Origin of the sequence: Pseudarthrobacter sp. NPDC058329 (assembly GCF_042879835.1) — a bacterium.
GTDB lineage: Bacteria > Actinomycetota > Actinomycetes > Actinomycetales > Micrococcaceae > Arthrobacter.
The window spans coordinates 223,680-280,994 of record NZ_JBHVZR010000003.1 but is presented as its reverse complement, the minus strand read 5'-3'; the positions used below and the strand labels follow the sequence as shown (position 1 = coordinate 280,994).

General features: G+C 65.2%; 49 protein-coding genes and 2 pseudogenes (1 of these 51 cut by a window edge). 24 read left to right on the top strand and 27 right to left on the bottom strand.

The genetic code is table 11. The features are described from left to right. Positions 1–15: 15 nt before the first annotated feature. The gene (locus tag ACFVYC_RS07390) at positions 16–975 is read right to left on the bottom strand and encodes a polysaccharide deacetylase (RefSeq protein WP_387548537.1); all 960 of its coding nucleotides are present in this window, start codon (positions 973–975) and stop codon (positions 16–18) included. A gap of 40 nt (positions 976–1,015) precedes the next feature. Then, complete coding sequence (locus ACFVYC_RS07385; protein WP_387548535.1) at positions 1,016–2,527, bottom strand: purine-cytosine permease family protein; 1,512 nt, start codon at positions 2,525–2,527, stop codon at positions 1,016–1,018. Between the two features lie 110 nt (positions 2,528–2,637). Here ACFVYC_RS07385 and ACFVYC_RS07380 point away from each other — a divergent pair, with 110 nt between their 5' ends. Next, positions 2,638–4,188, top strand: coding sequence for a PucR family transcriptional regulator (locus ACFVYC_RS07380; RefSeq protein ID WP_387548533.1), 1,551 nt, complete (start codon positions 2,638–2,640; stop codon positions 4,186–4,188). A gap of 70 nt (positions 4,189–4,258) precedes the next feature. Here ACFVYC_RS07380 and ACFVYC_RS07375 read toward each other — a convergent pair whose 3' ends face one another. From ACFVYC_RS07375 to ACFVYC_RS07345, 7 genes and pseudogenes are all read right to left on the bottom strand, one after another. Beyond that, on the bottom strand, positions 4,259–5,590 hold the full coding sequence (locus ACFVYC_RS07375; RefSeq protein WP_387548531.1) for a flavin monoamine oxidase family protein: 1,332 nt from the start codon (positions 5,588–5,590) through the stop codon (positions 4,259–4,261). A 22-nt stretch (positions 5,591–5,612) separates the two neighbouring features. Next, positions 5,613–6,042: pseudogene (locus tag ACFVYC_RS07370) on the bottom strand (universal stress protein). Between the two features lie 112 nt (positions 6,043–6,154). Continuing rightward, positions 6,155–7,021: a substrate-binding periplasmic protein gene (locus tag ACFVYC_RS07365; protein WP_387548529.1), complete on the bottom strand. Its 867-nt coding sequence runs from the start codon at positions 7,019–7,021 to the stop codon at positions 6,155–6,157. 57 nt (positions 7,022–7,078) lie between these two features. Continuing rightward, the gene (locus ACFVYC_RS07360; protein ID WP_387548527.1) at positions 7,079–7,741 is read right to left on the bottom strand and encodes an amino acid ABC transporter permease; all 663 of its coding nucleotides are present in this window, start codon (positions 7,739–7,741) and stop codon (positions 7,079–7,081) included. Further along, positions 7,741–8,388, bottom strand: coding sequence for an amino acid ABC transporter permease (locus ACFVYC_RS07355; protein ID WP_387548525.1), 648 nt, complete (start codon positions 8,386–8,388; stop codon positions 7,741–7,743). The genes ACFVYC_RS07360 and ACFVYC_RS07355 overlap by 1 nt, the downstream gene beginning before the upstream one ends. A 7-nt stretch (positions 8,389–8,395) precedes the next feature. Then, positions 8,396–9,187 carry an amino acid ABC transporter ATP-binding protein gene (locus ACFVYC_RS07350; protein WP_387548523.1) on the bottom strand — a complete coding sequence of 264 codons (792 nt, stop codon included), beginning with the start codon at positions 9,185–9,187 and terminating at the stop codon, positions 8,396–8,398. Positions 9,188–9,530: 343 nt separating this feature from the next. Next, positions 9,531–10,211: a GntR family transcriptional regulator gene (locus ACFVYC_RS07345; protein WP_387548521.1), complete on the bottom strand. Its 681-nt coding sequence runs from the start codon at positions 10,209–10,211 to the stop codon at positions 9,531–9,533. A gap of 307 nt (positions 10,212–10,518) precedes the next feature. Between ACFVYC_RS07345 and ACFVYC_RS07340 the strand changes: the two genes are divergently transcribed. From ACFVYC_RS07340 to ACFVYC_RS07310, 7 genes are all read left to right on the top strand, one after another. Further along, positions 10,519–11,904 (top strand): protoporphyrinogen/coproporphyrinogen oxidase, encoded by a 1,386-nt coding sequence (locus ACFVYC_RS07340; RefSeq protein WP_387548519.1) that lies wholly within the window; start codon positions 10,519–10,521, stop codon positions 11,902–11,904. 45 nt (positions 11,905–11,949) lie between these two features. Then, a complete protein-coding gene (gene dapA / locus ACFVYC_RS07335; protein WP_387548517.1) occupies positions 11,950–12,843 on the top strand; it encodes a 4-hydroxy-tetrahydrodipicolinate synthase in 894 nt (297 codons plus the stop codon). Positions 12,844–12,846: 3 nt separating this feature from the next. Then, entirely contained in the window at positions 12,847–14,376 is a 1,530-nt protein-coding gene (locus tag ACFVYC_RS07330) for an alanine/glycine:cation symporter family protein (protein WP_387548515.1), read from the top strand. Next, positions 14,373–15,866 (top strand): aldehyde dehydrogenase family protein, encoded by a 1,494-nt coding sequence (locus tag ACFVYC_RS07325; RefSeq protein WP_387548513.1) that lies wholly within the window; start codon positions 14,373–14,375, stop codon positions 15,864–15,866. Before ACFVYC_RS07330 ends, ACFVYC_RS07325 begins: the two co-directional genes overlap by 4 nt. Before the next feature lie 113 nt (positions 15,867–15,979). Next, positions 15,980–16,276, top strand: a complete 297-nt coding sequence (locus ACFVYC_RS07320; protein ID WP_387548511.1) for a hypothetical protein — start codon at positions 15,980–15,982, stop codon at positions 16,274–16,276. Next, positions 16,273–16,641: a hypothetical protein gene (locus tag ACFVYC_RS07315; RefSeq protein ID WP_387548509.1), complete on the top strand. Its 369-nt coding sequence runs from the start codon at positions 16,273–16,275 to the stop codon at positions 16,639–16,641. Before ACFVYC_RS07320 ends, ACFVYC_RS07315 begins: the two co-directional genes overlap by 4 nt. A 163-nt stretch (positions 16,642–16,804) precedes the next feature. Beyond that, positions 16,805–17,764, top strand: coding sequence for a DUF559 domain-containing protein (locus tag ACFVYC_RS07310; protein ID WP_387548507.1), 960 nt, complete (start codon positions 16,805–16,807; stop codon positions 17,762–17,764). 170 nt (positions 17,765–17,934) lie between these two features. Here ACFVYC_RS07310 and purU (ACFVYC_RS07305) read toward each other — a convergent pair whose 3' ends face one another. The 7 genes from purU (ACFVYC_RS07305) to glyA are packed head-to-tail and all read right to left on the bottom strand — an operon-like array spanning position 17,935 to position 26,817. Beyond that, positions 17,935–18,831, bottom strand: coding sequence for a formyltetrahydrofolate deformylase (gene purU, locus ACFVYC_RS07305; protein ID WP_387548505.1), 897 nt, complete (start codon positions 18,829–18,831; stop codon positions 17,935–17,937). 3 nt (positions 18,832–18,834) lie between these two features. After that, positions 18,835–20,208, bottom strand: a complete 1,374-nt coding sequence (locus tag ACFVYC_RS07300) for an L-serine ammonia-lyase (protein ID WP_387548503.1) — start codon at positions 20,206–20,208, stop codon at positions 18,835–18,837. Between the two features lies 1 nt (position 20,209). Further along, on the bottom strand, positions 20,210–20,848 hold the full coding sequence (locus ACFVYC_RS07295) for a sarcosine oxidase subunit gamma (protein WP_387548501.1): 639 nt from the start codon (positions 20,846–20,848) through the stop codon (positions 20,210–20,212). After that, complete coding sequence (locus tag ACFVYC_RS07290; protein WP_387548499.1) at positions 20,841–23,792, bottom strand: sarcosine oxidase subunit alpha family protein; 2,952 nt, start codon at positions 23,790–23,792, stop codon at positions 20,841–20,843. The genes ACFVYC_RS07295 and ACFVYC_RS07290 overlap by 8 nt, the downstream gene beginning before the upstream one ends. Further along, positions 23,789–24,214, bottom strand: coding sequence for a sarcosine oxidase subunit delta (locus tag ACFVYC_RS07285; protein ID WP_387548497.1), 426 nt, complete (start codon positions 24,212–24,214; stop codon positions 23,789–23,791). The genes ACFVYC_RS07290 and ACFVYC_RS07285 overlap by 4 nt, the downstream gene beginning before the upstream one ends. A gap of 30 nt (positions 24,215–24,244) precedes the next feature. After that, a complete protein-coding gene (locus ACFVYC_RS07280; RefSeq protein WP_387548495.1) occupies positions 24,245–25,465 on the bottom strand; it encodes a sarcosine oxidase subunit beta family protein in 1,221 nt (406 codons plus the stop codon). After that, complete coding sequence (glyA, locus tag ACFVYC_RS07275) at positions 25,462–26,817, bottom strand: serine hydroxymethyltransferase (protein WP_387548492.1); 1,356 nt, start codon at positions 26,815–26,817, stop codon at positions 25,462–25,464. Before glyA ends, ACFVYC_RS07280 begins: the two co-directional genes overlap by 4 nt. A gap of 155 nt (positions 26,818–26,972) precedes the next feature. Here glyA and ACFVYC_RS07270 point away from each other — a divergent pair, with 155 nt between their 5' ends. Further along, positions 26,973–27,647, top strand: coding sequence for a GntR family transcriptional regulator (locus ACFVYC_RS07270; protein ID WP_387548489.1), 675 nt, complete (start codon positions 26,973–26,975; stop codon positions 27,645–27,647). A gap of 24 nt (positions 27,648–27,671) precedes the next feature. On the opposite strand, the gene ACFVYC_RS07265 is transcribed toward ACFVYC_RS07270, so the two are convergent. The 4 genes and pseudogenes from ACFVYC_RS07265 to hxlB all read right to left on the bottom strand — a co-directional run bounded on the left by ACFVYC_RS07265 (position 27,672) and on the right by hxlB (position 31,024). After that, complete coding sequence (locus ACFVYC_RS07265; protein ID WP_387548486.1) at positions 27,672–28,760, bottom strand: LacI family DNA-binding transcriptional regulator; 1,089 nt, start codon at positions 28,758–28,760, stop codon at positions 27,672–27,674. A gap of 38 nt (positions 28,761–28,798) precedes the next feature. Further along, positions 28,799–29,492: pseudogene (locus ACFVYC_RS07260) on the bottom strand (carbohydrate ABC transporter permease); the annotation flags it as partial. Between the two features lie 252 nt (positions 29,493–29,744). Further along, positions 29,745–30,368 (bottom strand): 3-hexulose-6-phosphate synthase, encoded by a 624-nt coding sequence (gene hxlA / locus ACFVYC_RS07255; protein WP_387548483.1) that lies wholly within the window; start codon positions 30,366–30,368, stop codon positions 29,745–29,747. 53 nt (positions 30,369–30,421) lie between these two features. Then, positions 30,422–31,024 (bottom strand): 6-phospho-3-hexuloisomerase, encoded by a 603-nt coding sequence (gene hxlB, locus ACFVYC_RS07250; protein ID WP_387548480.1) that lies wholly within the window; start codon positions 31,022–31,024, stop codon positions 30,422–30,424. Positions 31,025–31,098: 74 nt separating this feature from the next. On the opposite strand from hxlB, the gene ACFVYC_RS07245 reads away from it, so the two are divergent. Then, a complete protein-coding gene (locus ACFVYC_RS07245; RefSeq protein WP_387548477.1) occupies positions 31,099–32,442 on the top strand; it encodes a LuxR C-terminal-related transcriptional regulator in 1,344 nt (447 codons plus the stop codon). 61 nt (positions 32,443–32,503) lie between these two features. Further along, a complete protein-coding gene (locus ACFVYC_RS07240; protein ID WP_387548475.1) occupies positions 32,504–33,313 on the top strand; it encodes an IclR family transcriptional regulator in 810 nt (269 codons plus the stop codon). Here ACFVYC_RS07240 and ACFVYC_RS07235 read toward each other — a convergent pair. Both ACFVYC_RS07235 and ACFVYC_RS07230 read right to left on the bottom strand, forming a co-directional pair. Continuing rightward, entirely contained in the window at positions 33,251–33,919 is a 669-nt protein-coding gene (locus tag ACFVYC_RS07235) for a hypothetical protein (protein ID WP_387548473.1), read from the bottom strand. The genes ACFVYC_RS07240 and ACFVYC_RS07235 overlap by 63 nt on opposite strands. Positions 33,920–33,986: 67 nt before the next feature. After that, the gene (locus ACFVYC_RS07230) at positions 33,987–34,919 is read right to left on the bottom strand and encodes a LysR family transcriptional regulator (RefSeq protein WP_387548470.1); all 933 of its coding nucleotides are present in this window, start codon (positions 34,917–34,919) and stop codon (positions 33,987–33,989) included. A 159-nt stretch (positions 34,920–35,078) separates the two neighbouring features. On the opposite strand from ACFVYC_RS07230, the gene ACFVYC_RS07225 reads away from it, so the two are divergent. From ACFVYC_RS07225 to ACFVYC_RS07200, 6 genes are all read left to right on the top strand, one after another. Beyond that, positions 35,079–36,383, top strand: a complete 1,305-nt coding sequence (locus ACFVYC_RS07225; RefSeq protein WP_387548467.1) for an SRPBCC family protein — start codon at positions 35,079–35,081, stop codon at positions 36,381–36,383. Then, positions 36,380–37,795 (top strand): ferredoxin reductase, encoded by a 1,416-nt coding sequence (locus ACFVYC_RS07220; protein ID WP_387548465.1) that lies wholly within the window; start codon positions 36,380–36,382, stop codon positions 37,793–37,795. The genes ACFVYC_RS07225 and ACFVYC_RS07220 overlap by 4 nt, the downstream gene beginning before the upstream one ends. A 72-nt stretch (positions 37,796–37,867) precedes the next feature. Next, a complete protein-coding gene (locus tag ACFVYC_RS07215; RefSeq protein ID WP_387548462.1) occupies positions 37,868–39,778 on the top strand; it encodes a BCCT family transporter in 1,911 nt (636 codons plus the stop codon). 3 nt (positions 39,779–39,781) lie between these two features. After that, positions 39,782–40,711, top strand: a complete 930-nt coding sequence (gene purU / locus ACFVYC_RS07210) for a formyltetrahydrofolate deformylase (protein WP_387548459.1) — start codon at positions 39,782–39,784, stop codon at positions 40,709–40,711. A gap of 37 nt (positions 40,712–40,748) precedes the next feature. Further along, the gene (locus ACFVYC_RS07205; RefSeq protein ID WP_387548456.1) at positions 40,749–43,256 is read left to right on the top strand and encodes an FAD-dependent oxidoreductase; all 2,508 of its coding nucleotides are present in this window, start codon (positions 40,749–40,751) and stop codon (positions 43,254–43,256) included. A gap of 194 nt (positions 43,257–43,450) precedes the next feature. Next, positions 43,451–44,905, top strand: coding sequence for a DUF222 domain-containing protein (locus ACFVYC_RS07200; protein ID WP_387548453.1), 1,455 nt, complete (start codon positions 43,451–43,453; stop codon positions 44,903–44,905). Between the two features lie 201 nt (positions 44,906–45,106). Here ACFVYC_RS07200 and ACFVYC_RS07195 read toward each other — a convergent pair whose 3' ends face one another. The 3 genes from ACFVYC_RS07195 to ACFVYC_RS07185 form a co-directional block, all read right to left on the bottom strand. Continuing rightward, positions 45,107–47,461, bottom strand: coding sequence for an FdhF/YdeP family oxidoreductase (locus ACFVYC_RS07195; RefSeq protein WP_387548450.1), 2,355 nt, complete (start codon positions 47,459–47,461; stop codon positions 45,107–45,109). Positions 47,462–47,608: 147 nt separating this feature from the next. Then, positions 47,609–48,229, bottom strand: coding sequence for an MBL fold metallo-hydrolase (locus tag ACFVYC_RS07190; RefSeq protein WP_387548447.1), 621 nt, complete (start codon positions 48,227–48,229; stop codon positions 47,609–47,611). Next, positions 48,229–49,314, bottom strand: coding sequence for an S-(hydroxymethyl)mycothiol dehydrogenase (locus ACFVYC_RS07185; protein ID WP_387548444.1), 1,086 nt, complete (start codon positions 49,312–49,314; stop codon positions 48,229–48,231). Before ACFVYC_RS07185 ends, ACFVYC_RS07190 begins: the two co-directional genes overlap by 1 nt. A gap of 481 nt (positions 49,315–49,795) precedes the next feature. On the opposite strand from ACFVYC_RS07185, the gene ACFVYC_RS07180 reads away from it, so the two are divergent. From ACFVYC_RS07180 to ACFVYC_RS07155, 6 genes are all read left to right on the top strand, one after another. Beyond that, on the top strand, positions 49,796–51,151 hold the full coding sequence (locus tag ACFVYC_RS07180; RefSeq protein WP_387548441.1) for an MFS transporter: 1,356 nt from the start codon (positions 49,796–49,798) through the stop codon (positions 51,149–51,151). A gap of 60 nt (positions 51,152–51,211) precedes the next feature. Further along, positions 51,212–52,468, top strand: coding sequence for an aminopeptidase P family protein (locus ACFVYC_RS07175; protein ID WP_387548438.1), 1,257 nt, complete (start codon positions 51,212–51,214; stop codon positions 52,466–52,468). 99 nt (positions 52,469–52,567) lie between these two features. Next, positions 52,568–53,377, top strand: a complete 810-nt coding sequence (locus ACFVYC_RS07170) for an IclR family transcriptional regulator (RefSeq protein WP_387548435.1) — start codon at positions 52,568–52,570, stop codon at positions 53,375–53,377. A 9-nt stretch (positions 53,378–53,386) separates the two neighbouring features. Then, a complete protein-coding gene (locus ACFVYC_RS07165) occupies positions 53,387–54,205 on the top strand; it encodes an HAD family hydrolase (RefSeq protein WP_387548432.1) in 819 nt (272 codons plus the stop codon). A gap of 97 nt (positions 54,206–54,302) precedes the next feature. Continuing rightward, complete coding sequence (locus ACFVYC_RS07160) at positions 54,303–54,551, top strand: hypothetical protein (RefSeq protein WP_387548430.1); 249 nt, start codon at positions 54,303–54,305, stop codon at positions 54,549–54,551. A gap of 54 nt (positions 54,552–54,605) precedes the next feature. Beyond that, positions 54,606–55,418, top strand: coding sequence for a glycerophosphodiester phosphodiesterase (locus ACFVYC_RS07155; protein ID WP_387548428.1), 813 nt, complete (start codon positions 54,606–54,608; stop codon positions 55,416–55,418). Here the strand turns inward: ACFVYC_RS07155 and ACFVYC_RS07150 are convergent. Further along, on the bottom strand, positions 55,415–55,858 hold the full coding sequence (locus ACFVYC_RS07150) for a hypothetical protein (RefSeq protein ID WP_387548425.1): 444 nt from the start codon (positions 55,856–55,858) through the stop codon (positions 55,415–55,417). The genes ACFVYC_RS07155 and ACFVYC_RS07150 overlap by 4 nt on opposite strands. 135 nt (positions 55,859–55,993) lie before the next feature. On the opposite strand from ACFVYC_RS07150, the gene ACFVYC_RS07145 reads away from it, so the two are divergent. Beyond that, on the top strand, positions 55,994–56,275 hold the full coding sequence (locus tag ACFVYC_RS07145) for a DUF6480 family protein (RefSeq protein ID WP_387548422.1): 282 nt from the start codon (positions 55,994–55,996) through the stop codon (positions 56,273–56,275). A 103-nt stretch (positions 56,276–56,378) separates the two neighbouring features. Here ACFVYC_RS07145 and ACFVYC_RS07140 read toward each other — a convergent pair whose 3' ends face one another. Next, a protein-coding gene (locus ACFVYC_RS07140) for an EAL domain-containing protein (protein ID WP_387548419.1) crosses the window boundary here: on the bottom strand, positions 56,379–57,315 show its 3' portion. The gene runs 128 nt beyond the window's last position; only the last 937 of its 1,065 coding nucleotides appear in the window; its start codon lies beyond the right edge, outside the window; it ends in the stop codon at positions 56,379–56,381.

Sequence of the window (57,315 nt, the reverse complement as noted above, 5' to 3'; positions counted from 1 at the left end):
AGACACAGAACGTGTTCAGCTGCCGGCAGCTGCGGGCCTGGACTCCCGTACCGCCGGGGGCGTGAACCGTGCCCCCGTATCCGGGAAGCCCGGTACCTCAATCCGCGCGTGGGTATGGACTTCCTGAACCGTCCGGCGGGTATGTTCCGCGATGTCCTCCATGGTGGTGACCCACATGCCGTCCATTCCCTTGACCCGTTCAATGAGCCGCTCCAGGGCCACCGCCTTGGACGGCCGGCCGGAAATGAAGGGGTGGTTGGTCAGGACAAAACAACTGCCCTGGGCGTGGTGTGCCTCCGCCTCGAGCGTCCACATCTCGAGGACCTTGGCCGGGCTCTCGATCACACCGCTGCCGGTCACGCCGGGGTAGAAGGCGTACTGCTCCCAGTCGTCCAACGCCCAGTCCACGGGGATTTCCACGATGTCCCGCGAGTCTCCCGGGGCGACGCTGAAGCGGTAGGGGGCATCGCCGTCGAGCAGGCTCGAATCGTAGAGGAAGCCGCGGTCCGCCAGGAGCCCGGCAGAGTGCCAGTTCAGCTCCCACCAGGGCGCCCGGTACCCCACCGGCTCAACCCCGGCGGCCCTGGCGAGCGCCTCCAGTCCGCGGTCGATGTAACGTGCTTCCGTTTCGGCGTCGATACCCTGCATGGGCTCGTGGAGGTAGCCATGGTGGGCCACCTCGTGCCCCGCGTCCACGATCCGCCGGACGGTGTCCGGGTAGCACTCGGCCGTGAAGCCAGGGACGAAGAACGTGGCGCGGATGTCCTGGCGCTGGAGGACCTGCAGCAGCCGGGGCACGGCCACCTTGGGCCCGTAGGACTGATGCGTCATCAGGGACATCCGGCTGGTGCTCTTGGGATCGTGGGCGATGGTGCAGGATTCGGCGTCGACGTCGAACGTGAAGGAAGCTGCGGCGCGCTTGCCCTCCGGCCAGGTGATCGGGTGCGCGGAGTCGGGGAATGCTTCGAGGGTCATGGTGGTCCTAGCGTTAGTGGGCGTTCAGGCGCAGTGCGGTTCAGAGGGCGGGCTGCGTGCCGGAGGCTCCGGTCAGTTCGGCGGCCGCCTGGCGGTGTACCGGGGCGGACTCGATGAACCGGCGGTGGACCTTCGGGCCCAGGATGGCGTAGCTGGTGGCGCTGGCAAGGCCGCCGGCGAGCCAGGACAGGTCCCAGCCGCCCAGGGCCACGGCGATGGGGCCCTGCATGGCGGGGACGAGCCCGTACATAAACAGCCAGGTGGCGAAGATGCCCACCAGGAGGGAGGTGACGCCCGCCCAGTTGATGCCGGGGAGCCGCCTGGTGCCGACGCCGTCGAACAGCCGTTCCGGATTGCCGGGCCAGCGCCTGTCGATCCAGAAGTAATGCACCAGCATGACGCCGCCCCAGGCGGCTACCCAGGCGACCAGCCCGATGAGCCAGGCGTCAAGGACTGCTGCGAAGTCCTCCTGGAAGATGAAGAATACGACGGCGGCGAGCGAGAACACCCCGACGAAGAGGTTGAGCTTGCGGCGGCTGATGGTGATGTCCAGTGCCTGGGTGGCCACGGAGAAGGTGTAGATGTTCAGGATGTTGGTGGCGATGGGTCCGTGGAGCACCATCAGCAGTACGGGCAGGGCAAGGACGCCAAAGTTCTGGACGATGAGCTTGCCGGGATCAATCTCACCGCTGTTGGTGGCCAGGCTTGCGCCGAGGACGCCGAGCCAGACCACCGGGATGAACTGGCCGAGGACGCTGGCGAGGTAGACCTTTTTCTTGGGAACCTGGGTGCTGACGAAGCGCGAGTAATCGGCGGCGTACGTGAACCAGGTGATGCCCCAGCCGATGCCGATGGCGGTCATCACTGCGCTCATGGCGGCGATCCGCTCGGATCCTTCCAGGATGTTGCCCGCCGGGCCGGCGTAGGACCAGTTGATCTTCATGCCGAACCAGGCCACTGCGGACATCACCGCAAGGATGATGATGGTGGGCGGGACGGTCCACTTTTCGAAGGCGGCGATCGCTTTGTAGCCGAACCAGGCGATGGCCACCTGGGCGGCCATAATGGCCGTGGCGACGCCGATCTTCCAGGCGTAGTTGGTGGCTGTTGGGTCCACCCAGCCGAGGGTTCCGAAGAGGGCCATCACCAGATCAAGGATGATCCAGGTGTTGACCGCACACCAGCCGATCACCAGGAGCGCCTGGATGGCGGCCGGGAGGTAGTTCCCCCGCCGGCCGAACGCCGCCCGGGCGAGCACCATGCCGGTGGCGCCGGTCTTTTGGCCAAGCAGGACGAAGCAGCCGAATAGCAGCATGCCGATCAGGTTACCCAGCACCAGGACTGTCACGGTGTCCGCGAAGCCCAGCCCCAAGTGGATTCCGAGGGCACCCAGTACCCAGTTGATCGGGGCCAGGTTGGCACCGGCCCAGATCCAGAACTGGCCTGAGACTTTGTGGGTGCGCTGGGACTCGGGGATTGGCTGGAGCCAGGCTTCGACGTCTTCCGTGTGGACGGACTGGTCGGCTCCTGAAGCTGTGGGTTGTTGTTGCATCGAGGCCTCTTCGTTGAGGGGAGGGGGGATTCTTCAAGGTTATGTGTCGGCCGCCACATCCACCATCTACAATGTGTCTGGAGCTTTTCCCTTCTACATGACGGAGTGTCATGCCAGTTCATCTGGAGGATGTCCTGCGGCATCCCAGTGTCCTAGCCGCCGATCCGGTGGTCCGTGCGGCGGCGGGAGTTGTTCCGCAAACCCAGCTCCGCTGGATCCACTCCAGCGAGGTCCTGGACATTGCCTCGCTGCTGGGCGGCGGGGAACTCCTGCTCACCGGGGGACAGGCCCTCGCGCTGGCTTCCGATGAGCGGCAGACGGGCTACATCCGGGACTTGGCAGAACGCGGGGTGGCGGCGCTCGCCGTCGAGACCGGGAGCGTGCTTCCCTCGATTCCCGCCTCGATGATCGCCGCCGCTGAGGAGGCAGGCCTTCCCCTGATCGAGCTGCGCCGCGTGGTGCCGTTTGTGGCGGTTATGGAGGCGATCAACTCACAGCTTGTCAGCCAATCGGCGGCACAGTTGCAGCAGGCGGACCAGGCGAGCCATGCCATGGCGGTTGAGCTCGCGCACGGTGGCAGCCTTGACCGGATTCTCGCGGTCCTTGCGGTGGCGACCGGCTCTGAGGTGGTGTTGACGTCCACTGCGGGGGCGTCGCTGGCGAGTGCGGAGCCGGGCGGGGATGTTGATGCTTCGGGGCCCATGCCCTCCGGTGACGGCGTGGGGGACTACTCAACGCCCATCCACGTGGAGGTTCCGGTGCGGGGGATCCCGTCTGCCCGGCTGACGCTTCACGTCCGTGGTGACGCTGATGTGAACCTCGCCCGGATAGCGGGGAACCGGTCGGTGGACATTCTGGCCCTTGCACTGCTGCAGCGGATGCCTCCCGGATTGAAGGAGATGGCGGGCGCCGCGCTGATCCGGGCCATTGATTCCGGCAAGCAGAACTGGCGGCTCCGGGAGCTGGCTCCGGCTGCGGGGATTCCCGTCAGTGCCCAGGTGGTGGCGGTGGTAGTTCGTTCCCCTGCTTCCAAGCAGCTCCGGAAGGATGTGGAGCACCTGCTGGATCCGGGTGGGCAGCATGGCGCCAGCTACGCGGACAATGCCGAACTCCTGGCCCTGGGGGTGCTCCGGTCCGGGAATGTCCAGGATGAACGGCAAAGGATCGTGGACGGCCTGCTGGCTTTGGCGGTGCCGGAGGGAACGGTGAGCGCGGTCGGGCCCATTGCCTCCGGTGTCTCCTTCGCTCCGTGGTCCCTGGCGGAGGCGAGGCTGACACTGGAACTTGCAGCCGGCGTCGGGAATTCCGGAGCCGCTGCGTACGGAAACGGGACAGTGCTCGATGCCCAGGCGTTCGCCGTCGAGCGGCTGGCGGTGCAGTCCATGGACGAGATGCAGCGCCGCGACTTCGTCAACCAGCAGTTGGCCGCGGTCCTTGAGCACGACGCCCAGCGCCACTCCACGCTGGTGGAGACGCTGCGGGTCTGGCTGGACTCCGGCTGCAACACCGCGCAGGCGGCGCGGGAGCTGCATGTGGAGCGGCAGTCCATGCACCAGCGGCTGCAGCGGATCTTCTCCCTGTGCGGCGGCGACCCCCGCGGCACCGGACGACTTCCCGCCCTGCACCTCGCTGCCCGCCTCGCGGCACTCCCGCCCCAATAGGACGCTCTCTCACTTGGCGCGGGTTTTCTGCCAACGCTCTCTCAGCTCCTGCAGGAATATCCGGAACGCTCTATCGGGCCGTGGGCTGCAGGTAATCCCGAATCAATGCCGCAACGCGTTCGGCCTCGGAGTAGGCCCCGTGGGTCCCGGCGGTCTCGGAGGTGTAGTCGCCGGCGAAGTGCAGCGATCCGATTGAACGCTGAAGCTCCGGAAGGGCTTCTGCCCGCGCGGGACTGAGCAAAGCGAAGCAGTGCTGCCAGGTCTGGGCGTGTACACCGAGGACCCGGCCTCGAAGCTGGGGTGCCACCGTGTACACGTCCTCCATCCACTGGGCGACCCGCTGCTCGTCCTCGGCGAACCCGGGCAGGTAGCCCGAGGAATTTCCGTAGCAGGTCAGTTGGACAATGTTTGCGCTGGAGGTCTTTTCGGTACCGCCCGGGACCGGGTTGATGATGGCGTCGAAGGGCATGCCGACGGTAACGATGAAGGCCCAGTCCTTGAACTCCGGGAGCCCTTCGATATCAGCAACAATGTTCAGCGTGGTGCTGCCGGGGCTGGCCACCTTGTTGAGCGCTGACGTCTTCCACTCCGGCAGGTTCCTGACCACGTCCGGAGCGATCGGTGCGGGAACAGCCAGGACCACGTGCTTTGCCGTCAGCTTCTCTGCGCCCCTTTCGCCCTGGACAGCCACCTCGTAAAGGCCCTCTTCCTCGAGCAGGGCCACATCTGTCACCCGGGTGTTGTAGCGGACCGTATCCCGGGGCAGGCGTTTCAGGATGGCCCGTGGAATGGCCTGCATTCCGTCCAGCGCGAACAGCCGGTTGTTCTTTTCCCGTGCCAGGTAGCTGGCGAAATAACGCATCGCGTACTTGGCCGAGAGATTGGCCGGATCGCCCACGGCGCCGCCCCGGATAGCGGTGGCAATGATGTCGCGGACTGCCGGCTGCAGGTCGGCGATCCGTTCGGCGACCGTCTCACCTGAGAGTTTGTCGAGTTGGCCTGTTGACGTCCGGTCAGTGACGTAGTCCTGGTACTCGGTGAGGGAGGTGTCAATGAACTTGATCAGCTCCGTCTTTTCGGACTCTGTGAGCTTGAGCCCGGCCACCACGTCTTCGTTGGTTTCGGCCACAACGGTCTTCCCCTTGACGTGGATACCGTACGTTTCAGGGAGGAAGGGCACGGTTTCGATACCAAGCTCGTGCACAAGCTCTTCAGACTTTGTTCCCTTGTAAACGAACATTGCACCGGAGTTGGCCGATGTCCCTGCCAGCTGGACTGTGTGCGACCGGCCGCCGATGTCCTGACCGGCCTCGAGGACGAGGACATCCAGGCCCGTGTCCCGCAGATAGTACGCAGTACCAAGCCCTGCGGCGCCGCCTCCGACAATTATCACGTCATGCACTGTGGGCTCCTTGAAATTCTGGTTAGTCTGCGTCGTAGGTGTTGGCGATGTAGACATCGCAGGTCGCGCTGTGTGCCACACTGTTGGCCACGCTCCCCAGCACGCGTCCGATGCCCCGCATTCTGCGGTTGCCCCACCACGATGACGCGGGCCTCCTTGCGAATCGCTTCCCTGATGAGGGCATCGGCCGGCCTGCCCGCCGCTGCAGCGAAGGTGATTTTGATGTCCCCGCCCAAGGTGTCCGCCACGGTCCTCGCGACGTGTTCGGCCTTATCGGCGTCCGAGACCAGCCATTTGTCGGCGCCGGTGCGGAATACTTCCGACCGCTCGGCGTCAAAGGCTGACACCACGTGGAGGGTCCCGCCAAGTGCTGTAGCCAGGTCTCTGGCAGCCTCCGCTGCCTTTCTGGCCGTCGCGCTGCCGTCAACCCCTACAACAATGGTCCCGCTCATGTGCATGCTCCTTTGCTTGCTTTTAGAAACTTAAGAATCGGGGCGGCCGCCCATTGTGAGGGCGACGCCGGACGGATATCCGACGTCGCCCTGACATGGAACGGCCCTTGCGTCAGAGCTCGCTGGGAGCGCCCGGCTCGCCGACGGAGGGGTCAATTCCGTACTTCTCAAGGAGCTTCGTGATGGTACCGTCTTCACGGAGCTTCTTGATGTCTTCGTCCAGTGCCTTGCCGAGTGCTTCATTGTCGAGGCTGGACGGCATCATGACCTGGCCTACCGCAGCGAACTGGGGGACATTCGCGTTCGGCTTCACGTCAATCACCGTGGCACCCTCGATGGGAGCGTCTTTGAAGCGGTAGTTGGCGGACGCGGAGGATGCCACGAGGGCGTCGATGCGGCCCGCTTTGAGGTCTCCGTAGACGGATTCGTCGTCCTGGTAGATCTTGAACTTATCGCCAAGCCATTTCTGCATGCTGTCGTTCCAGAGGTTGCCGGCGACCGAGCCGATCATTTTGCCCTCCAGATTGTCGCTGGTCAGACCCGTTGTTGAGACGATGGCCTGCGGGTCGCTCCACAGCGGCGTGCTCATGTAGACGATCTTCGTCCGTTCCTTCGTGCGCAGCCAGTTTCCCGAGCCGATGTCGACGCGTTTCGACTGCACTGACGGGATGACCGCTCCCGCGCCGCCCGACGTGCTCACCGTGACCTTGAGGCACTCAAGCTTGGCGATCTCGTTGATCAGGTCACCCTCCATCCCGGTGACGTTGTCACCCTCCAGGATCGTGGCGGGTGCATAGTCGTAGCTTGCGACTGTGAGCTCGCCTGGCGTGATTGTTTGGAGGTCTTTGTGTGCCGGGGTGCAGTCGGAGGCGGTGCCGGCGGTGTCGCTGCCGCCGCAGGCGGTGAGGGAGATGGCGAGCAGGCCGGCGGCGGTGCCGGCGGAAAGCGCGCGCATGAGGGTGCGGGGATTCCTGGACATGGTTTGTTCCTTTACTGAGGTGATGGGGCGGATTGCCCGGGGAAAGTGGAGCGTGGGTCAGTTGCGTTGCAGGTGCCGGCCGAGGCGCTTTTCCAGCACCCGGACGAGGCCGAGGAAGAGGAGGGTGATGGATCCGTAGATCACTGCCGTAAGCAGGTACACGCTGAGGTACTCGAAGGTGATGGATGCGATCTCGAAGCCCTTGGACATCAGTTCGGGCACGGCGATCACGAATGCCAGTGCACTGCCCTGGAAGACAAGGACGGCGAGTCCGGCCAAGGGCGGGGTGGAGATCCGGAGAGCCTGGGGCAGGATGATCATCCGGAACCCGGTCCAGCCACGGAGCCCGGAGGTGAGCGCCGCTTCTTTCTGCCCGAGTGGCACCGCCGCAAGCCCGGCCCGGAAGTACTCCGAGGCGTAGGCGCCGGTGTTCCAGGTCAAAGCGATGATCGCTGTGGTCAGGGACGTCAGGGTGATGCCGGCATCGGGGAGGCTGAAGTACAGCAAGTACAACAACACCAGGGCGGGCAGCCCACGTCCGATCTCGACGAACAGGAACGAGATCCACTGCAGCGGGGCGAGTTTCGACGCTGCCATCACGGCGAACAGCAGGCCAAGGGGGAACCCGAAGAGCAGCGAGAGTCCGGTCAGCTGGAGGCTGACAAGAAGTCCTGGGGTGAGGCTCGGCAACCATCCGAGCCATTGGGTCAGCATGTCCATCACGCCACTCCGATCTTCCTGCGGAGCCCGAGGTCGACCTGACGCGAGACGAGGGCGACGACGAGGCTGATCACGATGTAGAGCGCCCCGGCAACGAGGAACGAGAGAAGTCCTTCGTGCGTCTGCTTTGCGCTTTGCTGCGCGTAATAGGTGATCTCACGCACCCCGATCGTCGATGCCAGGGCGGAGTCCTTCAGGAGCCCGATGCCGTATGTGGCGATCGCGGGCAGAGCGACACGGAACGCCTGGGGTGTGATGATGTGCCGGACGGTGGTGACAGCGCTCAGCCCGAGTGCATGGGCGGCTTCGCGTTGTCCGTCGGGGATGCTGAGCAGTCCCGAACGGTAGATCTCGGCCATAAACGCCGAGGCGATAACGGAAAATCCGATGATCGCCGCCTGGATCGTCGACAGCCGCAGGGCGAACTGCGGCAGGCCGAAGTAGATCAGGAACAACCACGTGATGGGCGGAATGACCCGCACCACGTTGATATACAGCGTGGCGATACCCCGAACGATGGCGAATGGTGAGCGGGCGGCCCCAACAAGGACCAAGCCGATAAGACCACCGATAACGAGGGAGGCACCGGTGACGTAAAGCGTTAGGCCGACGCCCCGGGCGATGGCGGGCAGGAGTTCTGCAATCATCGCCGCCTCACCTGTCCAGTACGGCTTTGAGGAACTGCCGGGTGCGTTCGTTCTGCGGCTCCGACATCACCTGCTTGCTTGGGCCGATCTCCAGCACGCCGCCGTTGCCCATCACCATGATGCGGTCCGAGACGTCACGTGCGAAGTGCATCTCGTGGGTGACGACGATCATGGTCATGCCTTCGTCCGCGAGGTCGCGCATGACCGCGAGGACCTCGAGGCCGATCTCGGGATCGAGGGCTGACGTAGGCTCGTCGAAAAGCATGACCTTCGGGGACAGTGCCAGCGCACGGGCAATGGCGATGCGCTGCTGCTGGCCTCCTGAGAGGCGGGCGGGGTACGCGTTTGCCTTGTCGGGAAGCCCAACGTGCTTGAGCAGCCTGTTAGCGGTCTCCTGCGCCTGCTCCTTGCTCGCGCCGAGCACTTTCCGCTGCGGCAGGGTGATGTTCTCCATGACGGTCAGGTGGGGGAACAGGTTGAAGCTTTGGAAGACCATACCCGTAACGCGCCGGAGGTGGTCCAGGCTGGACTTGTCCGGCAGTTTCCCGCCGGCAACAACGCGGGCGCCGCCAATCGCGATGGTGCCCTCCGTTGGTGTCTCCAGGTAGTTCAGGCAGCGCAGGAAGGTGCTCTTGCCCGCCCCCGACGGCCCGATGACCGAGACCACCTCACCCTCGGTCATGACCAGGTTCACGTCTGACAGCACCCGACTGGCGCCATAACTCTTGCCGAGCCCGGAAACCACAACCTCGCCGGACAGCGCGATCGGGGGAGTTTTAGTGCCAAAACTGAAGCTCATTCTTGGTTCCTTTGGATAAATGACGCATATAGCACGGAGGCCAAGGCCGCTGACGCTGTTAATGAGGGGCCAGGCGTCTAACTCAGGGTTGGGACAGGCTGTGGCCTGCGTCACTGCATGTGCTGCACATCACCCTAGCCAGCGATCTCCATCCTGTCTAGATCTGTGATCACAGATCACACAATATTTCGAAAATTGGCAACACCGGCTCTTCCCCTAAGCGGGCGGGCGGGGCCGAATCGTATGGCGGAAACGAGTCGCTCTGCGCCAGGAACCCGCCAACACAAAGGCGTGCCGCCCGGGACTCCGGACGGCACGCCTTGTTTGTCGCAGTTCTGGCGGGCTACTTTTGCGGGGCTTCGGCCAGCCTGGCTTTGATCCGCTCGCTGGCATCCAGGAGGGACGCCTCGTTCACGGCTGCGGCTGCTGCCGGGTCACCCTTCCGAGCGGCGGTCACCAGGTCCTGCTGGTAGCGCCATAGGGAGTCATCGTTTTCGGCATCAAGGGAACCTTGGGCACCAACAATCTTGTAGGCCCGGCATTGTTGCCACAGCGCCTTGATCATCTGAAGCAGGACCGGGTTGCCGGCAGCCTCGTAGAGGATGGCCAGCATGGCCTCGTCGTGATCCAGCAGGGCGATGACCTGCCGCTCATTAATGGCCGTTCGCATCAGTTCGTACTCCGACTGCATCCTGTCGCAATCCTCGGGTGTGATCTTTTCACTGCCCAGCCGTGCGGCTTCTGTTTCCAGGAGCCGGCGGACGTCATAGACGTGGATCAGCTCCCCGAAGGTCAGGCTCTTGACCACCGCCCCTTTATGGGGTTGACGCTCGGCGAGGCCGGTCTCCTCCAACCGGCGGATCGCCTCCCGGACGGGCATAACGCTGGTACCCACCTGCTCGGCCAGATCGCGCACCTTGAGCCGCGAGCCGGCAGGGAGGTCCCCGCTCAGGATGGCAGCGTGAATCATCGCATAGACCTGGTCGGTCAGAAGGGTGGGTTCGGCGCGCTTGGATATGACCACCAGTCAAATATACGGCCGCCGGCGCACGCCCCTTCGCCCGCCGCAGCCACGTCGCGAGCATGAAGGAAATCTTTCCGAAGGGCTTGTGTGATCTGTGATCACATCTTAGGGTGGTTTGTATCACATCGGCTCAAGTGCATCCTTGCGGCCCTCGGGGAGCAGCAATGCTCGACGGCGGCGCTGCCGGCCCGGCGCAAACGTTCAGGAAGCACGCAGTCACCTAAGCGCCAAGAAGCTTCCGGGGGAGCCACCGCCGCGGCGGCCCCCGGCACCAAGCGACAAGTACCAACAGCAAGGAATGGGAACCATGAAAGATGTAGTCATTGTCGGTGGCGGCCTCGCCGGCCTTTCAGCAGCCTGGCGGTTGCGGCACTGGGACACTGTTGTCCTGGAGTCCGGCGACCGTGTGGGCGGAAGGATCCGCTCGGAGCGCCGGGGCGACTACTGGCTGAACTGGGGCGGACACGTCTTCGCCGGCGCAGGCTCCTCCACCGATGCTTTGCTCAATGAGGTGGGCGTGATGGCCGTCCAGATCCCTGGGTCGCTCCAGGCCCTCTCCATGAACGGAAAGTTCATCAAGAAGGGGCATATCGCCACCTACCCGTTCCGCATCCCGATGTCCCTTTCGTCCCGTGTGGATACGCTGCGGGCCGGCATGAAGGTGGTCAGCGGAGTCACCAAGTACACCGGAGTGGTGCGCAAGCGTACAGGTGAGTCCGGTGCCATGAGGCAGCAGCGCATTTACGACTTCGAGAACAGCGGTACGTTCCAGGACTTCATCGGAAACCTGTCCGAGGACGCCGCAGCGCTGTTCAAAACCACTGTCACCCGGTCCGCCGGGGATATGGACGAGATCTCCGCAGGCGCCGGCATCGGCTACTTCAGCCTGGTCCTCGGATTCGGCCAGGGGCTGAGCCAGGGCATCGTTGGCGGCCCCTCTACCCTGACCGAATCGATAGCCGCTGCCCTGGGCGATCGCATCGAGCTCGGCGCCGTCGTCCACGAAGTGGTGCACAAAAGTGACTCCGTGGTGGTCCGTTACCGCCAAAACGGAACGGAACACGAAGTGGAAGGCCGCACCGTTGTCCTGGCCACCACCGCCGACGTGTCGCACAAGATCGGTGTGGATCTCCCCGAGGACCTGAGGGGCGCCCTCAGCCAGATCAAGTACGGCCCGCATGTCAGTACCGCCTTCCTGACCAACGAAGACTCTGCCCGGCCCTGGGATGACATCTACGCGATTGCTGCCCCCAAACGCTCTTTCGCCATCGCACTGAACCAGGCGAGCATCGTCCGCGGGACCGAGTCCGTGCGGAAGCCCGGCGGCAGCTTTATGACGTTCTCTCCGGCCAGCCTGGGCCGCGCGTTGCTCGAAAAGAGCGAGGAGGAAGTCATCAAAACCCACCTCACCGACCTTGACCAGGTCCTGGGCCATGGCTTCGCCGACAGCGTCGTCGAGGCCAAGGTGGACCGGTGGAAGAATGCTTCGCCCTACTGCTTCCCGGGACGGGCCAAGATCCAGTCCACCCTGATGCGCGGGACCAACCGGGTCTTCCTGGCCGGCGACTACCTGGGCACCCTCTACACCGAAAGCTCCATCACCACAGGCTTCTCCGCAGCCCAGGAAGCTGCAAGCGTCCTGGCCACCCACCGTCAAGCCCCGCCGCAGGCCGGCCTGTCCGTCGTCGCCTGACCTTCATCACCCGAACCGACCCATACCTAAGAACAGGAATTCTTCATGTCCAACAACCTCCGCGGTGTCCTCACCGCCCTGTCCACCCCTTTCAACCAGGACGAGACGATCGACGTCGAAACCCTGAGGAAGATCGTTGACCGTTCCATCGACGCCGGCGTCGACGGCGTCGTGGCCGCAGGTTCCACCGGTGAGGTGGGCGCGCTGTCCTCCGAAGAACGCCTCCTCCTCATCGAAACGGTCATCAAGCAGGCCAACGCCCGCGTTCCAGTGATCGCCAACACCGGTGCCACCTCCACGGCGGAGGCCATCAGGCTGTCGCTGGCCGCGGAGAAGCTGGGCGCGGACGTGCTGATGCTGATCACGCCCTACTACGAGCCGCTGACCCTCGAGGAGACGGTCACCTACATCAAGGACGTAGCCAACTCGGTCAAGATTCCGGTCATGCTCTACAACATCCCGGCAGTCACCGGCGTAAACCTGGACCCGGCCACCGTCCGTGCCCTGGCCGAGGAAGTGGACAACATCCGCTACATCAAGGACTCCAGCGCCAACTGGGAACAGGCACTGCAGCTGATCCACCACCACTCGGACGTCATCGGCACCTTCATCGGCTGGGACGTCTACCTTTACAGCGCCCTTGTCGAGGGGGCGGCCGGTGTCATGGCGGGCACCGCCAACGTTGTACCCAACGAGATTGTCGCGGTCAGCCGCCGCATCGCCGAAGGTGACCTGTCCGGTGCCCTGGAGCAGTGGAAGAAGGTTTACCCCGTCATCGACGCCCTGCTGTCCGTGCCGTTCATCCCTGCCGTGAAGGCCGGACTTTCCCAGCAGGGCCTGCCGGCCGGCTCACCCAAGCGCCCCACGGCAGACCTCAATGCCGAAGACCGCGCCCGGGTACAGCACGCCCTGTCCGCCCTGTACCAGACCGTCGGCTAAGCCGTGGGTACCGATTTCGGCGCCTTCCTGTCGCACGTCTCTGATGCCATCTGGGCGCCCATGGCCTACGTGGTCCTGGGCCTGGGCGTGCTCTACTCCGTCGCCACCAAGGGGGTGCAGTTCCGGCGGATTCCGGACATGCTCCGCCAACTGAAGGACAGTGAAGGCGGGGAAGGAGGCCTGTCCTCCTTCCAGGCACTCGTGCTGGCACTGGCCAGCCGGGTGGGCGTCGGCAGCATCGCCGGTGTGGCCACCGCCGTCGGTGCCGGTGGTCCGGGAGCCCTGGTCTGGATGGCCGTCACCGGCCTCGTGGGCTGCACCGTAGGCTACGCCGAGGCAACCCTGTCCCAGACCTTCAAGCGCCAGGTGCTGGATGAGGACCGCCGCAGCGCCAACGAGGACATCGGTGGCATGCCGTACTACATCAAGTACGGCCTGAAACTGCCGAAAGTGGGGGCGCTCGTCGCGGTGCTCGGTGTCATCGGCTACGGGTTTGTCTTCCCGGGTCTCCAGGTCAACACGATTGCTGCCAGCGCCAAGCTCGCATTCGGGCTGGACAGCTGGATCCCGGCCGTCCTGGTCACGGTCCTCATCGCCCTGGTCATCTTCGGCGGCACCACGCGCCTGGTGAAGGTGACCCAAACCCTGGTCCCCGTCCTGGCCATCGGCTACCTCCTCCTGGCACTTGCCGTCATCGGCATCAACATCGGCAGCGTCCCCGCAGCCGTAGCCCTGATCTTCCAGTCCGCCGTCGGCATCCATCCCATCCTGGGCGGCATCGCCGGTGCGGCCGTCGCCTGGGGCGTTCGCCGGGCAGTCTTCGCATCCTCCAACGGGCTCGGCGAAGCCACCTTCGCGGCCGCCGCGGCCCGCACCTCCCACCCGGGCAAGCAAGGCCTGGTCCAGACCTTCAGCATCTACATCGACGTGCTGCTGATCTGCATGGCCACCGGCCTCATGATGGTGGTCTCCGGCAAGTACAACGTCTCCGACGGTTCCGGCGGCTACCTCGTCAACAACATTCCGGGCGTTCCGGTCGGCGCCAACTGGGTGCAGGAAGCCATCGACACACTGGTTCCCGGCTGGGGCGCAGGATTCGTCGCCGTCGCCGTCCTCCTCTTCGGATTTACGTGCCTGCTGGCCTACTTCTACGTGGCCAACTCCAACCTCCTCTACCTGCTGGACGGACGCCAGGGACACGGCTGGAAGCTGGTCCTCAAGATCGGGACCATGGCCATCGTGTTCTTCGGTTCCGTGGTCAACGCCCAGCTGATGTGGGCCGCAGGCGACATCGGACTGGGCCTGATCGCCTGGGTGAACCTCATCTGCCTCGTCTTCCTGTTCCCGCTGGTCCGCAAGATTTACCGCGACTACGAGCGGCAGCGGAAGCTCGGGCTGGATCCCACCTTCGACCCCAAAGCCCTGGGCATCGAAGGAGCCGACTTCTGGGAGAAATCCGTCCCCGTCGAACACCACCACCATCATCTTCTTCACAGCAGCCACCCCACTGAAAGGACCCCGGGCAAGCCATGACAACCGCAGAGAAGACCCAGTTCACCGTCCGCCGCGCGGAAAGCACTCCCACCCCGTCCCTCCCGCCGATCGGCCAGTTCATTGGCGGCGCGTTCGTTCCGTCCACCTCGGACGCAACGGTCGAAATCGTCAACCCGGCCACGGAGGAAGTCCTGGCGCAGGTCCCCGCCGGCTCCGTTGAAGACGTGGACGCCGCCGTCGCCGCGGCCGTAGCGGCCAAGGAGGCCTGGGCAGCCAAGACGCCGAAGGACCGGGCCGCTGTGCTGCTGCGCATCGCAGACATCATCGAGGCAAACCGGGAAGTGTTCGAAACCCTTGAAGCCGCCAACACGGGCAAGCCGACGGCGGTGGCTGAAGACGACATCTCCAGCACCATCGACACCTTCCGGTTCTCCGCCGGGGCAGCCCGTGCCTACAGCACCCTCGGCGCGGACGACTACGCCGAGAACCACACCTCGGTCATCCACCGCGAGCCCGTCGGCGTGGTCGGAGTCATCACGCCCTGGAACTACCCCCTGCTGATGGCCGCCTGGAAGATCGCCCCGGTCCTTGGCGCAGGGAACACCCTGGTGCTCAAGCCTTCGGAGCAGACGCCGCTCACCACCCTGAAGCTCGCAGAACTTATCGCCGGCGAGGTTCCGGCCGGCGTCGTAAACTTTGTCACTGGCCCGGGCCGGGTGGTGGGGAACCGGCTCTCGGAGCACCCGGACGTGGACCTGGTGGCCATCACCGGAAGCGTGGGCAGCGGCCAAAAAGTCGCCGCAAGCGCGGCCGCCTCCGTCAAGCGCGTCCACCTTGAGCTTGGCGGCAAGGCGCCGGTGGTGATCTTCGCCGACGCCGACCTCGAAGCCGCAGCGCAGGGCGTCCGCAGTGCCGGGTTCTGGAACGGCGGCCAGGAGTGCGGGGCAGCATGCCGCGTCCTGGTGCACGAATCGGTGGCCGAGAAGTTCACCGAACTGCTGGTCCGGGAGATCAGTGAGATCTCGGTGGGCGCTCCCGGCACCGGCGACGACGTCGAAATCGGTTCCATGATTTCCAAAGCGCACTACGAGCGCGTCCTCGCCGCCCTCGACGATGCCCGGAAGGATGGCTTGACCATCGCCGTCGGCGGCAATGCCATCGAGGGGCCCGGCTACTTCATCGAACCCACAGTGGTCACCAACGTGCCTGCGGGCGCGGCAATCACCAGCAACGAGATTTTCGGACCGGTGGTCTCCGTGGAGACCTTCGGCACGGATGCGGAAGCCATCAGCCGCGCCAACGAAACCATCTACGGGCTGGCAGCTTCAGTGTGGACCAAGGACTCCGCCCGCTCGCTCTCGGCTCCCCGGCGGCTGGATTTCGGCACCGTCTGGGTCATCTCACACCTGGTCATCGCCACCGAAATGCCCTGGGGCGGCTTCAAGGGCTCCGGCTACGGCCGCGACCTCTCCAGCTACGCCCTGGACGACTTCTCCCGCACCAAGCACGTAATGTACAACCGCGGCTGAGCGGTCCTCCCGATCGAAATGCACATGCACTCCGGATCTCCGGGGTGCATGTGCGTTTACGCCGTAATTCTCATTCGACCCAGCCGAAAGCAGGGCTTGTACAAATGACAAGGATGACAGGACCCGCCGACCTTCGACGCATCACTGACTGGACGCTCCTTTCTGGGGCCAAGGTGGAGATCCGCCAGCAGGGGACCGCCATCAGCAGCGGATACGTTGACGCAGTTACCGACGACGGAAAGATCCTTTGGCTTAGCGCCCCTGCCCAGGACCGACGACTCTTCGAAAAGGCTGAGTTCTTCGAGGTCTGGGCAACGGAGGACCGCCACGGATTCCACTACGAAGTAACAAAAAGCGCGCGCGCCGGGACTGCTGACGTTGCCCCGCAAGCTGTAACGACTGCCATATGACAATGGAACTGCTCTGGGAACTCGCCGGCTGGGCCGGCGCAGTTGCGATACTTGGCGCCTTCCTGGCTGTTTCCATGGGTTGGCTGAATACCGGCAGGACCTTCCAGACGGCCAACCTCCTCGGCGCGGTTGCATTCATTATCAACGGCGCATTTCACGAAGCGTGGCCATCCGTGGTGACGAATGTGGCCTGGTTCCTGATTTCCGGCACCGCGCTTTTCCGCATGCGGGCGACTACCCGGGCTCCGGCCACGGCTGCTGTTGATGCGCAGCAGGTGCATTTCCCCGGTGTCACTGACACCACCGGCCAACTCGCCGTGGTTGACGGCCCGGAACAGGCCGGAGAGCGACCCTCTCCCACCTAATGTCCCTTTCCCGGTGACGCTCTATCACTTGATGTGAAATTCCGGGCAACCCTCTATCACTTCATGTGGGATTCCCGGCAACCATCTTGCACCCCTTGCACCCCGACGGCGGACCTGTGGATAACTTCTGCAGCGTCTTGCCGTTTCGGGGCACAATGCCCGCATGCGAAAGCAAGATTTTTTGCCGCCGCCTTTGGCGCAGGCCCCCTTCACCTTTGCCTCGGCCAGGGCTTCCGGCATCACTGTCAACAGGCTCCGGCGCAAGGATGTAGTCAACGTGGGCCGCGGACTTTACCGCCCGGCGGATTGGGACTTCCACCTTGAAGGCGCCGCCAGGGCGTTGTCCGCTGCGTCGCCGGGAGCGTGGATCTCCCACGTGACAGCGGCACGGCTATGGCGCCAGTGTCTGCCACCCTGGCTGGCAGATTCCACGGAGCTGCACCTCAGCAAGCCACGTGCGCTGCCGTCGGTCCGCCGAAAGGGCATATCCGGGCATACAGTCGTGGCTCTTGACGGTGAAATTGAAATGGTCGATGGCATCCGCCTGAGCACGAGGTCACGCACTTGGCTCGATCTGGCACGGGTCCTGCCACTCGATGACCTGGTGAGCATGGGAGATGAACTGATCCGGGTCCCGCGGGTGGATTTCGAGGGAAGGACGCAGCCCTATGACACCTTGGCGGGACTGCGCCTACTCGTCAGCCATCACCCGAATCTCCAAGGCATCGTCAGGGCCCGCGAAGCACTGGATCTGATGCGGGTGGGCGCCGACTCGGCCCCTGAATCACTGCTCCGGCTGGCCATCACCAACGCCGGCTTACCCGAGCCCGAACTCCAGGTGCTATTGCGCGCCGGAGACGGGCGGTCGCCGTCGGCCGATCTCGGCTATCGTCATCGCCGCCTTGCTATCCAGTACGACGGCGAACATCACCTGGGTGACGCACAGAAGCTAAGCGACAGGAGACGGGATAAGGCCTTCGAATCAGCCGGGTGGACAGTTCTGGTCTTCGATAAGGACGATCTTGCGGATGATTTTTGCCGGGCAGTGCAGCGAATAAAACGGGCGCTCCGGAACGCGTGGCGAGACCACGCGCAGGCATCGGGGTTTGCGGGCAACGATTGAGCGGCAGCGCGGACGTGCATCCGTTGCGAAAGGCATTAACGCCGTGACGCTCCCTCACCAGGACCAGTTCAAGGGTGAGAGAGCGTCACGCGGAAACCCGCGTTAGGTGAGAGAGCGTCCGGCCATAACCCACGTTAAGTGAGAGAGCGTCTGCGGGTGAGCGGGCGTCGTTAGCGCAGCACCACCGTGCGGTTGCCCTGCAGGATCACCCGGCCTTCGCAGTGCCAGCGGACGGCGTTGGACAGGGCCTTGCATTCGGTGTCGCGGCCGGCGGCCACCAGGTCCTCGGGACCATAGGTGTGGTTCACCTCCACGGTCTGCTGGGCGATGATCGGTCCCTCGTCCAGTTCGGCGTTGACGTAGTGAGCGGTGGCACCCACGGTCTTAACCCCGCGCGCGTACGCCTGGTGGTACGGCTTGGCACCCTTGAAGCTGGGCAGGAACGAGTGGTGGATGTTGATGGCCTTCCCGTCCAGCTTCCGGGTCAGGTTGTCGCTCAGCACCTGCATGTACCGGGCCAGCACCACAAGCTCCACATCGAACTCGTCAACGAGCTCCAGCAGCCGGGCTTCCGCCGCTGGCTTGGTATCAGCAGTGACGGGGACGTGGAAGAACGGAATTCCATGCCATTCCACCAGTGCCTGGTGGTCGGTGTGGTTGGACACCACGGCCACCACGTCCACCGGCAGTTCGCCGATGCGGGCACGGAACAGCAGGTCGTTGAGGCAGTGCCCAAACTTGGACACCATGATCAGCACCCGCCGCTTGGAACCGTTCGGCTCCAGGCGCCAGCGCATCCCGAACTTTTCAGCAACCGGACCGAAGGCGGCCCGCAGCGTGTCCGCCGTGGAGGCATCGCCGTAGGACGCGAAATGCACCCGCATAAAGAAGTGCCCCTCGGAACGTTCGCCGAACTGCTGGTTGTCGATGATGTCGCAGCCGTGCTCCAGCAGGAAGCCGGACACGGCATGGACGATCCCCGGCGACTCGCTGCAGTCCAAAGTGAGGACGTGCTCCACGGTGGTCGGGGGTGTGACAGGGACGGTTTCAGTCTGGATTGCGGTCATGGCTCAGCACTCGATTACGTTGACGGCAAGGCCTCCGCGGGAGGTTTCCTTGTACTTGGTTTTCATGTCGGCTCCTGTTTCGCGCATCGTTTTGATGGCTTTGTCGAGGGATACCTTGTGGCTGCCGTCGCCGTGCAGGGCAAGGCGGGCGGCGTTGATGGCCTTGACGCTGGCGATGGCGTTGCGCTCGATGCAGGGGATCTGCACCAGCCCGCCCACCGGGTCGCAGGTCAGGCCGAGGTTGTGTTCGATGCCCACCTCGGCGGCATTTTCCACCTGGGCGGGCGTGCCGCCCAGCACTTCGCAGAGCCCTGCGGCAGCCATGGAGCAGGCGGAGCCCACTTCACCCTGGCAGCCCACCTCGGCGCCGGAGATGGAGGCGTTGATTTTGAACAGGATTCCGACGGCGGCGGCTGCCAGGAGGAAGCGGACCACTCCGTCGTCGTTGGCGCCGGGCACGAACTTCACGTAGTAATGCAGCACCGCCGGGACGATTCCCGCCGCGCCGTTGGTAGGCGCTGTGACAATCCGGCCGCCGGCGGCGTTCTCCTCGTTCACGGCCAGCGCGAACAGGTTCACCCACTCCATCGCCCGCAGCGGATCGGTGACGCCGGTGTCCGCTGTCAGGGTCTGGAATAACGACGGCGCCCGCCGCCTCACGTTGAGGCCGCCGGGAAGGATGCCTTCCGCGGCGCAGCCGTTGTCCACGCATTCGCGCATCACAGCCCACAGCCTCAGCAGTTCCGCGCGCAGCTCCTCCTCGGTCCGCCACACCAGCTCGTTGGCGAGCATTACGTCCGAGATGGACATGCCTTCACGCTTGCAGATTTCAAGGAGCTCGTCCGCGGTGCTGAACGGGTAGGGGAGGACCGTGGCGTCGGCCACCACGCGGTCGCCGGCGTCGGCGTCCCCGTCAACAACGAAGCCGCCCCCAATCGAATAGAAGCTCCGTTCGCTGAGCACGGTACCCGCATGGTCCAGCGCCCGGAACGTCATGCCGTTGGGGTGGGCCGGAAGGGCTTTACGCCGGTGGAGGACCACGTCCTCGTCCCAGTTGAAGTCCACCCGGTGGTCGCCGCCGATATACAGTTCGGCGTCCAGGGCAGCGGCGGCCACCTGGTCATCGGCGGTGAAGGTGTCCACGGTTTCGGGGTCCAGCCCCTTGAAGCCCAGGACCACTGCCTTGTCCGAGCCGTGGCCCCGCCCCGTTGCGCCGAGTGAGCCGAACAGTTCGGCCTGGACCCGGGTGGTGGAGCTCAGGTGTCCGTCGCCTTTGAGTCCGTCGGCGAACAGCTTTGCTGCCCGCATCGGGCCTACCGTGTGTGACGACGACGGCCCGATGCCAACGGAGAACAGGTCCAGGACGCTGAGCGCCATGTCAGGGGACCTCGGGGGAGGCGTACTCCCGCATCGCGTCCAGCAGCCAGCGGCCCAGGAAGTCGGCGAAGGAGGCCCGGGGGAAGATCCGGAAGGACTCCTCGCCGGTCTTCCACAGGACCACGGGGATGTTTCCGATCTCCGTGGAGAGCGCGGTGCCGGCCTGGAGGACGCGGGGGTGCAGGTCCAGCGAGCAGCCCTTTTCCAGGACTGCCCGGGACCGCGGCCCGGTGAGTTCGAACGTGGTGCGGTTGGCGGAAAGATCCACCACCTGGCCCTCGCCGTCAGCCAGTGCCTCCCGGAGCGCCTGGATCAGGTCGCCGCCGAGGGACTCGTGCGCTTCGGTGGGGGCCACCACCAGGAACTCTTCGGGTCCGAGCCACAGGACGGACGTGTCGCCCGAGCCGGCCACGCCGCCGCACCCTGCGGGCAGGCCGCCGGTGACGGAGGCTACGCGCTGTCCGGCATCGCTGTCGCGGTTGACCCGAAGGCCCACCATGGTCAGGAAGGGTGATTCGCGAAGTTCCACCAAGCCCTGGACCGAACCGGTTTCGAACGCTGCCCGGAGCTGGGCTGCGGGGCTAACACGCACGGAGAGGTCCTTCTGGCGGGTGGTTGCGGGTGCTGCTGTTTCAGCCATCTTTGCGGGTCCCTTCGGGGTCAAAAAGTACGGTTTCTGCGACGACGACGTCCACGAGCTGGTCGCCGGCGGCTGCCACCAGGGTTTCGCCGATGCGGTTGCGGCCGTTCTTGATCAGGGCCAGGCCGAATGACCTGCCGAGTGCTGCACTGTGGTAGCTGGAGGTGACAAAACCCTCCATGGGGACCGGCCCGTAGGCAGGGTTGGTGGAGCGGCCCTTTTCAACGAGCTGGGTGCCTTCCGGCAACCGGATGCTGTCGTCCACCGGCAGCACGCTGACCAGGTGCTTGCGGTCCTCCCGCTGGGCGTCGGTCCGGGCGTAGGAGCGCTTGCCCACGAACTCCTTGGCCTTGGAGACCACCCATTCCATTCCCGCGTCCTGCGGGGTGACGGTGCCGTCCGTGTCCTGGCCGACAATCGGGTAGCCCTTTTCGGCGCGGAGCACGTGCATGGTTTCGGTGCCGTATGGGGTGATGTTGAATTCGGCTCCGGCGGCGGCCACAGCCTCCCAGGTGTTCAGTCCGTACCAGGACGGCACGTTGATTTCGTACGCCAGTTCACCGGAGAAGGAGATCCGGCAGACCCGGGCGCGGACGCCGGAAGCCAGGGTGGTTTCGCGGAAGGTCATAAACGGGAAGGCTTCTGCGTCCAGCCCGCCGTCCGCGGCCAGTTCCGGTGCCACCTTAGCGAGGACGGCGCGGGATTTGGGCCCAACGACGGCGATGGTGGACCACTGTTCGGTCACCGAGGTGCAGTGCACGTCCAGTTCCGGCCACTCGGTCTGCAGCCACTCTTCCAGCCAGTCCAGCACTTTGGCGGCGCCCCCGGTGGTGGTGGTCATGAAGTAGCGGTCCTCGTCGAGGCGCAGCGTCACGCCGTCGTCGAAAATCATGCCGTCAGCCATGCACATCACGCCGTAGCGGGCGGAGCCCGGGGCGAGCTTCTTGAACGCGTTGGTGTAGATCCGGTTCAGGAACTCACCGGCGTCCTTGCCCCGGATCTCGATCTTGCCCAGGGTGGTGGCGTCCATAAAGCCAACCGACTCGCGGACGGCGGCGCACTCGCGCAGCACCGCCGTGTCCATGTCCTCGCCGTCCTGCGGGTAGTACCAGGGCCGCTTCCACTGCCCGACGTCCTCGAACAATGCGCCCTTGGCGAGGTGCCACGGCTGGATCGAGGTGACGCGGGCGGGATCGAACAGTTCGCCTCGCTGGCGGCCGGCGAGGGCCGCGAACGCCACCGGGGTGAAGGGTGCACGGTACGTGGTGGTGCCGATGTCGCCGATGCCCCGGGAGGCCTCGCCGGCAGTCCGCAGTGCGGCGGCGATGACGCCGATCGCGTTGACGCCGGAGGTCTTGCCCTGGTCGTTGGCGGTGCTGATGGAGGTGTAGCGCTTGATGTGCTCCACGGACCGCATGCCGGCGCCGGTGGACCGCAGCACGTCGGCCACGGACTGGTCGCGCTGGAAGTCCACGAAGTGGTGGTGCCAGTCATCCGGGGTGCCAGTCTCACCCGGAACCAGCCACAGCTGGCGGGTGGGGGCAGAGGCCTCGGGTTCGGCCAGCGGTGCGGGCTTGGTGCTGGTGCTGAAGCCTGCGGCGATGGTGGCTGAGGCTCCGGCGGAGATGCCCTCGGCGAGGCAGTCCTGGAGTTCGAAGCTGCCGCGGCCCGAGCCGATGATCTGCTGGTTCGGGACCACGGTGCTCGGCACGAAGGCGGCCAGTTCGTCATCCCAGCGCAGCTTGCCCTGCCGCTGGGAGTGCAGGTGCACCAGCGGGCTCCACCCGCCGGACACAGCCAGCAGGTCGCAGGCGATCTGCTCGATGCCCGAGGTGAGTTCGCCGTCGTCGTTGATGCTGCGGACGGTGACGCCATCCAGGCGGCCGTCCGCTGTGCCTTCTCCGGAGGAGGTGTTGGCCACCGCGCTGCCGATCAGCACGCGCGTGCCGGCTTCAACGGCGGCAGCGGCCACTTCGGTGAGCTGCGGACGGGCGTCCACGACGGCGGCGACCTTGACGCCGGCGGCGCGCAGGTCCGCGGCCAGCGCATAGGCGCTGTCGTTGGTGGTGCTGATGACCACGCGCTGGCCGGCTGCCACTGCGTAGCGGTTGAGGTAGCTGCGGACGGCCGAGGCGAGCATGATGCCGGGGCGGTCGTTGTTCTCGAACACCAGCGGGCGTTCGTGGGCGCCGGGGGCCAGCACCACCTGATTGGCACGGATGTGCCAAATACGCTGGCGGGATACACCGGACGCGGCCGGGGAGGACAGGTGGTCGGTGCGGTTCTGGACGGCGATGACGTAGTTGGCGTCATAGGCGCCGAAGGCCGTGGTGCGGTTCAGGACCGTGGATTCGGAGCCGGAAACGAGCTCGGCTTCAACATCCGCCACCCATTCCAGCGCTGGCTTGCCTTCGATGGCCTCGGCGAGTTCAGGCGCGGTGGAACCGGAAAGAAGCGAGCCGCCGAGTTCTGGCTGGTCATCCAGCAGCATCACGCGGGCGCCGGAACGGACTGCCTCGCGGGCTGCAGCGAGGCCTGCGGGGCCGCCGCCGATCACCAGAACGTCGGTGTGGACGTACTTCTTGTCGTACTCCGCGCGGTCGTCTTCGGGGTCCAGCTTGCCGAGGCCGTTCAGGTACTCCGCGGTGAGGCCGTCCACCAAGGTGACGGCGGTGGCGGGGAGCATCGACTCTGCTACGTGGCCGGGGAAGCGCGGCTCAACGCGGACCAGGGCATTGGCTTCCTCCACGCCGGCGGACAGGATGCCGCGGGCGCGGTCCTCGTAGAGCGAGTTGCCGGCGTTGATGCGGCCGTTGGCGAGCAGGGCCGAGGCGAGGGTGTCGCCGGGGTGGCCCGTGAATTCCTCACCGTCCAGGGTGAAACGCCAGGAGATGGTGCGGTCGATGCGTCCGCCGGCGGCGAGGCGGGCGTTCTGGGAAGTCACTTGGTTGCTCCTTCCGGGGCGATGGTGCTGGCAGGGGGTGTGCTGGTGCCGGAGATGCTGGTTCCTGAAATGCTTGGCGCCGCGGTTCCGGTGGTGGTGCTGTCAGCTGCAGTGCTGCCAGTGCCAGTTTCGGCGGTCAGCCGGCCGGCGGCATCGGGCCGGGGCGTGCCCATTGGGTACACGGCCAGGATGTCGTAGGTTACGGTGTCGCGGAGCATGTTGAACCATTGGCGGCAGCCGGTGCTGTGCAGCCAGCGTTCGGCGAAGGCGCCCTTGGTGTTGTCCCGGTAGAAGAGGAACTCGGCCCATTCACGGTCGTTCAGCTCGTCTGGGTTTTCCGGGTAGGCCACGTGGGCCTGGCCGCCGTAATGAAATTCGGTCTCGTCGCGCGAGCCGCAGTTGGGGCAGGAGATGAGCAGCATGTGCGTCTTCTTTCTTAGGTTCGCTGGCGGCTAGTGGGCGACGGCGGCAGCGCCGTGTTCGTCGATCAGGGCGCCGGTTTCGAAGCGTTCCAGCGCAAATGGCTTGTTCAGCTTGTGCGGGGTGCCGGTGGCGATATTGTGCGCGAAGGTCATGCCGGCGGCGGGGGTGCCCTTGAAGCCGCCGGTGCCCCAGCCACAGTTCACGAACATGTTGTCCACCGGGCTGTTGCCCACGATGGGGGAGGCGTCCAGGGTGGTGTCCACGATGCCGCCCCAGGTCCGCAGCACGTGTGCCCGCGCAAAGATCGGGAAGAGTTCCACGGCTGCCGCCATCTGGTGCTCGATCACGTGGAAGGAGCCACGCTGGCCGTAGCCGTTGTAGGAGTCCACGCCGGCGCCCATCACCAGTTCACCCTTGTGGGCCTGGGAAACGTAGACGTGCACGTGGTTGGACATCACGACGGTGGGGTGGACCGGCTCGTGCAGTTCGGAGACCAGTGCCTGGAGCGGGTGGGATTGGATGGGGAGGCGGAAGCCGGCCATCTCGGCCAGGACCGAGCTGTGCCCGGCGGCGCACAGGCCCACCTTTTCGGTGTTGATGGTGCCCTGGTTGGTCTTGACGCCCACCACGCGGTTGCCGTCCTTGACGAAGCCGGTGACTTCGCAGTTCTGGATGATGTCAACACCCAGCTCGTCACACTTGCGGGCAAAGGCCCAGGCCACGTGATCGTGCTTGGCGATGCCGGCGCGCGGCTGGTACGTGGCTCCCATGACGGGGTAGCGGATGTTGTCGCTGATATTCAGGATGGGGCAGAGTTCCTTGACCTGCTGCGGGTCCAGCCACTCGGCGTCCACGCCGTTGAGCTTGTTGGCCCCCACGCGGCGCATGCTTTCGCGGACGTCGCCCAGCGTGTGGGCGAGGTTCATCACGCCGCGCTGGCTGAAGAGGAAGTCGTATTCGAGTTCCTCCGGCAGGATCTCCCAGAGCTTGAGCGCGTGCTCGTAGATGGCAGCGCTCTCGTCCCAGAGGTAGTTGGAGCGGATGATGGTGGTGTTCCGGGCCATGTTGCCGCCAGCCAGCCAGCCCTTCTCCAGCACGGCGATGTTGGTCATTCCGTGGTTCTTCGCGAGGAAGTAGGCAGTGGCCAGGCCGTGCCCGCCGCCGCCCACGATCACGGCATCGTAGGAGGACTTGGGCTCCGGATTGCGCCAGAGGAAGTCCGGGTGCTCGGGGAGCTGCTGGGTGCTCACTGGGCTGCTCCAATCATGTCGTTCTCGAAGGCAGCGATCTCGGTGCCGTCACTGAGGTGGGGGTAGAGGGGGAACTTGCCCGCCAAGGCCGTCACCCGGGCGCGGAGTTCGACGGCGGTGCCCCCGTCCAGGGTGCCGGTGCCTGCGGTGCCCTGGCCCGCAGCGGCGATGAGCGCCGTCGCGATGATGTCCGCAACCTCGGTGAATTCCCCGGCGCCGAAGCCGCGGGTGGCGAGGGCGGGGGTGCCGATCCGGAGGCCGGAGGAGACCATCGGCGGGCGCGGGTCGAAGGGGACGGCGTTGCGGTTCACGGTGATGCCGATGCGGTGCAGGGCGTCTTCGGCCTGCTGTCCGTCCAGTTCGGAGTTGCGGAGGTCCACCAGGACCAGGTGGACGTCGGTGCCGCCGTTGACCACGGAAATTCCTGCTGCTGCAACGTCGTCGCGGAGGAGCCGTTCGGCCAGGAGCTTGGAGCCCTGCAGGACGCGTTCCTGGCGTTCCTTGAATTCGGGGCTGGCGGCCAGCTTGAAGGCTACGGCCTTGGCAGCGATGACGTGCTCCAGCGGGCCGCCCTGCTGGCCGGGGAAGACTGCGCTGTTGATCTTCTTCGCGTACTGCTCCTTGGCGAGGATAACGCCGCCGCGCGGGCCGCCGAGGGTCTTGTGGGTGGTGGTGGTGACCACGTCGGCGTACGGGACGGGGTTCGGGTGCAGTCCCGCGGCTACCAGGCCGGCGAAGTGCGCCATATCCACCATGAGGTAGGCGCCCACGAGGTCGGCGATGCGCCGGAACTCGGCGAAGTCCAGCTGGCGGGAGTAGGCGGACCAGCCGGCCACAATCAGGCGCGGACGGTGCTCGAGCGCGAGTGCTTCCACTTCCGCCATATCGACGCGGAGGTCGGATTCGCTCACGTGGTAGGGGACCACGTTGTAGAGCTTGCCGGAGAAGTTGATCTTCATGCCGTGGGTGAGGTGGCCGCCGTGGGCCAGGCTCAGGCCCATGATGGTGTCGCCCGGGTTCAGCAGGGCGAACATGGCAGCGGCGTTGGCCTGTGCGCCGGAGTGCGGCTGGACGTTGGCGAATTCTGCGCCAAAGAGGGCCTTGACCCGGTCGATGGCCAACTGCTCCACAACGTCCACGTGTTCGCAGCCGCCGTAGTAGCGCTTCCCGGGGTAGCCTTCGGCGTACTTGTTGGTCAGGACCGAGCCCTGGGCCTCCATGACGGCGGACGGGGCGAAATTCTCGGAGGCAATCATTTCCAGCGTGGACTGCTGGCGCACCAGTTCCTGGGCGATGGCCTGCTGGACCTCGGGATCGACTGCGGAAAGTCGCTCGTTCAACTGCTCAACCACGGATGCTCCTTTGAAATACCACTTGTTCGTTGACTGATATATCAGTGTGAGGTCAATGGTATGATTAGGGTCACAGCTGAGTCAATAGCTGGGCCGAAAGCGGTGAAACACTACGGGTTTCGGGTTCAGCGGGGATCAAAGAACGGAGCAGCCCCTTGAATGCACTTCTTGCCCTGACCCCTGCCGAGGAGGAAGCGCCGCCGTCGCAGGCTGAGGCCGCGTACCGGCAGCTGCGGGACAAACTGATTATGTTGGAGATCCGCCCGGGCGAACCCATCAATGACGGGCAGTTGGCAGCTGAACTTGGCTTCAGCCGCACGCCCGTCCGTGAGGCGATCAAGCGGCTTGAGGTTGACCATCTGGTCATTTCCTATCCCCGCCGCGGGACGTTTGCCACCAATGTGGACTTCACCGAACTGGCCGATGTTTCGGAGATCCGGGAGCTGCTGGAGCCCCTTGCTGCCCGCCGTGCGGCTGACCGGGCAAGCGAGAGCATGCGCCGGGAACTGCTGCAGGTGGCGGATGCCATCGCCGGAATTGATCCGGGGGCGGGGGAGTCCCGCGACCTGATGCGCTACGACCTGATGGTGCACCGGCTGATTTACAAAGCTGCCGCGAACCCGCACCTGGAAGACACCCTGATCCGCTACGACAACCTGGCAACACGGATCTGGTGCGTGGTGCTGGATAAGGTTCCGTCCGTGACCGGCCACATCACCGAGCATGTGGACCTGCTCAAGGCGGTGGCCGCCGGTGACGCGGACAAGGCCGGCGAGCTGGCCCTGCACCACGTCACCAGCTTCGAGGAAACCATCCGCAAGATTCTCTAGCGGCTGAGCCGTCGAAACCGAGGCTCAGGCCCGCGCCCGGGCCTTGACGGAGGTCCGTTCCACTGGCGGACAGTAGATTCTGGCCACGCCGTCAGAGGCCGCCTCGGGTGCACCGTCGAGTTCGAGCAGCATCCGCACGCCCGCCGCGCCCAGTTCATAGTGGGGAAGGGACACGGTGGAAAGCGGCGGGCGCAGGTGGGCGGCAATGACTTCCTGGTTGTCGAACCCCACCACAGCCATGTCATCCGGAATGGACAGGCCGTGCTCGCGCAGTCCGTCGTAGAGGCCCATGGCCATCCGGTCGTTGTAGCAGTACACCGCCGTGGCGCCGCGATGGAGGAGTTCCGGGGTGGCCCCGTATCCGCCTTCCTGGTCCGGATAGGCTTCCATCACCAGGTCGGGGTCGAACGGAATGCCGGCCTCTTCAAGCGCCTCCCGGTATCCGAGGAGCCGGCCGTCCTTGGCGGGGGCGGGAATGGTGGCATTGATGAAGGCGATCCGGCGGTGGCCGTGCCGGGCCAGGATCGCGGTGGCGGAGCGCCCGCCCTGCACCTCATCCGGAACCACCGCCGGGGACTCCGGCTCCTTGGAAAAGCAGTTGACCAGGACGAAGTCAGCCTCCCGGAGCGGTGCCGGAATGTCCGTCTGGCGGTGGAACCACGTGGAGTACAGGATGCCGCGCACTTTGTATTCGAGCATCATCTGTATCGCGTCCTGCTCAAGCTCCCCGTTGCCCTCAGTATTGGCGATGAGGAGGGCGTACCCGTGCTTCCACGCTTCGTCCTGGGCGCCATGGATGATCTGGCCGGCAAAGGGAGTGGTGGCAACGCCGTCGGCCACCAGTCCAATGAACCGTGAGGTGCCGCTGACCAGGGTTTTGGCCATGGCGTTGGGGCGGTAACCAAGGGCCCGGATGGCGTCTTTCACGCGTTGTTTGGTTTCTTCTGCGATCCGGGCGTCTTTTTTCTTGTTGACGATCAAGGAGACTGTGGCGGTGGAAACGCCTGCCGCTTCGGCTACGTCGCGGAGGGTGACAGGATGCGCGCGCTCGGGAATCCGGCGGGAAAGGCCCTTAGGGCCCGGTTTCCCGGAACGGCTCTCCATTGACGTCATCTGTCCTCCTTCAGGAGTATATCCATCTGATGTGGCCGTCATCCCTTTGTCGCCCCGCTCTCAAGCCCCTGGATCATGGCTTTGTTGAGCACCAGGAAAACCAGCAGTAACGGGGTGATGGTGACGCACACTGCCGCGAAGGTTGCAGTCCAGTCCGCCTTGCCCATGGCGCCGATATAGTTCTGCAGGCCCAGCGGAATGGTTTTCAGGTCCTCGGACAGGACAAAGGTGTTGGCGAAGATGAAGTCGTTCCAAATGAAGATGCTGGTTGACCAGCACCACCGTGACCACGGTATTCAGGGACAACGGCAAGGTGATCAGCCCGAAAATCCGGTAGGGGCCGGCGCCGTCCAGCGAAGCCGCCTCATACGTTTCCTTGGGGATGTACTCGTAGAACGAGCAAAACAGGTACACGGACATCGGCAGGGAGAAACCGGCAAGGGGGATGATCATCGACTGGTAGGTGTCCAGCAGGTTCACTGCCGAGTAGTCGATGAACAAGGGGACCAGGGCGATCTGGACCGGGACGATGATGCCGATCAGGAACAGTCCCCGGACCAGTTTGCTGAGACGGAACCCGAGTACCTGGATGGCGTAGGCGGCCATCATGCCGAGCAGGCTGTTCAGGATGTTCCGGCCAAGGTCGCCGGTTTCAAAGGCCCTGGCGTAGTTCTCCCACGTGAGCGAGCCGGGCAGGGCGAAGGGATCGCCCGTGGCAAAGTCCTGTTCGGTGTGGGCCGTTCTGCAGACGGCGCCCGCCACACGAACGTGGCAAATACGGCAGCGGGCTGTACGTGGACCGTGCGCCGTCGGACCGGGCAGGTTTCCCGCTCGTGCTACACCGTCGGCGGCCCTGCAACCTTCTCCGGCATCACCATCCGTTCTTTTATATGGTCATGCAACACGGAAGGCGGCCCCCACCCGAAAGGCAGGGGCCGCCGTCGTGATTTCAGCCAGTCAATCGCGGCCTTCGGCGAACGGGAACTAGATGATCGCGGCGCGGAGTTCTTTTGCTGCCACGGCGGGGTCGTCGGCGCTGTAGATGGAACCGCCGACGACGGCCACCTCCGCACCGGCCCGCTGCACGGCTTCGATGGTGGAAAGGTTCACGCCGCCGGCCACGGAGAACGGCACGCGGGCCTCTTCGCCCGCATGCAGCAGCACGTTCAGGTTGTAGCCGGGCTTCGCCTGCTCGTCCAGGCCGGCGTGGAACTCGATGAACTTGGCGCCCAGGGCGCGGGCTTCCTTGGCGCGCGCCACCTTGTCCGCCACACCGATCAGGTCCACCACGATGCCCTTGTTATGGGCCTTGGCGGCCTTCACGGCCCCGGCGATGGTGGAGTCGTCGGCGCCGCCCAGGACCGAGACCAGGTCCGCGCCGGCGGCGAACGCAATTTCGGCTTCCAGTTCTCCGGCGTCCATGGTCTTCAGGTCGGCGAAAACAATTTTGTCCGGGTGGGCGGTCTTGACGGCGGTGACGGCGGCGAGGCCGGCGTTCTTCACCAGCGGCGTGCCCAGTTCAATGATGTCCACGTACTCGGCGACTTTGCCGGCCAGGTCGAGTGCAGCTTCGACGGTAAGGACATCCATGGCTACTTGCAGCTTCATTAGTTTCTCTTTCGGATCGGTTGTGAAAACGGGTCAGTGGGGGAGAGGGGAACTTATTCGAGGTTGGCGTGGCGCTGCCAGAGGTCCTCGGGTGCGGCGGCGTCCTCGTCCCAGAGGCTTTGGAACACCGCCTCAGTAGTGGCAAACAGCACCTGCTCGAAGAGGCTCCCCGAGTACTGCCGCGACAGCGACGAGCGGTGGTCCGTCTTCCGGGCAGCAGGGATCAGCACGACGGCGGCAGCCGCCGCTGCGAGCGGGGAACCTGCGTTGGTGGTGTAGGCGGCCACGCGGGCACCTTGTGCGACGGCGGTTTCCGCTGCCTTGACCACTCCTGCGGTGGTGCCGGAGCCGGAAGCGGTGAGCAGCAGGTCGCCGGCACGGATGGCCGGAGCGGTGATCTCTCCGACCACATGCACCGTCAGCCCCAGGTGCATCAGCCGCATGGCCGCCATCTTCAGCACCAAACCGCTGCGTCCCGCGCCGGTCACGAAGATCCTGCTTGCCAGCCTCAGCTCGGTCACCAGGGCTGAGACCTCTGCCGGGTCAACGCGTTGGAACACTTCGCTGATTTCGTCCAGGACAAGAATCCGGTTGCGGTCAAAGGCCCGCGATGATCCGGCCAGGGCGGCCGGATCTGTTTCTGCAATGGCGCTCATGCGCGTACCTCCTCGAACGTTTGTGACCCTTCAATGCTCGCCCGCCCGGCGGGTGGGCAAAACGGCATGATCGGATGGTCCTGACTACCCGAAGGGGTAGGCAATCCGTGCCCTGCCCGTACACTGGGCAGGTGGAAAGCCTCAACACAGCCCTGCTCCAGGCCATCGCCGCCGTGGCTGCTGCTCCCCTCTCGGACATCGCCCACCGGCTGCGGGAGGCACTCAGCCCGTACCGCGGATCCAGCGCCCTGGTGATTTTCACCGAGGACTGCACCGGCCGGCCGCAGAAGAAGACCGGCGATGAGTCGATCATCAGCAGGGTGTCCATCGCCGAACTGGATGCCATCCGGTCCATGCTCACCGAAGATGGGGATGGCGATGCCTGGCGCGGTGAGGCGGTGTTCGGTGGCGAGGTGCGTCCGGTTCTCGCAGTGTCCTCGCCGAGCAATGCTCTGCTGGTTCTCTCGGATCCGGAACCTGGTCCGCAGCCCGTCCGGAACACTGACACCCCGGCGGACGCACAGTGGCTCCTCCACTACCTCTGGACGCTCACAGCCGAGCGGATCCGGGAAAAGGTGGCCGATGCGCCGCCGTCATACCTCATTGAATCCCGCGCGGCCTCCGCGGAACGCGTCCGGGTGACCGCGGAACTGGTGGACCAGCACTCCACCACCCTTGAAACGCTGCTTGCCGCACTGAGGTCGCCGGCGATGCCCGACGCCGCTGCCCGGGCGGCGGCAACCGACGTCGCAGCCAAGGCGCTGGTAGGCCTCCGCACCCTCAACGACCGCACCACCGATCTGGTGGAGGAACCCGTTGCATCCGCGTTCCAGCGACTCCGCGAGGACCTGCGGCCACTAATGAACTTCAGCGGCATCGACGTCCAGTTCATCGAGCCGCCCGTGAACGGCCGGGCACTTCCCGGCGAGGTGGCACACGCCGCAAGGGCGATCGTCCGCGGCCTCGTGCTCGCCATGGTGGACCAGCAGGGGGTCCGCCGGATGCGCACGCAGTGGGACTGTGACGGCGTGAACCTCCTGGTGAACGTGCGCGACGACGGGCCGGGGGAACTTTCCGCGTCGGCACCTGCCGTGGCGCGCCTCGTCCAGCGCGTAGAGGCGCTGAACGGGAGCATGGGCGTGGATGTGATGCCCGGGTGGGGTGCCGACGTCGCCGTGTCACTCCCGCTGGACCCGCCCGCCCGGCCGCTGGCCGACGTCGCCGACTGGAACCTGGGGGCGCGCGAACTGGAGGTCCTTCAGCTCCTCGCCGCCGGGCAGCGGAACCGGGGCATCGCCGCAAAACTTCACATCAGCGAGAACACTGTGAAGTTCCACCTCCGCAACCTGTACCGGAAGATCGGCGCCTCCTCCCGCACCGAAGCAATGGCGCTGGCCCACAGCAACGGCCTGCGCTGATACCGGGCCGCTGATCCAACCTGCGATTTCACGCTGCGCAGGCTAGTTGAGACCATGGATCATGGCTGCGAACAAGGAACGCGAACCCGACGGCGATGCGGAACAGGGCCAGCACGGCGGCGTCCAGTCCGTGGACCGGGCCCTCGCTGTCCTGGAAATCCTGGCGCGGGACGGCCATGCCGGCGTGAGCGACATCGCCGAGGAGATGGGCATCCACAAGTCCACCGTCTCGCGGCTGCTGGGTTCATTGGTGAGCCGCGAAATGGTCCACCAGAACAGCGACCGGGGCAAGTACCAGCTGGGCTTCGGCATCCTGCGCCTGGCCAGCTCCATCCCGGGACGCCTTAGCCTGGTCCGGGAGGCCCGGCCCGTCCTGGAGGCCCTGGCGGAGGAATTCAAGGAGACGGTGAACCTCGCCGTCCTGCGCTCCAACTACGCCGTCAACGTGGACCAGGCCATGGGGCCGTCCACCCTCGCCACGTACGACTGGGTGGGCAACCTGACGCCGCTCCACGCCACCTCGAGCGGGAAGGTCCTGCTGGCCGCCCTGCCCGCTGACGACCGGGACCGCATCCTGAAGGAGACCGGGCTGCCGCAGCGGACGCCGCGGACCATCACCAGCCGCAAGGAACTCGAAAACCAGCTGCTCGACGTCGCCCGTGACGGCTACGGGGTGGTGCGGGAAGAGTTCGAAATCGGACTGACGGCTGTGGCTGTTCCGGTCTTTAGCCACCTGGGCGCCGTGATCGGGGCCATCAGCATCTCCGGCCCTGCCTTCCGCTTTGATCCCGAAGGGATCCCGGGACTGCTAGATGCACTCAAAGACGCGGGGCTGCAGGTCAGCGCGAAGATGGGCTTTACTCGCCGCTAGCCGCGAGCAGGCATTAGGCCCGGCGTTTCGCACGCTGGGCCAATCCGACGGATATCCGGCCATCAGCGCGCCCGAACCACCCAGATCGCGCCGATTCCCGCCACGGCCAGTCCTCCGCCGAGCCCGGTAGCCGAGGCAGCCAGCGGCCGCTCCTGCGGCGGACGCGCTTGCCCGGAAGCCTGCACCGACGGTAAAGATCTGGGACCGGAGGTGCGGCGGGCTCAGGTGGCCGCGGAGGAACAGCATGGCTGCGGAGGTGGGAGCGGTGAACAACCCGGACAGGCCAATCGCAATCACCGTCCAGGCCGTGCCAAAGGCGAATGCTGCTCCGTTGGTGAGCAGTCCGGTGGCCAGGAAGCCCATCATCATCACGGCGTGCGGGCGGGCCCTGGTGGGCCGAATCGTCTCGCGCAGGGCACCGACGAGGCTGCCGACGGCGAATGCTGTCACCAGGAGCGCCCCTTCACTGGGCGAGCCAACCCTTTCAATCGAAAGCGCAACTGCTGCCGCCGCCAGTCCGCCCTGGCCGAGCTGGCTCAGGGTGGCCACGCCGGTCACCACCGCCAGCGGGCGGTGGCTGAGGATGCGGTGCAGCCCGGACTTCACGGTCCGGCACACCGAGTCGCCCGGGAAATGAGCCCGCCGGCCAGGACGCCACCCACGCCGGCAGCGCTCAGAGGTCCTCTTCGAGCCGGGTGGTGAGGATCCGGTTGGCGTTAACCTGCAGGATGCCGAGCGACTCCTGGATCAGGGGTGAGGCGATACTGCCCCTGCGCACCGCGGCGACAATGCGGCGCGTGGGTTTCGCGTTACCGGTGATGCGCAGCCGAACCACGTTTTCGGCACCATGCAAGGGCGCCAGCCGGGGCAGCAGGCCCACGCCCAGCCCCGCACCCACGAACGCGATCTGGGTTTCCCATTCAACGGCTTCATGGGCAATCCGCGGGGTCACCCCGACTGCCGTAAAGGCCGCGGTGAAGAGGGAATGGTAGGTGGAACCCGCGGCCTCGGTGATCCAGGGTTCCGATGCCAGCTCTTCGAGCGTCGCTGTTTCCCGGGATGCCAGCGGATGGTCACCGGGAATGATCACATCCAGTGGATCGTCGAGCAGGACTCTCTGCTCGAAGCGCGGATCATCCTCGCCGTAAGTGTCGGACTGCATGGCAACTATGACGGCAAGGTCGATTCGTTCCGCAATCAACAAGTCGAAGCAGCGGGCTGGATCAGCCTCAAGAACCTGCACCTCCAGCAGTGGGCGGGTTGAGCGCAGGGTGGCGGCCAGCGGTGCGAGCAGCTGGGCGGCTGCAGTGGAGAATCCGCCGAGGCCAAAGTGCGGCTGCACCTGGTCGCCTGCCTCCATGGCTGCGGCGCGCAGGCTCTCCCACTGGGCAATGAGGGGATCCGAGCCCGCCACGAGAAAGCGTCCCGTGGCGGTAAGCCGCACGCCCCGGCCGTCCTTCGCCAGCAGCTGCATGCCAAGCACGCGCTGGAGCTCCCGCAACTGGGCGGAGACGGCAGAGGGAGAATAGCCCGTGAGCTCCGCGGTCGCGCCTATGGTGCCGCACCGGGCGAACACGCGGAGCGTGATGAGCCTCGCATCGATCATGCACCTATTCTGCATGGTTATCTTCGAAATGTTGCGCTTTTTTTGCAGCTGCTGTGACCCTAATCTCATCATTACAGGTTCTTCGACCACGCCGTTACCACCCGCGTACCCGTGGTCACCACGCAACACCCACTACCCATGCCTCCCGGGAGGAAACCCATGACTGCTTCAGTGAACGTGCCCCTCAATTCACGCGGAAAACTCGCTGCGTCATTGCCTGCCGAACAGCTGGCAGAAATTACCGCGTTGTTTGAGTTCCGGCGCACCGGCTACTCCCTCGATGCCCCCTTCTACACCGATGCCTCGATCTTCAACATCGACATGGAAGCCATTTTCGGCCAGCACTGGATCTTTGCCGCGAGCACCGCCGAACTGCCGGAGCCGGGCGACTACGTCACCGTCGACTACGGTCCCTACTCCCTGATTGTGCTGCGTAACGACGACGGCGACGTGAACGTCCTGCACAACGTATGCCGCCACCGCGGCGCCCGCGTTCTCACCGAAGCTGCCGGGTCAACCGGAAACCTGGTCTGCGGCTACCACTCCTGGACCTACTCCCCGGAGGGCAACCTGATCCATGCCTCCGCGCCGGGGGAAACGAAATTCGACAAGAGCTGCTTCGGCCTCAAGCGCGCCCACGGCCGCGAGGTCGCCGGACTGATCTTCGTCTGCATTGCGAATGAACCGCCGACGGACTTCGACGAAACCGCAAAGATCTTTGAGCCCTACCTGGCGCCCCACGATCTCGCCAAAACAAAGATTGCCTACCAGCAGAACATCATCGAAGAGGGCAACTGGAAGCTCGTCATGGAGAACAACCGTGAGTGCTACCACTGCGACGGACACCCTGAGCTTGCCTGCTCCCTCTTTCCCACCTGGGGCCTCACGGAGGGCCTGGTCCCGCCGCATCTTCAGGAAGTGTGGGACCGGAACAAGGAGGCCCAGTCCTCCCTCGAGGAGCGTTGCCGCCGCTACGGCCTTCCCTACGAGGTGGTCGAGCAGCTTGATACCCGCATCGCGGGAATCCGCATCTCGCGGGAATCACTCGATGGAGAGGGTGAATCGTTTTCCGCCGACGGGCGCAGGCTTTCCAAGAAACTGCTCGGTGACTTGCCCGACTTCCGCCTTGGCCGCTGCTCGATGCACCTGCAGCCCAACAGCTGGTTCCATTTCCTCGGCGACCACGTCATCACGTTCGGTGTTTTCCCCATCAACGAACACCAGAGCCTCGTACGCACCACTTGGCTGGTTGCTGACGACGCCGTTGAAGGCGTGGACTACGACCTGGAGAAGCTCACCTACACCTGGAAGCAGACGAACCTGCAGGACAAGGCGTTCGTGGAGCTCTGCCAGCAGGGTGCCGGCAGCCCCGCCTACGAGCCCGGTCCCTACATGAAGAGCGAATACCAGGTGGAAGCATTCATCAACTGGTACGTTCAGCGCGTGCAGGAGCACTTGGCATGATTGAACTCCTCACTGAAACGGCAATCCAGGAACCACAGCGTATTCGCGGTCTTGAGATGCCGTGGAACAGGGTGATGGGAAGCCCCGAGGCACCCGCCCGGGCAGCCCGTGCACTGGGCCCGTGGCATCCGCAGGAGTTCATGGCCGAATGCGTCGAGACCGTTCCCGAGGCCGGCGCCATGATGACCTTCGTGTTCCGCCGCTGTGACGGTGCGCCGCTGGCGTTCCGTGCCGGCCAGTACGTGAACGTAGCATTTCCCGTGAATGGCGAGGACCAGGATCCGGTGGACCGCAGCTACTCGCTGTCCAGTTCGCCCACCGAGCCGTGGACCTTCAGCATCACCGTCAAGTGCGATCCCACGGGACTGGTCTCGCCCTGGGTGCACGAGAACGTCAAACCCGGCACCGTTCTTGAAATGCTGGGACCGGTGGGAGCATTCCACCTGCCCGATGCCGACCGGCGGGCACGGTATCTCCTGCTTGCTGCCGGCGCAGGCATCACTCCCATCATGTCCATGGTGCGGACTATCCACTCCCTGCCCGGACACGCCGATGTTGTGGTGCTTTACCACGGCTCGGATGCTGGAGGCTTTGCCTTCCACCGGGAACTGGCCTATGTCGCCTCCGTGGACTCGCGCGTCAAGATCTACTACTCCCTGGGTGACCGCAGCGTACCGGAGGGGTGGGAAGGGCTCAAAGGAAGGCTGACGGCGGCCATGCTGGAGGAGGTGGCTCCCGATGCGAACGGCCGCCAGGTGTACGCATGTGGTCCCGAGGGTTACCTGAATACCGCCACCGAGCTCCTCACGAACGTCGGTGTCGACGACACTTCCATCTACATGGAGTTCTTCTCGGGAGACCGCCAGACGCTCCTTGAATACCAGGCGGAGGTGGCGCATGCAGCCGACTTCGCCGAGGAGATCGCCGAGGAGATCGCCGAATCCGCCGAGGACTATTTTGAAAGCCAGCCCGCCGCGTTCAGCCTCTACGAACCTGGTTACGACGCCGACGGAACCCTGCAGGCCTCAGGGCTGCCGCTGGAAATCATCGACCCGAAGGCACCCGGCTCCGACTCCTCCGCCGAAAGCCCGGGCGGGGCGCCGGAAGCCGGTTCCCCAGATTCCTCGAGCTTCGACACGGTGGGAACAGGCAGCCTCACCATGTCCTTCATGCGTACCGGCATCAACGTGCGGATCGACCCCACCGAGCGCATCCTCGAGGTGGCCCAGCGGGCCGGCGTCAGGATTGGCGCGAACTGCAAGGAAGGCATGTGCGGCTCCTGCAAGGTCGTCAAGCTTTCCGGGGAGATCGAGATGAACCACCAGGGCGGGATCCGGGCACGGGAAATCTCTGCAGGCAAGTTCCTGCCCTGCTGCTCCATCGCGCAAACGGACCTGGTGATAGATGCCTGACCCGATGTTCCACCCGGCTTGGGGACGCCGGAGTAGAGCGTCAGCCCATGAATTCAAACCAAAGGACTTGACATGGCTTTGAACAGCGACACTCAACCCCCCCTTGAGCTGGAGGAACCCGCACTGGTTCCTGCGCCGGAGAACTTTCCTTCCTCCCACGGCTCACACGACGCGGAGGCCACCGAACAAATCATGCAGGAACTCCGCCAGACCAAGGCCGAACAGGCTGTGGCAGAACGGCGGAACCGTAAGCTCACCCTGGATAAGGCCACCTTCGGCATCACCGGTGTCCTCGCCCTGGCCTTTGTGGCCTGGGGCTTCCTGGGCCGGGACAGCCTGGCCGCCACCTCAACACTCGCCCTGGACTGGGTGATGGAATACACCGGCTGGCTCTTTATGGTCCTGGCCTCGTTGTTCGTTGTTTTCGTCCTCTGGCTGGCCCTCGGCAAATGGGGCAACATTCCCCTCGGCAAGGACGGCGAAAAGCCCGAATTCCGCACCGTTTCATGGATCGCCATGATGTTTGCAGCCGGAATGGGCATCGGCCTTATGTTCTACGGCGTGGCCGAGCCCCTCTACCACTTCGTCTCTCCGCCGCCGGGAACGGTGGACGGCAGGACACCGGCAGCCATCCAGACGGCCATGGCCACCTCCATCTTCCACTGGACCCTTCACCCCTGGGCCATGTACGCCGTGGTCGGAATCGCCATGGCCTACGGCACATACCGGCTGGGCCGCCGCCAGCTGATCTCCGCAGCGTTCACTTCGTTGTTCGGCATCAGGACGGTGGAAGGGCCGGTGGGGAAGTTCATAAACATCCTCGCCATCTTTGCCACGCTCTTCGGCACAGCGGCCTCCCTGGGCCTTGGCGCCCTCCAGATCGGGAGCGGCCTGACCTCCAACGGGTGGATCGGCGAAATCGGCACCCCCGTCCTGGTGGCGATCGTTGCCATCCTGACTGCGTGTTTCGTGGCCTCGGCCGTGTCCGGCATCAGCCGCGGCATCCAGTGGCTGTCCAACATCAACATGGTCCTGGCCGTGGTCCTGGCGCTCATCGTTTTCATCGCCGGCCCCACCCTGTTTATCCTCAACCTCATCCCCGCCGCAGTGGGGGACTACGCCAGGGACCTGGCCGAGATGTCGTCCCGGACCGAGGCCGTGGGTGAAGAGGCGCTGCGGACCTGGATGTCCGGCTGGACCATCTTCTACTGGGCCTGGTGGGTGTCCTGGACGCCTTTCGTGGGCATGTTCATTGCCCGCATCAGCAGGGGCCGCACCATCCGCCAGTTTGTCACCGGCGTCCTGCTGGTCCCCAGCGTCGTCAGCGTCATCTGGTTTGGGATCTTTGGCGGGGCCGCCTTCCACGTCCAGGAGGAAGCGGACAAGGCGGGCACCCCGGGGCTGGTGGCCATGACGGACGGAACCCCGTCCATCGACTTCGACGGCGCACTGTTCGACCTCGTGAACAACCTCTCCATGCCCGCCTGGCTGACCGGAGCGGTGATTGTCCTGGCCATGGTCCTGGTGGGAATCTTCTTCGTCACCGGGGCGGACTCGGCATCCCTGGTGATGTCATCCCTAAGCTCCAACGGTTCCGCCGAACCGAAGCGCGGACTGGTCATTTTCTGGGGCCTCCTCACCGGTGCCGTGGCGGCTGTCATGCTGCTGGCCGGCGGCGATGAACCGTCCGAGGCGCTCTCCGGCCTGCAGCGGATCACCATCGTGGCGGCCCTGCCGTTCGTGCTGGTGATGCTGCTGCTGTGCTTCGCCCTGGTCAAGGACCTGCGCCGGGATCCGCTGTCCCTCCGGCGCCGGCTGGCGGACTCCGTAGTGGAGCGCGCCATTCGCAGCGGCGTGGACCAGCACGGCGGCGTCCAGTTTGATCTCGTTACCAAGCATCAATGTGATCAGCGCTGTCCGGACGACAGCCGCTGCGCGGCTTCCCCCGCTGACACCCAAGCCCCCGTAAAGAACCAGGAGTAGACCATGACCACAGTCCTTGAAGGCCGCCCCACTGCCAACGTGACGGCGGAGGCCGGCGCCGTCGCCGGCGTCCGCGGTACCGACACCGTACAGTACGTCCTTACCCTTGCATGCCCGGAGCGGCCGGGAATCGTCCGGGCGATCACCGCATTCCTCGCTGACCGCGGTTTCGACATCGTTGAACACCAGCAGTTCGATGACCACATCAGCGGCAAGCTCTACCTGCGCACGGCCTTCACCCCGGGAGACAAGGAAGTTTCCGCGGAAGGCCTCAGTGCTGAGTTCGCTGCCGTCGCCGATGAGTTCGACATGGAGTTCGCCATCCACGACGGCCGCCCCCAGCGCCTGCTGGTGATGGTCTCGAAGTTCGGCCACTGCCTTAACGACCTCATCTTCCGCTGGCGCGCCGGCAGCCTGGGTGCGGAGATCGCCGTCGTGGTGTCCAACCACGAGGACCTTCGCCCCATGGCGGAAGCCGCCGGCCTGCCCTTCATCCACGTCCCGGTGACGGCCGCTACCAAGCCCGAAGCCGAAGCGCGCCTGCTGGAACTGGTGGCCGAGTACAACGCGGACCTGGTGGTCCTGGCACGCTACATGCAGGTCCTGTCCAACGACCTGTGCGCCAGCCTCCGCGGCCGCGCCATCAACATCCACCATTCTTTCCTGCCCGGGTTCAAGGGTGCCAAGCCGTACCACCAGGCCTATGACCGCGGCGTGAAGCTCATCGGAGCCACCGCGCACTACGTCACCGCAGATTTGGACGAGGGCCCGATCATCGAGCAGGAAGTGTTCCGGGTGGACCACAGCCTGGACCCGAACGCGCTGGTCACGGTAGGCAGGGACGCCGAATCCCAGGCTCTGTCCCGCGCGGTTAAGTGGCACTCCCAGCACCGGGTCCTGCTCAACAACACCCGCACCGTCGTCTTCCGCTAACGCCAACGCCTCTTACGCAAAAACAGGAGAAACACCCATGAGCGCATCACCACGCGTTGTCATTATCGGCGCCGGCATTGTCGGAACCAACCTTGCCGACGAACTTGCCACCCGCGGCTGGACCAACATCACGGTGGTGGAACAGGGCCCCCTGGAACTTGCCGGCGGCTCCACCTCGCACGCGCCGGGCCTGGTGTTCCAGAACAACCCGTCACGGACCATGACCGAATTCGCCACCTACACGGTGAACAAGCTGCTGGCCCTGAGCAAGGACGGCCAGTCCTGCTTCAACCAGGTGGGCGGCCTGGAGCTGGCGACCACCCCCGAGCGCCTGGCGGACCTCAAGCGCAAGATGGGCGTGATGACCTCCTGGGGAGTCGAAAGCCGGATCGTCGACGCCGACGAATGCGAAAAGATCTACCCGCTCCTGAACACCGGTAAGCTCACCGGTGGCCGCGAAGTCCTGGGCGGCCTGCTCATTCCCACCGACGGCCTGGCCCTGGCCGCCCGTGCGGTGCAGCTGCTGATCGAGCGCTCCAGCGAGCGTGGCGTGACCTTCGTCGGCTCCACTACGGTGACCGGCATCGCCCAGGAGGGCGGCAAGGTGACCGGCGTCGAAACCGGCAACGGACTGATCCCGGCGGACATCGTGGTGTCATGCGCAGGTTTCTGGGGCCGTGAACTCGGCAAGATGGTGGGGCTGGAAGTCCCGCTGCTGCCGCTGGCCCACCAGTACGTTATCAGCACCCCGCTGCCCGAACTCGCCGGCGTCAACGAGTTTCCCAATGTGGCCAGCAAGCCCATCCTGCGCTACCAGGACAGGGACCTGTACTATCGCGAATGGGGCGACCGCATCGGCATCGGCAGCTACGCCCACCGCCCGATGCCCGTGGACATGTCCGCCCTGCCGAAGGTCTCCGCAGAGGAAATGTCGGACCACCGCATGCCGTCCCGCCTGGACTTCACGCTGGAGGACTTCCTGCCCGCTTGGGAGGACAGCCAGGACCTGCTGCCGGCGCTGCGCAGCTCAGCGATCGAGGACGGCTTCAACGGCATCTTCTCCTTCACCCCCGACGGCGGCCCGCTCATGGGCGAGGCGCCCGACCTCGAAGGCCTCTTTGTTGCCGAAGCCGTCTGGGTGACGCACTCCGCCGGCGTGGCCAAGGCCATGGCCGAGCTGCTGATCGAGGGCCGGTCCCGCACCGACCTGCACGGCTGCGAGCTCACACGCTTCGAGAAGGTGCAGACCTCTGACGCCTACGTCAGCGAAACGTCCCAGCAGAACTTCGTGGAAATCTACGACATCATGCACCCGCTGCAGCCCAAGGAATCCCCGCGTGATCTGCGCGTCAGTCCGTTCAACGTCCGGCAGAAGGAGCTGGGGGCGTTCTTCCTGGAGTCCGCCGGCTGGGAGCGGCCGCACTGGTTCGAGGCCAACCGGGGCCTGCTCGAGGAGCTGCCGGCGGAATGGCAGACTCCGGAGCGGGACGAGTGGTCCGGTATGTTCTCTTCCCCCATCTCGGCGGCCGAAGCGTGGAAGACGCGCACCGCCGTCGGGCTTTACGACATGACGCCGCTGAAGCGGCTGTCCGTGTCCGGACCCGGCGCGCAGGCGCTGCTGCACCGGCTCAGCACGGGCAACATTGCCAAGAAGCCGGGGGCGGTGACTTACTGCCTCCTGCTGGAGCACGACGGCGGCATCCGCAGTGACGTGACCGTCGCCCGGTTGGCGGAGGAAGAGTTCCAGCTCGGCGTGAACAGCAACGTGGACTTCGACTACCTGAAGGTGGAGGCACGGAAGCAGTCAGCCGGCGACCCCGCACAGTGGGTGCACGTCACCGACATCACCGGCAGCACCTGCTGCATCGGGCTGTGGGGGCCGCTCGCCCGCGAGGTGATTGGCAAGGTCAGCGCGGACGATCTGACCAACGACGGGCTGAAGTACTTCCGGACCAAGGAAATCTCGGTGGGCGGCATCCCGGTCACGGCCATGCGTCTGTCCTACGTGGGCGAGCTCGGCTGGGAGCTGTACACCACCGCCGAGTACGGGCTGAAGCTGTGGGATTTGTTGTTCGAAGCCGGCCAGGAGCACGGCATCGTTGCCGCAGGCCGCGGTGCCTTCAACAGCATGCGGCTCGAGAAGGGCTACCGGCTGTGGGGCACGGACATGACGTCCGAGCACCACCCTTATGAGTCCGGCCTGGGCTTCTCGATTGCCAAGGACAAGACGGGCTTTGTGGGTGCCGAGGCTTTGGTTTCGCGCAAGGAGCAGCCGGCTACCCGCGCGTTGCGGTGCCTGACGGTCGACGACGGCACGTCCATTGTGCTGGGTAAGGAACCTGTGTACGTGGACGGGTCGGCTGTCGGCTACGTAACGAGCGCGGCCTACGGTTACTCGGTTCGCAAACCGATCGCCTACGCCTGGCTGCCGGCGTCGGTGTCTGTCGGTGATTCGGTGGAGGTGGAGTACTTCGGCAAGCGTATCGCCGCCACCGTCACGGCCGAGCCGCTCTTCGACCCGGGCATGGAGCGCCTCCGCGGCTGACCCGCGCTGGTTGAACCTGCCTAAACCCGCCGAGAAACCGGGGGCTGCCGAAGTGGCGGCCCCCGGTTTTTGGTGTTCCCGCGTGATGGCACTTGACGGCCGTCCCGGCGTCGAACATTTCTCTTAACTGCCATCTCGCTGGGTGGAACGGTCCTGCCCCCTAAATTGTCAGACCCCCTCACGATGATTGGTATATGGCGAAGGCGGCGGTGGCGAAGGCGTTTGAGGACATCAAGTCCGCTCTTGCTGTGCTTCATGCCGAGGTGGACGGGTGTGGTGCGGAGCCGTTTTCGGAGGCTGATCCGTTGGCCGGGCTGGGGGATGGGTGCCTGGACATCCTTGCCGGGGCGCGTGTGGCCGAGGCCGGGTTCGCGGGTCTGAAGGCCCGGGCTGCGGTGAAGTACGCGGATACCGTCGATGCGGTGGCGCCGCCGGACGCGCCGGTGCAGGCGCAGGAGATGGCTATTGCCGCGGAAATCGGCGCCCTGCTGGCCCTCGGCCCCCGCGCGGCGGGTGCGTTCCTGGCCGCGTCCCATGCCCTGGTCAGGGAGTTGCCGCTGACACTGTCGGCGTTGCAGGCCGGGACCATCTCCTGGCAGCACGCCCTCGTCATGGTGGATGAAACAACCGGCCTTGACCGGGCCGGGGCAGCGGCGCTGGAGGCCCAGTTCCTGGGCCCGGACACCCCGCGGCCGGCCACGGCCTCCCGGATCGGGGAGATCCCGGCCTACCGGTTCCGCCACAAAGCGCGAACCTGGCGGGAACGCCACCACGCGGAGTCCATTGAGAAGCGCCACGCCAAGGGGGTCTTGGACCGGCGGGTGGAATACCGGCCCGACCGGGACGGGATGGCCTGGCTCTCCGCCCGCCTGCCCGCCCACCAGGCGTCGGCGGGCTGGAACCGGCTCACCGCTCTGGCCCGCGGAATGCAGGGCCCGGAGGAAACCCGCACCCTCACCCAGTTGAAGGCCGACACGTTCGCCGCAGCGGTTCTTGGCAGCGGCAATAACTCCGACGCCGGTATGGAGGCTGACCCGTCATTGGGGATCGGGGCGCAGGTGCTGGTCACCGTGCCGGTATTCTCCCTGCGGGGATTAACGGACGAACCGGCTGTGCTGGACGGGTATGGGCCGATCCCGTCGTCGATGGCACGGGACCTGGTGGCCAACGGCGCGGGTTCGTTCTACCGGGTCCTCGTGGACCCCCGGGACGGTGCCCCGCTGGAGATCGGCCGGACCAGCTACCGGCTCACCAAAGCCATGAAAAAAGCCCTGCAGCTCCGGGACGGCAGATGCACCTTCCCCGGCTGCAACAACCCCTCTTTGGACAACGAGGCCGACCACCTCACCGCGTGGCAACACGGCGGCAACACCGGGCTCAGCAACCTGGCCCAACTCTGCCCAAAGCACCACCACCTCAAACACGCCACGGGCTGGACGCCCACCACGGCCACGCAGCACGAACCACCCGGCTGGACCTCACCCACCGGCCGCCATTACAAAGCCGAACACCACGACTGGGAACCACCCCGCTGGCCCCATGCTCTGGCCCCGCCCGTGGAAGCGACCGGCGGATCACCGGACTTCATCTACACCGGGCTCTCCCCGGGAGAAGAAGGACTCGAGCGGTTCCTGCACGCCCACGGTTAGACAGCACGGGTATGGGCGTTTCTGGTGATCCACCGGGTTCCGACGGGCGCAAAACACCGGGACCGGTCATGCTCAAGCAACGGGGCTTCCCTCGGGGGAGTCCAACCATCCGGGGCAGACAGCGACGGCGGCACACGGCACCTGCCGCATGTCGCCGTCGTTATCACGCCCGAGGGATCGAGCCGGAGGAACATCCGGAAATTAGCCAGCCGCGGCCGGCTCGAGCTCCCCGGCAACCTCAGCGTCGGTGGTTTCCGCGAGGTGCGGAACAAAACGGACAAACATCGCCTTGAAGCCGGGGGTATTGGACTCCCTTGCCACGTTCTCCTTGTGGACCAGGGCGTTGGCCTCCGGGAAGTACGCCGCGGCGCAGCCCTTGGCCGTGGGGTAGGCGACGAGGCGGAACTTGTCCGCCGTCCGGTCATGCCCGCGGAACGTGCTCACCACGTCCACGAGGTCCCGGTCTTCGAAGCCGAGCTCCGCGAGGTCCTCGGGGTGGATCAGGATGACGCGGCGGCCGCCGGAGATGCCGCGGTAGCGGTCGTCCAGGCCGTAGTACGTGGTGTTGTACTGGTCATGGCTGCGGATGGTCTGCAGGACCAGATGCCCGTCGGGCGGGGTGAGGTACTCCAGCGGGCTGACCGTGAACCGGCCGCGGCCGATGTCCGTGGCGAACGAGCGGGTGTCGCGCGGCGGGTTGGGCAGCACAAAGCCGTTTTTGGTCCGGACACGGGTGTTGAAGTCCTCGAAACCGGGCAGGACCCGGGCGATGTGGTCCCGGATCACGTCGTAGTCCTCTGCCATGCCCTTCCAGTCCACCGAATGGTCCGGGCCGAACGTGGCCTCCGCCATCCGCGCCACAATCACCGGTTCGGCCAGCAGGTGCTCCGAGACCGGCGTCAGCCGGCCCTGCGTGGAGTGGACCACGGACATGGAGTCCTCGACCGACAGGAACTGGGCGCCTTTGGGGTGCTTGTCGTCCTTGTCCGTGCGGCCCAGCGTGGGCAGGATCAGCGATGTACGCCCGTGGACGATGTGGGACCGGTTCGGCTTGGTGGAGATGTGCACGGTCAGGCCGATCCGCTGCATCCCGGCTTCAAGCGTCTCGGTGTCCGAGCATGCCAGGGAGAAGTTGCCGCCCATGGACACAAAGACGTCCACCTCGTCCCGTTCGAAGGCTTCCATGGCTTCGACGGCGTCGTAGCCGTGGTGCCGGGGGGACTGGATTCCGAACTCGGTGTCCAGCGCGTCCAGGAGCCATTCCTTGGGTTTTTCCCAAATGCCCATGGTCCTGTCGCCCTGGACGTTGGAGTGTCCGCGGACGGGGCAGGCGCCGGCGCCCGGCTTGCCGAAGTTGCCCTGCAGCAGCAGGACGTTGACCATTTCCTTGATGGTGTCCACGGAGTGCGGCTGCTGCGTGACGCCCAGGGCCCAGCAGAAGATGGTGGCCTTGGACCGGATCAGCATCCCGGCCACGGTCTCGATCTGCTCCCGGGACAAGCCGGTGGCCTTCTCCGTCTCCTCCCAGTCCAGCTCGGCACGGGCCTCGCGGTAGGCATCGAATCCGTCCGTCTGGGCTTCTACAAAGGAACGGTCGACGACGGATCCCGGGTTCCGCTCCTCCTCGGCCAGGAGGAGGTGGCCCAGGGCCTGGAACAGGGCGAGGTCACCGCCCACCTTGATCTGCAGGTATTCATCGGCCAGCGGCGTGCCGCCGCCCACCACTCCCGAGACGGTCTGCGGGTCCTTGAAGTTGAACAGCCCGGCCTCGGGGAGCGGATTGACCGCCACCACCTTGCCGCCCTTGTCCTTGCATTCCTTCAACGCGGACAGCATGCGGGGATGGTTGGTGCCCGGGTTCTGCCCGACGACGAAGATCAGCTCAGAGTCATGGATATCGTCCAGGGAGACAGTACCTTTTCCGATGCCGATGGTCGGGTTCAGCGCCGAGCCCGAGGACTCGTGGCACATGTTGGAACAGTCCGGCAGGTTGTTTGTGCCCAGTGCCCGGGCGTACAGCTGGTACATAAAGGCCGTCTCGTTCGCCGTGCGCCCCGACGTGTAGAAAACGCAACGCTCAGCAGCGGAGGCCCGGACGTGTTCGCCGATCAACCCAAACGCGTCCGCCCAGGAGATGGGTGAGTAGTGGGTTTCGCCTTCGCGGATCACCATGGGTTCACTCAGCCGGCCCTGGTTGCCCAGCCAGTATTCGGTTTTGGTGGCGAGTTCGGCGATGGAATGCTTCGCCCAGAACTCGGCGCCGACCGTCCGGAGCGTATTCTCCTCGGCTACGGCCTTGGCGCCGTTCTCGCAGAACTCGGCTGCCTTGCGCTTTTTATCCGACTCCGGCCAGGCGCAGCCGGGGCAGTCAAACCCGCCCCGCTGGTTCAGCCGCAGCAGCGACTGCGCCGTGCGCGTCACCCCGGCCTGGGCCACCGCGCGTTCCAGCGCCACCATCACGGCCTGGACACCGGCCGCTTCCGTTTTGGGCTTGTGGACTTCGAGGTTGTCCTCATTGATGTCCGCCACAGGGGCGGGCTGCTTGCCGAACTTCATCGTTCCAACTTCCTTAATGGCATACGTCGTGCTTGTAGTCTTGCCCTGTTGGTCCAGATTCCTGCTTGCCAACTGCTTGCTGGTGGTGCCACGAAGGCGCGCCAGGCGTCTTGGCGCGCCTTCAGGCCCAGTTCTCGAACTACCGGACTACTGCGAAACCTTCGCCAGCGTTGCCCGCTCCGCCGCGATGGTGGTGTTGTCGCCGTGGCCGGTGCGGACCACCGTCTCGGGCGGGAGGGTGAGCAGGCGTTCGCGGATGGAGGTCAAAATCGTGGGGTAGTCGCTGTAGGACCTGCCGGTGGCACCGGGGCCACCGTTGAAGAGCGTGTCCCCGGTGAAGACAGTGCCTTCGCTTTCGAGGTAGAAGCAGGTGGACCCGGGGGAGTGGCCGGGCGTGTGGATCGCTGTCAGCGTTGCCCCGGCCACCTCGAAGACATCGCCGTCGACAAGCTCACGGTCCGGCTTCGAGTCGGGGTAGACCTGCTCCCAAAGGACCAGGTCTTCGGGGTTGAGGTAGATCGGTGCGCCCACGGCCGCAGCGACGTCGCGGGCGGCGCCGATGTGATCGTTGTGCGCATGGGTCTGCAGGATGGCCAGGACCTTCCGGCCGCGGACCTGGTCGATGATGGCGGAGGCATCGTGCGGGGAGTCGATGATCACGCATTCTTCGTCGTTGCCTACGATCCAGACGTTGTTGTCCACATCCCACGTGCCGCCGTCGAGCGAAAATGTGCCCGAGGTGACCAGGTTCTCGATAGTGACAGCCATTAGAGCTCCACCACCGAACGCAGGACCTTGCCTTCGTGCATCTTCCCGAAGGCTTCCTCCACCTGGTCGATGGTGATCCGTTCGGTGACGAAGGCGTCCAGGTCCAGGTTGCCTTGCTTGTAGTGCGAGACGAGCATGGGGAAGTCGCGGGAGGGCAGACAGTCGCCGTACCAGGAGGACTTCAGCGACCCGCCCCGGCCAAAGACGTCCAGCAGCGGCAGTTCCAGCGTCATGGCCGGCGTCGGAACGCCCACCAGGACCACGCGGCCGGCGAGGTCGCGGGCGTAGAAGGCCTGCTTGTAGGTTTCGGGACGGCCGACGGCGTCAATCACCACATCCGCGCCGTTACCTCCCGTGAGGGCCCGGATGGCCTCGATCGGGTCTTCTTCGCTGGAGTCAATGCCGTGCGTGGCGCCCAGCGACTTGGCCATCTCCACCTTATTGGCGTCGATGTCAACGGCGATGATGGTGGTGGCGCCGGCAAGCTTGGCGCCGGCGATCGCGGCGATGCCTACGCCGCCGCAGCCGATCACGGCCACGGATTCCCCGCGCTTGACCTCACCGGTGTTGATGGCCGCGCCGATGCCGGCCATCACACCGCAGCCCAGCAGGCCGACGGCGGCAGCATCAGCTTCGGGATCCACCTTGGTGCACTGTCCCGCCGCGACGAGGGTCTTCTCCGCGAAGGCGCCGATGCCCAGGGCGGGAGAGAGTTCGGTGCCGTCCTCGAGGGTCATCTTCTGGGTGGCGTTGGCGGTGTTGAAGCAGTACTGCGGCTGGCCCTTCGCGCACGCGCGGCACTGGCCGCAGACAGCACGCCAGTTCAGGATGACGCGGTCACCTGGGCCAACCTCGGTGACGCCCTCGCCCACCGCGGACACCACACCCGTAGCTTCATGGCCGAGCAGGTAGGGGAAGTCATCGCCGATGCCGCCCTGCTTGTAGTGCAGGTCCGTGTGGCAGACCCCGCAGGTGAGGATGTCCACCAAAGCCTCACCCGGGCCCGGGTCCGGAACCAGGATGGTCTCCAACGACACCGGAGCATTCTTTTCCTTGGCGATAACTGCCTTGACTTTGTGAACCATGTTTCCTGTGTTCCTTTCGTTGGCCGGACGACGATCCCGGCCCGACTAACCATTCTAGGAGCAGCGGCTCCGTTGGGCGGCTACCCAAAGGGGTGGGTAAAAGCTCCAAACGGATGGTCCGGCGCCGCCAGGGCCCCTTAGCTGCGGAACCCCGCAATTGCGTAATGCACAACTTGATTCACATAGTGCGTACTTGAAGGATATGTCAGCCGTCACAGGGGCTGTCAATAGAACCTCCGGCAGTTGCGCCCCGCCGACGCGTGCGATCTTTCGGAATGGAGTCGATTTGTGCAACGAGGATTCTTCTGAAGCAACGGTTCGCATCGTTTCACACCTCCAACCTTTGACTGGAAGAACTTCAAGGCCCACTGGTAGTGCCTAAATTGCGGGGACAAAGAAAGTGTTGACTGTGGTATCCGTCACGCATATTCTGTTGCAACAGCGTTGCGCTGAATGCAACCCCAACAACTTTGGTGGATACATGAGTAACGAAACTTCCTCCGTGGCCGGCAGCAAGGGGCTCTACGCGGAGCCCGGCGCCCGCCCTTCCGCTGACAATGCCGTCAGCAAGGAAACGCGCCGCCGCGTTATCGCGGCCAGCTTCATTGGCAACTTTGTCGAATGGTTCGACTACGCCGTGTACGGCTACCTGGCCGTCACCATCGCGGCAGTCTTTTTTCCCGAGTCCGATCCGCAGGCCGGCCTCCTCCTGACTTTTGCCCTGTTTGCGATTTCTTTCCTGGTCCGCCCGCTCGGCGGGTTCGTCTGGGGCCACATTGGTGACAGGGTGGGCCGGCGAACGGCTCTGTCGCTGTCCATCCTGATCATGTCCGGAGCGACCTTCTGCATCGCGCTCATCCCGGGTTACGACACGATCGGCCTCTGGGCTCCGGTCCTGCTGCTGATCATCCGGGTTGTCCAGGGCTTCTCGGCCTCCGGCGAATATGCCGGAGCCTCGGCCTTCCTCGTCGAGTACGCGCCGGCGAACAGGCGCGGCCTCTACGCTGCGGTGGTTCCGGCCAGTACCGCGGCGGGCCTGCTCCTCGGCTCCCTGATCGCGGGACTGCTGACCGTCCTGCTGAGCTCCGATGCGATGCACAGTTGGGGTTGGCGCCTGCCGTTCCTGCTGGCAGCCCCGATGGGACTGATTGGCCGGTACATCCGGACCAAGCTCGAGGACACCCCGGTGTTCCGCGAAATGGCGAAGGAGGACCATGCCGTCAAGGCTCCCGTATCCAGCCTTTTCAAGAACCACTGGCGGCAACTGCTGCAGGCCGTCGGCGCGGTGCTGCTCAACGCCGTCGGGTTCTACGTGATCCTCAGCTACATGCCCACGTACCTGTCCTCCGAACTGGGACTGGGCGAAACGGAATCTTTCCTGGCCACCACCATCGCGCTGATCACCTACATCGGGTTCATCTTCCTGACCGGGATGCTCTCGGACCGGTACGGCCGCAAGAAGGTGCTCATCAGCGCCTCCGTCGCGTTCATCGTGCTGACGGTGCCCGCGTTCGCGCTGCTCGGAACCGGCAACTTCCTGGTCATCGTCCTGGTCCAGATCCTGCTGGGAGCCATGCTCACCCTCAACGACGGGACGCTCCCCAGCTTCCTGGCAGAAATGTTTCCCACGCGGGTCCGCTACAGCGGCTTCGCGGTCAGCTTCAACCTCTCCAACGCCCTGTTCGGCGGAACCGCCCCGTTCATGGCCACACTTTTGATCGCTGCTACCGCCAACGATCTAGCGCCGGCCTGGTACCTGGTGGGCGCGGCAATCATCTCGCTGATCGCCGTCGCGCTTTCCAGGGAAACCTGCAAAGAACCGCTGCGCCACGAATAACCCTCAATCTTTCCCCACTTCCCTCCTCAAGTAACTGCACTAAAGAAAGGCACCACCACAATGACCACCACAGCATCCGAGAACGCAACGTCCGTCGCCGAACTGGAGCGGGTCAAGTTCCTGAAAAACGGCGCGAAAGTCAGTCTCACGTTCTCAGACACCGAATTCGAGCGGCGCCTCGCCGGCCTCCGCCGCATCATGGCCGAGAAGGAACTCGACGCCGTCGTCCTGACCAGCTACCACTCCATCAAGTACTACTCCGACTTCCTTTTCACCACCTTCGGCCGTCCCTACGCCATGGTGGTCACCCAGGATGACAACGTCACCGTCACCGCCAACATCGACGCCGGGATGCCCTGGCGCCGCAGCTACGGCGACAACATCATCTACACGGACTGGCGCCGCGACAACTACATCTTCGCCATCCAGGAAGTCCTGCGGACCCGCGGCATTAATCCCCGCCGGCTCGGTGTCGAGGACGACTCCCTGCCGCTGGATAATCGCAATAAAATCCAGGCCGCGTTCCCGTCCGCAGCACTCGTGGACGTGGCCCAGGCCGCGATGCGCCAGCGCATGATCAAGTCAGTCGAGGAAATCGAGGTCATCAAGCACGGGGCACGGATCGGTGACCTGGGCGGCGAAGCCATCCGCAACGCCATCACGGCGGGGATCACGGAATACGAAGTGGCCCTGATCGGCACGGAAGCAATGGTCCACGAGATCGCAAGGACCTTCCCCAACTCGGAAATCCGCGACACCTGGGTCTGGTTCCAGTCAGGCATCAACACCGACGGCGCGCACAACTGGGCCACCACCCGCAAGATCCAGGAACACGACATCCTGTCCCTGAACTGCTTCCCCATGACCTCCGGCTACTACACCGCCCTGGAACGCACCCTGTTCTACGGCGAACCGGATGCCCGCTCCCTGGAACTGTGGAACATCAACGTCGAAGTCCACAGGCGCGGCCTCGAACTCATCAAGCCCGGCGCCGTCTGCAAGGACATCGCGGCCGAACTCAACGAGATTTACGTCGGCCACGGCCTGCTGGCCAACCGCACGTTCGGTTACGGGCACTCCTTCGGCGTCCTCAGCCACTACTACGGCCGCGAGGCCGGACTGGAGCTCCGCGAGGACATCGATACCGTGCTGGAACCAGGCATGGTGGTCTCCATGGAACCGATGATCACCGTCCTGGACGGCCAGCCGGGCGCCGGCGGCTACCGCGAGCACGACATCCTGGTGGTCGGCGAGGACGGCGCGGAGAACATCACCAAGTTCCCCTTCGGCCCCGAGTACAACATCATCGGAGCCTGAGAGGCCCAACCGGGCCCCTGGCTCAACGAAGGTGTGAAGCGGCGCCAGTGCTCAACTGGCGCCGCTTCCGGCCACCCTTAGGGAATGATGGGTAACACCATGAGCGCAACAGAACCCGAGACCACAGGCAACGGCGACACCAAGGGCGCCTCCGTCGTCGTCAACGCGATTGCCGTCCTCCGCACTTTTACGGCGGACGAGCCGCTCCTGGGGGTCACTGAGATCGCCAGCCGCGTGGGGCTGCACAAAAGCACTGTTTCGAGGATCCTGGCCACCTTTGAACAGGAGCACCTGGTGGAGCGGGACGCCGAGACCCGCCGGTTCCGGCTTGGCCTCGGGCTGATTGCCGTGGCCGGACCCCTGCTGGCGGAACTCGAGGAGCGCCGCGTCGCCTACCCCGTGCTCCGCGAACTCTCCGAGCAGACCGGCGAAACCAGCGCACTGATGGTGTGGAGCGGTGATGAAGCCATCTGCGTGGAGCAGATTGCCAGCCACCATCAGATCAAGCACACCACCCCGCTCGGGGCGCGGTACAACGACGCCCTCAGTGCTTCGGTGCAGGTCTTCCTCGCCCAGGAACCGGAACCGCGCGTCCGTTCCCTGCTCAGCAGCGGTGCCATCACCTACCCCGGATTAGATGAGTCCAGCCTTGACGCCTACCTGGTGCGGTTGAAGGATGACCTCCGGCGTGGCTGGGCCATCAACTACGGGGAAACCTCCATCGATGAAGTGGGCCTCGCGGCGCCCGTTCGCGATCACCGCGGCGAGGTGGTGGCCGCGGTCCTGATCCCGGCGCCCCGGTTCCGCGTATCGCAGGACCGGCTGCAGGCACTTGGCGAATCATGCGCGGCCGCGGCCGGGAAGGTCACGGCCCGCCTGGGCGGACGAGTGCCCAAAGCTGCCACGTAGACTGGCATGATGCGGTTGGTAGCGAGTGACATTGACGGAACGATCCTTGGGCACGATGGAAAGATCAGTGACCGCACCGTCCGCGCCTTCCACGCCTGCAGGGATGCCGGCGTCGAACTCGTGTTTGTCACCGGCCGCCCGCCGCGCTGGCTGCACCCCCTGCAGGACCAGCTCGGCCATGCCGGCACTGTCATCTGCTCGAACGGTGCCGTGGTGTGGGACCTCGAGACTGAACAGCTGGTGTCCGCCCGCGCCTTGGCCATCGAATCGGTGCTGGAGATCCGCCGGGTCATCAAGGAGCTCCGGCCGGGCGCACTGTTTGCCGCGGAAACACTGACCGGCTTCCACCTCGAACCCGGCTTCATCGAAAACGAGTCCAGCGAACTGCTCTCTGAATTCACCCCGGCGCCACTGGCCGAAACGCTCACCGCGGATGACGCCGTCGTGAAGTTCCTGGCGATCGTCCGGGAGGGCACTCCGGACGACTTCCTGGCCGAGGTGCGGCCCGCCGTCGAGCACCTGGCCGCCGCCACACACTCCTCGCCCGGGGTGTCAATGCTGGAGCTGTGCCTCCCCGGCATCAACAAGGCAGTAACGCTCGCCGAATATGCCACCTCGCTGGGTATCGACGCCGCCGACGTTGTGGCGTTCGGAGACATGCCCAACGACATCGAGATGCTTCGCTGGGCAGGCCACGGCTATGCAATGGCCAGCGGCCACCCGGAGGCCATTCTCGCCGCCGGGCAGCAGGCGCCCCACTTTGACGACGACGGCGTGGCCCAGGTTCTGGAGGCCCGCCTGGCGTCACTGGGCGTCAAGCTTCCCTGAGCCCAACTCACAGCTGGCGCTCACCTTGCGTTCACTTCTGCTCCGTACGGTGGACGAGGGGAGCCAACACCTCCCCTTTACGGCTCAAGGGGTAACGATGGCAAAAAACGTCAAGCACGACGCTGTTGACATGCCGCTGCGCAGGGCAACTCCGGCGCCGCATTGGAAGCAGCTGCGCCAGGGCGACCGCGTCCGCGTGGTCTTCTCGCCCGGCTTCGAGGCCGGCGGCCTGGTGGACACCATCACCGGGGACCATACGGCAGTATGGATTAATCTTGACGGCGGCCGCGGCCGCACGCTGCTTCACTGCAGTGACGGCGTTGAGGTTTTTCCCGAGGAGATCTAAGGCGCCCCGTCTGATGGCCGCCGGATTGGCCTGGTCCTTCGGTACGCTCGCAGGGTGAGTTTGCCGTTCTTCAGCAGCCCTGGCGTTGCCGGTCCCCAGCCGCCTGTCGCCATGGCCCACCGCGGGTTTTCCCATGACGGCCTGGAGAATTCCATGGCCGCATTCCGCGCCGCCGTCGACCTCGGCTACCGGTACCTCGAAACCGACGTGCACACTACCGCAGACGGCGTGGTGCTCGTCTTCCACGACGACACCCTGGACCGGGTGACGGACGGGAGCGGGCGCATCTGCGACCTCACTGCCGCAGAGGTGTCCCGCGCCCGGATTGACAGCCGCGAGCCGATCCCGACCTTCGATGATTTGGTGACCGGGCTGCCCGGCGTCCGCCTGAACGTGGACGTCAAGGATTGGAGCTCGGTGCGGAGCCTCGCTGCTGCCATCGAACGTCATCAGGCACATTCCCGGGTGCTGGTCACCAGCTTCTCGGACCGGCGACGGCGGGCGGTGCTGAAGTTGCTGAGCCGCCCGGTGGCGTCGTCGGCCGGGGTTGTCTCCGCCGGCCTGTTCACCGTGCTCGGCCGGGCGCTCCCGGGCCCGGCCTTCCGGTGGCTCCTGCGCCGCATCCTGCATGACGTCCACGCGCTCCAGGTTCCCGTGCGGTACGGGGCGATCGAAGTGGTCACGCCGGGCTTTGTCCGCCGGGCCCACGCCCTGGGGCTGGTGGTCCACGTGTGGACGGTTAATGATCCCGCGGAGATGCGCCGCCTGTTGGAGCTCGGCGTGGACGGAATCGTGACCGACCGGGCGGACGTCCTCCGGGACGTGCTGCAGGAGCGCGGCGAGTGGCCGGATCCTGAGGGGTCCTAGCCGCGGCCCGTGCTGGTGGACGGGTCCTGGTCCCCCTCGGAAGGATCGGCGCGCAGTTCGTCCGGGTCGCCGTCGGGCAAGCCTGCTGGCCCCGGAACGTCGCGCGGAACCCCCTCCGTGCCGCCGGAGGGCGCAGAGGCGCCGCCGGTCAACCCGGTTGCGTTCGTCCCGCTGGCCTCCCCGTCCTCCCCGTCCTCGACGTCCCCGCCCAGGGGAGCTTCGGACACCGGGTCCGGCGCCGCTCCGGCCTTCAAGCCGGGAGCCTTCTGCTTCTCCGCTTCCATGGCGTTGGATCCCTCACTGAGGGAAGAGTGGACTTCCACGTCGTCATTGGGATCCGCGGGATCGGGAACATCCACATTCCCGGTGGGCTTGCTTGTTCCTGCCAGGTCCTCCATGGCGTTCTCTGCTGCCTTGCCGATGCTGTCGCCGATACCCATGTGACTGCTCCTTCTGACATTGCGTGCCCGTGCCCGGTGGAATTCCGGCACATTACCTCTCCAGAATTATCAGCATGCTTACAATTAGTCCAGAGCTGAGGTACCAGACCATGGCCGGCAGGAAGGACGAGCACAATGAGCAGCTACCATCCGGAAAATGACCCCGCGAACCCGGACCAGCCAGGCAAGAACCAGCCTGGGGCAAGCAAGCCTGGCGCCAGCCAGCCGGAGGCCAGCCAGCCGGGCACCAGCGACTCGGCTGATGGCCGGCAGGGCGGCCGCGACTCCGCCGGCTCAGCGAATCCGGACCCGGCGGCCGGCAACGTTACAGGGCTGGAGCCCGGCGGGGGAGTGCCTCCCGGAGAAACTCCCCCGGCCGAAGACCAGATGAGCGCCGACCAGGGCCACGACGAATAGCCTGTTCGCAGCGAACGCACGAAGCAGGAGAAGCCCGCCAGGTCCCGCAGGCTACGCCGCGTGGGTCCGCAGGTCAGGCGTGATCAGCGCGACTGACCTGCGGTCACCGGGGATCAGCAGGCGGGGAAATCCGAATGGACTGCTCCGGGCCGACGAGATGGCGCTTCAGCCCATCCAGATCGACGGTAGTGTTCCAGCTTGCCCAGTCCCTGGGCCGGACCGAGGGCCGGCCCAGCAGGTAGCCTTGGCCGGCACTGATCCCAAGCTCTGTCAGGACCTTAAGTTCGCCGGCCGTCTCGATGCCCTCTGCAACGAGGGTGGTGCCGATCTGCCCGGCGAAGTCCACCAAGCACGCAACCATGGCCCTTTGGATGCCGTCATTGTCCACGCCGCCGATGACGTCGCGGCTCACCTTCAGGAAGTCCGGCCGCAGGTGAACCATCCGGCTCAGCGCTCCGGCCCCCGAATGGGTGTCGTCCACCGCGATTCGCAGGCCCCTTTCACGCAGCGGGTTGATGGCGGAAACGAACTGCGCGTACTCCTCGTCGCTGATGGTTTCCGTCAGTTCAAGCACGATGCGGCTGATGGGAAGGTCAATGTGCTGGAACAGATCCGGAAGGCGTGGATCCAGGCATGACGTAGGCGAAATGTTGAGCGACACGTAGAGGTCCCGGGGAAGATCCCTGGCGGCGGCCGCGGCGGATCCGAGGGCTGAGAATTCCAGGTTCGCACCCAGGCCCACAGCCGCGGCCTCTGCGAACCAGAGTTCCGCGGCGGCGCCGTCGTCGCTGACGAAGCGGGAGAGTGCCTCGACTCCCACCACGGTTTGCGCAGCCAGCCCGTAAATGGGTTGGAACGCCGTCATCAGCATCTGGCTCTCGAGCAGCGCGCTGATGCGTGACATGCTGCGGATGGCGTCCACCTGCTCAGCGAGTTTTGGCGGGAGGGCCGCCGGTTGAAGGCGCATCTTCCGGGCGCTGTCCAGCGTTTCAACGGTGTTGGCGTCGCTGCGCCGCGTTTCCAGTAAGTACTCCAACAAA

What these genes read in the sequence shown, in the direction of transcription:
- ACFVYC_RS07390 (WP_387548537.1), bottom strand. Translation starts at nt 975, where the DNA reads ATGACCCTCGAAGCATTCCCCGACTCCGCGCACCCGATCACCTGGCCG.
- ACFVYC_RS07385 (WP_387548535.1), bottom strand. Translation starts at nt 2,527, where the DNA reads ATGCAACAACAACCCACAGCTTCAGGAGCCGACCAGTCCGTCCACACG.
- ACFVYC_RS07380 (WP_387548533.1), top strand. Translation starts at nt 2,638, where the DNA reads ATGCCAGTTCATCTGGAGGATGTCCTGCGGCATCCCAGTGTCCTAGCC.
- ACFVYC_RS07365 (WP_387548529.1), bottom strand. Translation starts at nt 7,021, where the DNA reads ATGTCCAGGAATCCCCGCACCCTCATGCGCGCGCTTTCCGCCGGCACC.
- ACFVYC_RS07360 (WP_387548527.1), bottom strand. Translation starts at nt 7,741, where the DNA reads ATGGACATGCTGACCCAATGGCTCGGATGGTTGCCGAGCCTCACCCCA.
- ACFVYC_RS07355 (WP_387548525.1), bottom strand. Translation starts at nt 8,388, where the DNA reads ATGATTGCAGAACTCCTGCCCGCCATCGCCCGGGGCGTCGGCCTAACG.
- ACFVYC_RS07350 (WP_387548523.1), bottom strand. Translation starts at nt 9,187, where the DNA reads ATGAGCTTCAGTTTTGGCACTAAAACTCCCCCGATCGCGCTGTCCGGC.
- ACFVYC_RS07340 (WP_387548519.1), top strand. Translation starts at nt 10,519, where the DNA reads ATGAAAGATGTAGTCATTGTCGGTGGCGGCCTCGCCGGCCTTTCAGCA.
- dapA (WP_387548517.1), top strand. Translation starts at nt 11,950, where the DNA reads ATGTCCAACAACCTCCGCGGTGTCCTCACCGCCCTGTCCACCCCTTTC.
- ACFVYC_RS07325 (WP_387548513.1), top strand. Translation starts at nt 14,373, where the DNA reads ATGACAACCGCAGAGAAGACCCAGTTCACCGTCCGCCGCGCGGAAAGC.
- ACFVYC_RS07320 (WP_387548511.1), top strand. Translation starts at nt 15,980, where the DNA reads ATGACAGGACCCGCCGACCTTCGACGCATCACTGACTGGACGCTCCTT.
- ACFVYC_RS07315 (WP_387548509.1), top strand. Translation starts at nt 16,273, where the DNA reads ATGACAATGGAACTGCTCTGGGAACTCGCCGGCTGGGCCGGCGCAGTT.
- ACFVYC_RS07310 (WP_387548507.1), top strand. Translation starts at nt 16,805, where the DNA reads ATGCGAAAGCAAGATTTTTTGCCGCCGCCTTTGGCGCAGGCCCCCTTC.
- purU (WP_387548505.1), bottom strand. Translation starts at nt 18,831, where the DNA reads ATGACCGCAATCCAGACTGAAACCGTCCCTGTCACACCCCCGACCACC.
- ACFVYC_RS07300 (WP_387548503.1), bottom strand. Translation starts at nt 20,208, where the DNA reads ATGGCGCTCAGCGTCCTGGACCTGTTCTCCGTTGGCATCGGGCCGTCG.
- ACFVYC_RS07295 (WP_387548501.1), bottom strand. Translation starts at nt 20,848, where the DNA reads ATGGCTGAAACAGCAGCACCCGCAACCACCCGCCAGAAGGACCTCTCC.
- ACFVYC_RS07285 (WP_387548497.1), bottom strand. Translation starts at nt 24,214, where the DNA reads ATGCTGCTCATCTCCTGCCCCAACTGCGGCTCGCGCGACGAGACCGAA.
- ACFVYC_RS07265 (WP_387548486.1), bottom strand. Translation starts at nt 28,760, where the DNA reads ATGACGTCAATGGAGAGCCGTTCCGGGAAACCGGGCCCTAAGGGCCTT.
- hxlA (WP_387548483.1), bottom strand. Translation starts at nt 30,368, where the DNA reads ATGAAGCTGCAAGTAGCCATGGATGTCCTTACCGTCGAAGCTGCACTC.
- hxlB (WP_387548480.1), bottom strand. Translation starts at nt 31,024, where the DNA reads ATGAGCGCCATTGCAGAAACAGATCCGGCCGCCCTGGCCGGATCATCG.
- ACFVYC_RS07245 (WP_387548477.1), top strand. Translation starts at nt 31,099, where the DNA reads ATGGTCCTGACTACCCGAAGGGGTAGGCAATCCGTGCCCTGCCCGTAC.
- ACFVYC_RS07240 (WP_387548475.1), top strand. Translation starts at nt 32,504, where the DNA reads ATGGCTGCGAACAAGGAACGCGAACCCGACGGCGATGCGGAACAGGGC.
- ACFVYC_RS07230 (WP_387548470.1), bottom strand. Translation starts at nt 34,919, where the DNA reads ATGATCGATGCGAGGCTCATCACGCTCCGCGTGTTCGCCCGGTGCGGC.
- ACFVYC_RS07225 (WP_387548467.1), top strand. Translation starts at nt 35,079, where the DNA reads ATGACTGCTTCAGTGAACGTGCCCCTCAATTCACGCGGAAAACTCGCT.
- ACFVYC_RS07220 (WP_387548465.1), top strand. Translation starts at nt 36,380, where the DNA reads ATGATTGAACTCCTCACTGAAACGGCAATCCAGGAACCACAGCGTATT.
- ACFVYC_RS07215 (WP_387548462.1), top strand. Translation starts at nt 37,868, where the DNA reads ATGGCTTTGAACAGCGACACTCAACCCCCCCTTGAGCTGGAGGAACCC.
- purU (WP_387548459.1), top strand. Translation starts at nt 39,782, where the DNA reads ATGACCACAGTCCTTGAAGGCCGCCCCACTGCCAACGTGACGGCGGAG.
- ACFVYC_RS07205 (WP_387548456.1), top strand. Translation starts at nt 40,749, where the DNA reads ATGAGCGCATCACCACGCGTTGTCATTATCGGCGCCGGCATTGTCGGA.
- ACFVYC_RS07200 (WP_387548453.1), top strand. Translation starts at nt 43,451, where the DNA reads ATGGCGAAGGCGGCGGTGGCGAAGGCGTTTGAGGACATCAAGTCCGCT.
- ACFVYC_RS07195 (WP_387548450.1), bottom strand. Translation starts at nt 47,461, where the DNA reads ATGAAGTTCGGCAAGCAGCCCGCCCCTGTGGCGGACATCAATGAGGAC.
- ACFVYC_RS07190 (WP_387548447.1), bottom strand. Translation starts at nt 48,229, where the DNA reads ATGGCTGTCACTATCGAGAACCTGGTCACCTCGGGCACATTTTCGCTC.
- ACFVYC_RS07185 (WP_387548444.1), bottom strand. Translation starts at nt 49,314, where the DNA reads ATGGTTCACAAAGTCAAGGCAGTTATCGCCAAGGAAAAGAATGCTCCG.
- ACFVYC_RS07180 (WP_387548441.1), top strand. Translation starts at nt 49,796, where the DNA reads ATGAGTAACGAAACTTCCTCCGTGGCCGGCAGCAAGGGGCTCTACGCG.
- ACFVYC_RS07175 (WP_387548438.1), top strand. Translation starts at nt 51,212, where the DNA reads ATGACCACCACAGCATCCGAGAACGCAACGTCCGTCGCCGAACTGGAG.
- ACFVYC_RS07170 (WP_387548435.1), top strand. Translation starts at nt 52,568, where the DNA reads ATGAGCGCAACAGAACCCGAGACCACAGGCAACGGCGACACCAAGGGC.
- ACFVYC_RS07165 (WP_387548432.1), top strand. Translation starts at nt 53,387, where the DNA reads ATGCGGTTGGTAGCGAGTGACATTGACGGAACGATCCTTGGGCACGAT.
- ACFVYC_RS07160 (WP_387548430.1), top strand. Translation starts at nt 54,303, where the DNA reads ATGGCAAAAAACGTCAAGCACGACGCTGTTGACATGCCGCTGCGCAGG.
- ACFVYC_RS07150 (WP_387548425.1), bottom strand. Translation starts at nt 55,858, where the DNA reads ATGGGTATCGGCGACAGCATCGGCAAGGCAGCAGAGAACGCCATGGAG.
- ACFVYC_RS07145 (WP_387548422.1), top strand. Translation starts at nt 55,994, where the DNA reads ATGAGCAGCTACCATCCGGAAAATGACCCCGCGAACCCGGACCAGCCA.